The 57,035-nt window shown below is 64.8% G+C and carries 50 protein-coding genes (1 of these 50 running past the window's edge); 27 read left to right on the top strand and 23 right to left on the bottom strand.

Going from position 1 to position 57,035, the window contains the following annotated elements:
* Together Q319_RS0103375 and Q319_RS0103370 are read right to left on the bottom strand one after the other, a co-directional pair.
* On the bottom strand, window positions 1-2,175 hold the 5' portion of the coding sequence (locus Q319_RS0103375) for an FTR1 family iron permease (protein ID WP_029480546.1). 144 nt of this gene lie to the left of the window's left edge; only the first 2,175 of its 2,319 coding nucleotides appear in the window; it begins with the start codon at window positions 2,173-2,175; the stop codon falls past the left edge of the window.
* Window positions 2,175-3,194, bottom strand: a complete 1,020-nt coding sequence (locus Q319_RS0103370) for an imelysin family protein (RefSeq protein WP_029480544.1) — start codon at window positions 3,192-3,194, stop codon at window positions 2,175-2,177. Before Q319_RS0103370 ends, Q319_RS0103375 begins: the two co-directional genes overlap by 1 nt.
* A 68-nt stretch (window positions 3,195-3,262) precedes the next feature.
* Here Q319_RS0103370 and Q319_RS0103365 point away from each other — a divergent pair, with 68 nt between their 5' ends.
* Window positions 3,263-3,700 carry an RrF2 family transcriptional regulator gene (locus tag Q319_RS0103365; RefSeq protein WP_029480543.1) on the top strand — a complete coding sequence of 146 codons (438 nt, stop codon included), beginning with the start codon at window positions 3,263-3,265 and terminating at the stop codon, window positions 3,698-3,700.
* Window positions 3,701-3,937: 237 nt separating this feature from the next.
* Here the strand turns inward: Q319_RS0103365 and glpX are convergent, their stop codons facing one another.
* Window positions 3,938-5,038, bottom strand: coding sequence for a class II fructose-bisphosphatase (gene glpX, locus Q319_RS0103360; protein ID WP_245618934.1), 1,101 nt, complete (start codon window positions 5,036-5,038; stop codon window positions 3,938-3,940).
* Between the two features lie 592 nt (window positions 5,039-5,630).
* The gene (locus Q319_RS0103350) at window positions 5,631-6,893 is read right to left on the bottom strand and encodes an MFS transporter (RefSeq protein WP_029480541.1); all 1,263 of its coding nucleotides are present in this window, start codon (window positions 6,891-6,893) and stop codon (window positions 5,631-5,633) included.
* A 326-nt stretch (window positions 6,894-7,219) separates the two neighbouring features.
* Here Q319_RS0103350 and Q319_RS0103345 point away from each other — a divergent pair, with 326 nt between their 5' ends.
* The 3 genes from Q319_RS0103345 to Q319_RS0103335 all read left to right on the top strand — a co-directional run bounded on the left by Q319_RS0103345 (window position 7,220) and on the right by Q319_RS0103335 (window position 11,381).
* Window positions 7,220-8,398 carry a sugar ABC transporter substrate-binding protein gene (locus Q319_RS0103345; RefSeq protein ID WP_029480540.1) on the top strand — a complete coding sequence of 393 codons (1,179 nt, stop codon included), beginning with the start codon at window positions 7,220-7,222 and terminating at the stop codon, window positions 8,396-8,398.
* Window positions 8,399-8,598: 200 nt separating this feature from the next.
* Entirely contained in the window at window positions 8,599-10,011 is a 1,413-nt protein-coding gene (locus Q319_RS0103340; protein WP_029480538.1) for an ABC transporter permease subunit, read from the top strand.
* Complete coding sequence (locus Q319_RS0103335) at window positions 10,008-11,381, top strand: sugar ABC transporter permease (RefSeq protein ID WP_029480537.1); 1,374 nt, start codon at window positions 10,008-10,010, stop codon at window positions 11,379-11,381. Before Q319_RS0103340 ends, Q319_RS0103335 begins: the two co-directional genes overlap by 4 nt.
* Before the next feature lie 99 nt (window positions 11,382-11,480).
* On the opposite strand, the gene pckA is transcribed toward Q319_RS0103335, so the two are convergent.
* Together pckA and Q319_RS0103325 are read right to left on the bottom strand one after the other, a co-directional pair.
* Window positions 11,481-13,073 carry a phosphoenolpyruvate carboxykinase (ATP) gene (pckA, locus tag Q319_RS0103330; protein ID WP_029480536.1) on the bottom strand — a complete coding sequence of 531 codons (1,593 nt, stop codon included), beginning with the start codon at window positions 13,071-13,073 and terminating at the stop codon, window positions 11,481-11,483.
* A gap of 292 nt (window positions 13,074-13,365) precedes the next feature.
* Window positions 13,366-14,748 carry a coiled-coil domain-containing protein gene (locus tag Q319_RS0103325; RefSeq protein WP_156039151.1) on the bottom strand — a complete coding sequence of 461 codons (1,383 nt, stop codon included), beginning with the start codon at window positions 14,746-14,748 and terminating at the stop codon, window positions 13,366-13,368.
* Window positions 14,749-14,969: 221 nt separating this feature from the next.
* Here Q319_RS0103325 and recN point away from each other — a divergent pair, with 221 nt between their 5' ends.
* Both recN and Q319_RS0103315 read left to right on the top strand, forming a co-directional pair.
* Window positions 14,970-16,691, top strand: coding sequence for a DNA repair protein RecN (recN, locus tag Q319_RS0103320; protein ID WP_029480531.1), 1,722 nt, complete (start codon window positions 14,970-14,972; stop codon window positions 16,689-16,691).
* Window positions 16,692-16,835: 144 nt separating this feature from the next.
* Window positions 16,836-17,915: a protease complex subunit PrcB family protein gene (locus Q319_RS0103315; protein ID WP_029480530.1), complete on the top strand. Its 1,080-nt coding sequence runs from the start codon at window positions 16,836-16,838 to the stop codon at window positions 17,913-17,915.
* A 37-nt stretch (window positions 17,916-17,952) separates the two neighbouring features.
* On the opposite strand, the gene Q319_RS0103310 is transcribed toward Q319_RS0103315, so the two are convergent.
* Entirely contained in the window at window positions 17,953-18,396 is a 444-nt protein-coding gene (locus tag Q319_RS0103310) for a DoxX family protein (RefSeq protein WP_051655067.1), read from the bottom strand.
* 133 nt (window positions 18,397-18,529) lie between these two features.
* Here Q319_RS0103310 and recF point away from each other — a divergent pair, with 133 nt between their 5' ends.
* The 10 genes from recF to Q319_RS0103260 all read left to right on the top strand — a co-directional run bounded on the left by recF (window position 18,530) and on the right by Q319_RS0103260 (window position 28,961).
* Window positions 18,530-19,672, top strand: a complete 1,143-nt coding sequence (gene recF, locus Q319_RS0103305; RefSeq protein ID WP_051655066.1) for a DNA replication/repair protein RecF — start codon at window positions 18,530-18,532, stop codon at window positions 19,670-19,672.
* A gap of 77 nt (window positions 19,673-19,749) precedes the next feature.
* The gene (locus Q319_RS0103300; RefSeq protein WP_051655073.1) at window positions 19,750-20,559 is read left to right on the top strand and encodes a DciA family protein; all 810 of its coding nucleotides are present in this window, start codon (window positions 19,750-19,752) and stop codon (window positions 20,557-20,559) included.
* 128 nt (window positions 20,560-20,687) lie between these two features.
* Window positions 20,688-21,524, top strand: coding sequence for a MogA/MoaB family molybdenum cofactor biosynthesis protein (locus tag Q319_RS26085; RefSeq protein WP_081845866.1), 837 nt, complete (start codon window positions 20,688-20,690; stop codon window positions 21,522-21,524).
* Window positions 21,525-21,684: 160 nt separating this feature from the next.
* Entirely contained in the window at window positions 21,685-22,557 is an 873-nt protein-coding gene (locus tag Q319_RS0103290) for a hypothetical protein (protein WP_245618932.1), read from the top strand.
* A gap of 65 nt (window positions 22,558-22,622) precedes the next feature.
* Entirely contained in the window at window positions 22,623-23,696 is a 1,074-nt protein-coding gene (gene truD, locus Q319_RS0103285; RefSeq protein WP_029480522.1) for a tRNA pseudouridine(13) synthase TruD, read from the top strand.
* Entirely contained in the window at window positions 23,693-24,070 is a 378-nt protein-coding gene (locus tag Q319_RS0103280; RefSeq protein ID WP_156039150.1) for a hypothetical protein, read from the top strand. Before truD ends, Q319_RS0103280 begins: the two co-directional genes overlap by 4 nt.
* 6 nt (window positions 24,071-24,076) lie before the next feature.
* Complete coding sequence (locus Q319_RS0103275; RefSeq protein ID WP_029480519.1) at window positions 24,077-24,496, top strand: DUF3293 domain-containing protein; 420 nt, start codon at window positions 24,077-24,079, stop codon at window positions 24,494-24,496.
* A 432-nt stretch (window positions 24,497-24,928) separates the two neighbouring features.
* A complete protein-coding gene (locus Q319_RS0103270) occupies window positions 24,929-25,381 on the top strand; it encodes a GNAT family N-acetyltransferase (RefSeq protein ID WP_081845865.1) in 453 nt (150 codons plus the stop codon).
* Window positions 25,382-25,393: 12 nt separating this feature from the next.
* Window positions 25,394-26,512, top strand: a complete 1,119-nt coding sequence (locus Q319_RS0103265) for an alanine racemase (protein ID WP_029480516.1) — start codon at window positions 25,394-25,396, stop codon at window positions 26,510-26,512.
* Window positions 26,513-26,783: 271 nt separating this feature from the next.
* Complete coding sequence (locus Q319_RS0103260; RefSeq protein WP_342667880.1) at window positions 26,784-28,961, top strand: HelD family protein; 2,178 nt, start codon at window positions 26,784-26,786, stop codon at window positions 28,959-28,961.
* Between the two features lie 55 nt (window positions 28,962-29,016).
* On the opposite strand, the gene Q319_RS0103255 is transcribed toward Q319_RS0103260, so the two are convergent.
* Both Q319_RS0103255 and Q319_RS25325 read right to left on the bottom strand, forming a co-directional pair.
* On the bottom strand, window positions 29,017-29,598 hold the full coding sequence (locus Q319_RS0103255; RefSeq protein WP_029480514.1) for a hypothetical protein: 582 nt from the start codon (window positions 29,596-29,598) through the stop codon (window positions 29,017-29,019).
* Window positions 29,599-29,715: 117 nt separating this feature from the next.
* The gene (locus Q319_RS25325) at window positions 29,716-30,294 is read right to left on the bottom strand and encodes a hypothetical protein (protein ID WP_156039149.1); all 579 of its coding nucleotides are present in this window, start codon (window positions 30,292-30,294) and stop codon (window positions 29,716-29,718) included.
* A gap of 155 nt (window positions 30,295-30,449) precedes the next feature.
* Here Q319_RS25325 and pgm point away from each other — a divergent pair, with 155 nt between their 5' ends.
* The 3 genes from pgm to murJ all read left to right on the top strand — a co-directional run bounded on the left by pgm (window position 30,450) and on the right by murJ (window position 34,398).
* Window positions 30,450-32,084: a phosphoglucomutase (alpha-D-glucose-1,6-bisphosphate-dependent) gene (gene pgm / locus Q319_RS0103245; protein ID WP_029480511.1), complete on the top strand. Its 1,635-nt coding sequence runs from the start codon at window positions 30,450-30,452 to the stop codon at window positions 32,082-32,084.
* 1 nt (window position 32,085) lies between these two features.
* Complete coding sequence (locus tag Q319_RS0103240) at window positions 32,086-32,547, top strand: hypothetical protein (protein ID WP_034413562.1); 462 nt, start codon at window positions 32,086-32,088, stop codon at window positions 32,545-32,547.
* Between the two features lie 249 nt (window positions 32,548-32,796).
* On the top strand, window positions 32,797-34,398 hold the full coding sequence (murJ, locus tag Q319_RS0103235; RefSeq protein ID WP_425387975.1) for a murein biosynthesis integral membrane protein MurJ: 1,602 nt from the start codon (window positions 32,797-32,799) through the stop codon (window positions 34,396-34,398).
* A 501-nt stretch (window positions 34,399-34,899) separates the two neighbouring features.
* On the opposite strand, the gene Q319_RS0103230 is transcribed toward murJ, so the two are convergent.
* Window positions 34,900-35,472 (bottom strand): YdcF family protein, encoded by a 573-nt coding sequence (locus tag Q319_RS0103230; protein ID WP_029480506.1) that lies wholly within the window; start codon window positions 35,470-35,472, stop codon window positions 34,900-34,902.
* A 264-nt stretch (window positions 35,473-35,736) separates the two neighbouring features.
* Here Q319_RS0103230 and topA point away from each other — a divergent pair, with 264 nt between their 5' ends.
* From topA to Q319_RS0103215, 3 genes are read left to right on the top strand one after another with little or no spacing between them, the layout of a single operon-like run.
* The gene (gene topA / locus Q319_RS0103225) at window positions 35,737-38,640 is read left to right on the top strand and encodes a type I DNA topoisomerase (RefSeq protein WP_029480505.1); all 2,904 of its coding nucleotides are present in this window, start codon (window positions 35,737-35,739) and stop codon (window positions 38,638-38,640) included.
* Window positions 38,641-38,644: 4 nt separating this feature from the next.
* Window positions 38,645-38,953 carry a hypothetical protein gene (locus tag Q319_RS0103220; RefSeq protein WP_029480504.1) on the top strand — a complete coding sequence of 103 codons (309 nt, stop codon included), beginning with the start codon at window positions 38,645-38,647 and terminating at the stop codon, window positions 38,951-38,953.
* Between the two features lie 10 nt (window positions 38,954-38,963).
* Window positions 38,964-39,470 (top strand): GNAT family N-acetyltransferase, encoded by a 507-nt coding sequence (locus Q319_RS0103215; protein WP_029480502.1) that lies wholly within the window; start codon window positions 38,964-38,966, stop codon window positions 39,468-39,470.
* Between the two features lie 3 nt (window positions 39,471-39,473).
* On the opposite strand, the gene Q319_RS0103210 is transcribed toward Q319_RS0103215, so the two are convergent.
* Complete coding sequence (locus Q319_RS0103210) at window positions 39,474-40,031, bottom strand: SRPBCC family protein (protein WP_029480501.1); 558 nt, start codon at window positions 40,029-40,031, stop codon at window positions 39,474-39,476.
* 104 nt (window positions 40,032-40,135) lie between these two features.
* Here Q319_RS0103210 and Q319_RS0103205 point away from each other — a divergent pair, with 104 nt between their 5' ends.
* The 3 genes from Q319_RS0103205 to guaA all read left to right on the top strand — a co-directional run bounded on the left by Q319_RS0103205 (window position 40,136) and on the right by guaA (window position 43,480).
* Complete coding sequence (locus tag Q319_RS0103205) at window positions 40,136-40,888, top strand: FAD-dependent oxidoreductase (RefSeq protein ID WP_029480499.1); 753 nt, start codon at window positions 40,136-40,138, stop codon at window positions 40,886-40,888.
* Window positions 40,885-41,865 carry a tRNA (guanine(46)-N(7))-methyltransferase TrmB gene (gene trmB, locus Q319_RS0103200; protein ID WP_029480497.1) on the top strand — a complete coding sequence of 327 codons (981 nt, stop codon included), beginning with the start codon at window positions 40,885-40,887 and terminating at the stop codon, window positions 41,863-41,865. The genes Q319_RS0103205 and trmB overlap by 4 nt, the downstream gene beginning before the upstream one ends.
* 70 nt (window positions 41,866-41,935) lie before the next feature.
* Window positions 41,936-43,480, top strand: a complete 1,545-nt coding sequence (guaA, locus tag Q319_RS0103195; RefSeq protein ID WP_029480496.1) for a glutamine-hydrolyzing GMP synthase — start codon at window positions 41,936-41,938, stop codon at window positions 43,478-43,480.
* Between the two features lie 513 nt (window positions 43,481-43,993).
* Here the strand turns inward: guaA and Q319_RS0103190 are convergent.
* Complete coding sequence (locus tag Q319_RS0103190; RefSeq protein ID WP_051655063.1) at window positions 43,994-45,073, bottom strand: GGDEF domain-containing protein; 1,080 nt, start codon at window positions 45,071-45,073, stop codon at window positions 43,994-43,996.
* 469 nt (window positions 45,074-45,542) lie between these two features.
* Complete coding sequence (gene ychF / locus Q319_RS0103185) at window positions 45,543-46,640, bottom strand: redox-regulated ATPase YchF (protein WP_029480494.1); 1,098 nt, start codon at window positions 46,638-46,640, stop codon at window positions 45,543-45,545.
* Between ychF and Q319_RS26825 the strand changes: the two genes are divergently transcribed.
* Window positions 46,639-46,797: a hypothetical protein gene (locus Q319_RS26825; protein ID WP_156039148.1), complete on the top strand. Its 159-nt coding sequence runs from the start codon at window positions 46,639-46,641 to the stop codon at window positions 46,795-46,797. The two genes, ychF and Q319_RS26825, sit on opposite strands and share 2 nt — an antisense overlap.
* Window positions 46,798-46,814: 17 nt before the next feature.
* Here Q319_RS26825 and Q319_RS0103180 read toward each other — a convergent pair whose 3' ends face one another.
* From Q319_RS0103180 to Q319_RS0103170, 3 genes are all read right to left on the bottom strand, one after another.
* Window positions 46,815-48,167 carry a right-handed parallel beta-helix repeat-containing protein gene (locus tag Q319_RS0103180; RefSeq protein WP_156039147.1) on the bottom strand — a complete coding sequence of 451 codons (1,353 nt, stop codon included), beginning with the start codon at window positions 48,165-48,167 and terminating at the stop codon, window positions 46,815-46,817.
* 102 nt (window positions 48,168-48,269) lie between these two features.
* Window positions 48,270-48,860, bottom strand: coding sequence for a nucleotidyltransferase family protein (locus tag Q319_RS0103175; RefSeq protein WP_245618930.1), 591 nt, complete (start codon window positions 48,858-48,860; stop codon window positions 48,270-48,272).
* Window positions 48,857-49,846, bottom strand: a complete 990-nt coding sequence (locus tag Q319_RS0103170) for an ADP-ribosylglycohydrolase family protein (RefSeq protein WP_034413559.1) — start codon at window positions 49,844-49,846, stop codon at window positions 48,857-48,859. Before Q319_RS0103170 ends, Q319_RS0103175 begins: the two co-directional genes overlap by 4 nt.
* 110 nt (window positions 49,847-49,956) lie before the next feature.
* Between Q319_RS0103170 and Q319_RS0103165 the strand changes: the two genes are divergently transcribed.
* The gene (locus tag Q319_RS0103165; RefSeq protein WP_029480489.1) at window positions 49,957-50,478 is read left to right on the top strand and encodes a DUF4388 domain-containing protein; all 522 of its coding nucleotides are present in this window, start codon (window positions 49,957-49,959) and stop codon (window positions 50,476-50,478) included.
* Window positions 50,479-50,497: 19 nt separating this feature from the next.
* Here Q319_RS0103165 and Q319_RS0103160 read toward each other — a convergent pair whose 3' ends face one another.
* The 7 genes from Q319_RS0103160 to Q319_RS0103125 form a co-directional block, all read right to left on the bottom strand.
* Entirely contained in the window at window positions 50,498-50,791 is a 294-nt protein-coding gene (locus tag Q319_RS0103160; RefSeq protein ID WP_029480488.1) for an antibiotic biosynthesis monooxygenase family protein, read from the bottom strand.
* 86 nt (window positions 50,792-50,877) lie between these two features.
* Window positions 50,878-52,461: a 2-isopropylmalate synthase gene (locus tag Q319_RS0103155; RefSeq protein WP_029480487.1), complete on the bottom strand. Its 1,584-nt coding sequence runs from the start codon at window positions 52,459-52,461 to the stop codon at window positions 50,878-50,880.
* Between the two features lie 214 nt (window positions 52,462-52,675).
* The gene (gene gdhA / locus Q319_RS0103150; protein WP_425387974.1) at window positions 52,676-54,040 is read right to left on the bottom strand and encodes an NADP-specific glutamate dehydrogenase; all 1,365 of its coding nucleotides are present in this window, start codon (window positions 54,038-54,040) and stop codon (window positions 52,676-52,678) included.
* Window positions 54,041-54,231: 191 nt separating this feature from the next.
* On the bottom strand, window positions 54,232-54,711 hold the full coding sequence (locus tag Q319_RS0103145; RefSeq protein ID WP_029480485.1) for a PaaI family thioesterase: 480 nt from the start codon (window positions 54,709-54,711) through the stop codon (window positions 54,232-54,234).
* Window positions 54,712-54,739: 28 nt separating this feature from the next.
* Complete coding sequence (locus tag Q319_RS0103140; protein ID WP_029480484.1) at window positions 54,740-55,327, bottom strand: DUF2231 domain-containing protein; 588 nt, start codon at window positions 55,325-55,327, stop codon at window positions 54,740-54,742.
* 70 nt (window positions 55,328-55,397) lie between these two features.
* Entirely contained in the window at window positions 55,398-56,372 is a 975-nt protein-coding gene (locus tag Q319_RS0103135; RefSeq protein ID WP_029480483.1) for a CobW family GTP-binding protein, read from the bottom strand.
* A gap of 397 nt (window positions 56,373-56,769) precedes the next feature.
* The coding region (locus Q319_RS0103125) for an IS5/IS1182 family transposase (protein ID WP_029480481.1) at window positions 56,770-57,035 on the bottom strand (266 nt) is incomplete at its 5' end.

The raw sequence follows: 57,035 nt of genomic DNA, 5'->3' as shown, positions 1-57,035 counted from the left end.
CAGGCCCAGGTTGGCGGGCAGCTCAAGGGGCAGCGGATGCACGGGCAGCCAGCCCACCAGTTGCATGGTATGGACCGTGTTGCCCACCATGACCGCCAGCACCGCTGCGATCAGCACCCCGGTCCAGATCAGCAGTTTTTTCATGGGCAGCTTGGCCTGCCACTTAAAGACGGCCACGCCCACACCGATCACCAGCGCCAGCCCCACTGCCGTACCGCTCAGCACCGAAGCTGCGCCCGACTGAAGCACCAGCGATTGCAGAAACAGGGTGGTCTCGAAACCCTCGCGGTAGATGCTGGTGAAGCCCAGCACGGCCAGCCCCCACCACTGGGCGCGGAGAACGCCGCCACCCGCCCCGGAAGAGGAATGGGTCAACTCATGCTTGTGCTTCTGGAATGAGGCCATGCGGTCCGTCCAGTACACCTGATGAAAAAACCAGTTCATGATCAGCAGCAGCACGCCAATGGCAACCAGACTGACCACCGCTTCCAGCTTCTCGCCGTAGCGCCCCAGCAAAGACAGCGCGCCCTGCATAACAAACCATGTCACGGCGGTGGCCCCGAAGGCTGCCGCCGCGCCCAGCCACATCGGGCGGCGCAGGTGGCGTACCGGGTCGCGGCGCAGGCTGCCCATCAGCGCCGCCAGGATCAGCACCGCTTCCAGCCCCTCGCGGAACACGATGATTCCAGCATTGGTGGCGACGGCGGCGGGGGCAACCTCAGTGCCCAGAATCCTGGCAATCTCCCCCAGGGTGGACTGAAGTTCGGCGCGGGTGGATTTGAACTCGCCCGCCGGATCCTGCTTCCTGATGAGTGCGGCCAGTCCTGCCGGGGCCGTGCCGTTCCACATCAGGTTTTCCAGATGCGCTTTCAATTCTGGGTTGAAGACGGCAATTCGCGCCTCGGTGCCGCTTTCCAGCAGGGCGTAGGCGTCGAGACGGGCGGTTTCGGCGGCGGCCCATTCGCCTGCCCCGGCAGCGGCCACCACGGCGTCCAGTTGGGTGCGAACCACATCCAGATCTGCGCCTGCGTCGGCCTTCTGCCAGTCGGCGGGGAAGGCGGATTTGACGCTGCCCAGCAATGTGCTGACCGCCGTTTCCACTTCGCTTGGAGGTTTTGGCTGCGCCTTCATAGCCTGCGCGGAAAGGCTGGTATTCAGCGCGGCGAAGTCGGCGCTCAAACTGCGGGCTGCGTCCTGATCGGGCAGCAGCGGCGCGATATCGGCCAGCGCGGAAACAGCCCCGCCCAGGAAGGTGCGGGCCTCGTTGACCTCTACCTCCTGCGTGACCACGGCGCGGCCCCCATTCAACTTGACGCTGCCCAGCTTGACGCCACGCGCGTATTCCACCGGCACCAGCGACAGGAAGCGCGTGACCTGCGCGGCGCGTGTATGGGTTTCACGTTCGCTCAGGGGGGCGGCGCGGAAACCGGAGAGGCTGGCCTGTACACCAGAGAGGGATGTGGGAAGCGTTGCGAACTGCTGTGTCAGTTTTGCAGCGGCGGCGTCTCCGTTCTGGGCCACGTAGGCAGGCCGAAGCAACTGGAAATACCCCTGCGCCAGCGCGGCCTGCCCAGCAGCCAGCGTGCGAAAGCCCCGCGCCTGCGAGGTTTCCAGTTCACGCAGTGCGTCGTTCATTCGCGCCTGATATCCGTCCAGCACGTCCGAGCGCACGGCGTTCAGGGCCGCCTCCGGCTTCAGGGTTCCGGCAGCCAGAGCCTCAATCGCCCCGGTGGCGTCGGCATTCAGGCGGGTCAGCGGGCTGGCGACGCGGAATTCACGGGCAGCCAGCCAGTCGCGGGCGCTGTCGGCGTTGCCCGTCTGGACGCTGCTTTCAAGACCGGTGTATGCGCCTCGTAAAAGTGCGGTCCAGGCAGTGGCCCCGGCACGGTTCAGGGCGATCTCGTCCCCCTCTTTCGCGGCAGCGACGGCTTTCTGTAAAGCGGCGCTGACTTCGCGGGCGGCGGCGGGATCGGCTTTCTTCCACTCGCCCTCAACAGTCCCATACGCGCTCTGGGCCTGAGTTACCAGCCTCGCTGCCTCAACCCGGTCAAACGAGACTTCCAGCCCCGCCTCGGCCAGCGAGGAACGCATCTTCTCGGCGGGGGTGGCGAGGTCCGTGGCTCCGGCAAATCCAGCGGATAGGGCCAGCAGCGCGGCGATTCTGAGGCCCGGCATCACTCTACCCGCACGCCCAGCAGCGCCGCCGCCTGGGTGATCCGCCCGGTAATGGCGGTGGCGCGGTTCTGCGCTTCGCGCTGCAACTGCTCGGCCTGTTCGGGGGTGTAACGGCGGGTCTGTTCACGGGCCACCAGCTTGTTCACATACAGCGCCAGCTCATTCAGACCGGACTGAATCTGGCCGTCCAGTTCAGCATTTTTCGCTTTCACGTCAGGACTCAGCCCCCGGTACATCGCCCGCCACGAACTGACGTTGCCTGACAGGTCCGACATGCGCGAGATCACCACGAAATCCGTGCGGGTGCTTTTGCTGCCGATCACGAACGGGCTGGATTTCCAGTCTTCAAAAAAGACCGGGCCAACCGTGGGGACATTGCCCACCAAAGCCCCGAACACGTCCTCGCGGCTGGGGTTCCAAGCGTTGGCCGCCTTCTGAAGTTCCCCGCTCTGGCGGTGTAGCTCGGCGGCGGCGGCCTTCAGCACATTGGCATCGGGGAGTTGATCGCCGAAATCCATGTTTCCGTTACCGTCTACGTCGAAGGCCACGCCACTGCTGTACGCCTTGACCGTGCCCCAAATCGTACCCTCGTTCACGCCAAAGAGGTTGCCGGGCTTCGTCAGGGTCTTGCCATTGGGCAGCTTGAGGTCGAACGGCACCACGTCCTCGCCGCCGTCCGCCGCACTTGTCCCGGCGTCCAGAATCACGTCGAACTCGCTCAGGGCTTCCACCCCGGCCACGATGCCCTCGATGTCCTCGTAGGCGGGGCTGGCCTTCGTCCATCCGGTGCGGGCCGTTTGAAGTGCGGCGCGGGTCTGGGGGTTTCTCGCCAGTGCCGCGTAATCGAAATCCGCGCCTTTTGCCAGCGCGTAATACCCGTCCGCCGCCGCGCTCAGCGCCCGCGTTCCGGCCAGTTGGGTGTCCAGTTTGCCATTCAGGTAGGTCTTGACGTCGCTCAGATCGGCGGCACTGGCAGACGTCAGCAGGCCGAGGCCCAGCAGGATGGTGGCAATTCGCATGGCCGCATAGTGGACTATCCTGAGCAAATAAGTCAAGATTGATTCAGGAAACGTTGGGAGGTAGTTTTATGTGGATATCAACGCGGGCGCAGTATGGCCTCCGTGCCCTGATCGAGATTGGCCGTCAGCCGGGGCAACCCATCTCCTTGAAGGAAGTGGCGACGCGCCAGGGCATCAGCCTGCATTACCTGGAGCAGATCGTCGGGGGGTTGCGCCGGGCCGGATTCGTGCAGAGTGTGCGTGGAGCCAGGGGCGGCTACCAACTCGCACGCCCTGCTGCCGGGATCAACGCCTACGAGGTGGTCACCACCCTGGAGGGCAGCATCGCCCCGGTGCAGTGCGTCGAGGACGATCACACCTGTGCCAGCCAGAACGTCTGCGGCACGCAGGAGCTGTGGTTCCGGGTGAACGCCGCTCTGCGCGAGGTGCTGGGCGGCACCACACTGGCGGACCTGATCGTGGAGGCGCAGGAACAGCAGCACGCCCGCCTGATTCAACTGGCGTAGCAGGGACAGAGGGACTGAAACAGGAATTGACCCGCCGGGCAGCGCAGTGGAGGCTACGCTGCCCGCCAAGGACAGGCCGGAGTCGTGAGCGACTGGGAGGTCTGGTCACATATTTAGGATAGCCTAAAAATTATTTGAGGTCAAGCTGTGGCGATAGCTCATCTATGGGATATCCAGTCTGTGGAAAAGGCTCAGCCGTTCGGCCAGACCTCCCGAGGTTCTTCAGTGCGATGGGCGTCAAACCCGGATGGTCACGCGGGCCTTGTCGTCTTCCAGGTGGATGCTGTCGATAAAGCGCACCACGCGGGTGGCGTAGCCCATGACCAGCGTGTGTGTGCGCGCCCCGCCCGCAAAACGCCGCACCCCGTCCAGAATCTCGCCGTAAGTGATGCCGGTGGCGGAAAAGACCATCTGGGAGCCGGGGGCGAGGTCTGCGGTCTTGTAGATGCGTTTCTCGTCCACGCCCATCGTCTTGAAGCGCTCGCGCATGGCGTCGTCCTCGGCGATAAAACGGCCCTGGATTTCTGCGCCCAGGCATTTACAGGCCGCCGCGCTCAGCACCCCCTCGGGCGCGCCCCCTGAACCCATCAGCGCGTGAACGCCGCTGCCGCGCACGCCCACCGCGATGCCCGCGATCACGTCGCCGTCACCGATCAGCTTGACGCGCGCCCCGGTGGCCCGCACCCGCCGGATCAGGTCCGCGTGGCGTTCACGGTCCAGAATGGTGATCATCAGATCGTCCACGTCGCGGTTAAGGCTCTGGGCCAGCACGTTCAGATTGGCCTCCACCGGCCAGTCCAGATTGACGCGGCCTGCGGCGGGGGGCGGCACGATCAGCTTTTCCATGTAGCAGTCCGGCGCGTGCATCAGGCCGCCGCGTTCAGATAGGGCAATGACTGCCAGACCGTTGGGCAGGCCCTTGGCGGTGACTTCGGTGCCCTCCACCGGGTCCACGGCAATGTCCACCTCGTACTGGCCGCTGCCCACCTGCTCACCGATGTACAGCATGGGGGCCTCGTCCATCTCGCCCTCGCCGATGACCACGGTGCCCCGGATGTCCAGCGAGTTCAGCAGTTCGCGCATGGCCTCGGTGCCTGCGCCGTCCACCGCGTTCTTGTCGCCCAGGCCCATGAATTTGCTGGCCGCGAGCGCTGCGCCCTCGGTCACGCGGGCCGTTTCCAGCACCAGCGCATGCTCGAAGCTCTGGACCGTTCTGGCCTTGCCGGGCGTGGACTGCGGCGCGGAAGCCCCGGCAGGAGTGGCCTGTTCGGTGGGAGCCGTCTCAATGGGATCTGCGCTGGGGCTGGCTTTCTCGCTGGGCTGCCGTTTGGAGGTCATACCAGGACGCTAACACGCCCACCCAGGTTTCTGGCGTCTGGGAGCGGTTCCACCATCTGAGTTCCAGTGGTCAGTGTGTGCAGTCGGAAAGGTGCATCCCGGTTTGAGGTGTCCAGAGACCTGCTGAACGATTCTCGTTATTCGGCAAATCCGCGTTTCTGTTCTGCTGCTGAGCAAGGGCGTCGTGCATTGCTGTGGTTCAGAGGTCCATCTGTGCTGCGGCCCCGGCGAGGGTAGGCCGTCTTTCGGGCCACTGAAAAACGTGTGGCTGCCGCCGCATCTCTCAATCAGCGGAACTGTCTTGAGGCGTCCCCCTGCTTATTTCAGGTCCATCTACTTCAGTACGCCGGTCCACACCAGCAGGCCCCACAGGACCACCGGAATCACCAGCGAGGCGACGATCAATTTGAGAAGCCGCCACCAGTCGTTCAGGAACTCGCGCATAGGCCCAGGCTAACAGCCGGCGGCACGAACGTCTGTTGCTGAACATCCGTTGCCTTCGGCGTGGTGTCTGCGCTAAACAATCCCTCCACCAGAAAAGGGAGAGGCCGTCCATCTGGCCTCCCCCTCGGTGTTCTATTTTCTACCCGTTTCATACCGCCCCACTTTTCGCCTTCATCGCCACCTTCGGACGCGCGGCCAGCATCCACAGCAGGGCCAGCACCAGCACCGTTCCGCTCAGCAGGTACGGTGCGCCGTGGCTGACGCTTTGATACAGGCCCGTGCCGATCAGCGGGCCAGTCATGCGGCCCAGCGCCAGCGCGCTGCTGTTCAGGCCCGCCACTGCGCCCTGCTGGTTAGCGGGAACGCTCAGGCTCAGCGCGGCGCTCAGGGTGGGCGACAGGACCGCGCTGCCGATCCCGATCACGGCCAGCGCGGCGGTAATCGGCCAGTACGTCCGCATCTGCGGCAGCAGGAACATGCCCAGCGCCATGACCGCCAGCCCCACCCAGATCAGCACCGTGGGCTGGACGTACCTGCTCAGCGGGCGGATTGCGCCGCCCTGCACGAGTGCGGCCACGATGCCGAAGACCGCCAGCATGCTGCCCACCGTGCGGGCCGTGTCGCTGTTGCTCAGGTTCAGGGTGTCTTCAACGTAAAAGCCGATGGTCTGCTCCATGCCCACGCTGGCCAGGGTGGACAGCGCGCTGATCGCCAGAAACAACGGAATGGCCCCGCGTGTCAGCAGGGCGCGGCGTTCCCCCTGACCCATCGGCACCGAGTCGGCGCGGCGCGTTTCGGGCAGCACCCGGTAAGCCACGGCGGCGGTGACCAGCCCCAGTGCGGCGGAGAAGTAGATCGGCGTGGTCAGGCCGTAGGTACTCAGCAGGCCGCCCAGTGCGGGGCCAAACACCACGCCCAGCCCAAAGGCCGCACCGATCAGGCCCAAGCTGGCGGCGCGGTCTTTCTCGCTGCTCAGGTCCGCCATCATGGCCTGCGCGGTGGGCAGGGTGGCGCTGCTCAGAATGCCGCCGACCACGCGTGAGGCCAGCAGCAGCCCGAACAGGACGCCCCCCGCCAGCGCCCCTTGCAGGCCCAGATGCGCGAAGTAGCCGAACAGCCCAAAGCTGATGGAAAAGCCGATCAGGCCCATGATCAGCACGGGCTTGCGTCCCACCCGCTCGCTGCGCGAACCCCAGATGGGCGAGAACACGAACTGCATCAGGCTATAAACCGTGGAAAACCAGCCCACCTGCGTCTCGCTCAGGCCCAGTTGGCGGCCCAGCGGGGCCAGAATCGGGAACAGCACACTGAGGCCCAGCATGGCAATAAAGATGGTGAAGAAGAGGATGATCTTGGTGCTGCCCGCAGGCTTGCCGCTGGCAGTGGGTGGGGGAGAGGCTGGCTGGCTCATTCGCAGAGTATATATCCCGACTGACCGGTAGGTAAGTATATAAACTCGAATGTTGAACTCGGTTTAAAGTCATCCTCAACTGACGTGCTGATGAACGAACCCTGGAGAACAAATGTAGGTCAGTCAGCATGTCAAATGACGTATAATGTCTGCCGGGTCAACCTCATGTCTAGTTCAGCCTCTTCCCGCTGCCGCGCCGCTGCGGTGCTTATCTTCCGCTTCGGTCTGAGGCAGAAGCGGTTTCTGGACGGACCCTCAGTTCGGCCCTCACCTCAATCCTGAACATTTGGAAGCGGTTCATACGCCGCGACGATCAAGGAGAACATATGAAAAAAGCTCTGACCATTCTGTCCCTCGCCCTGCTGGGCCAAGCCAGCGCCGCCAACATCACCGTCTGGACCCACTTCGGGGGTGCGGAACTCGACTGGCTCAAGCAGCAGGCTGCCACCTTCGACAAGAAGGGCAACAAGACCACCATCGTCAGCGTGCCTTTTGACCAGATTCCCGACAAGCTGATCCAGAGCGCTCCCAAGGGCCAGGGTCCCGACGTGATCGTCACGCTGCCGCAGGACCGTCTGGGTCAGCTCGCGGCGGCGGGCGTCATTGAGCCGATGGACAAGTACATCACCAGCAAGACCGACTTCGACAAGACCGGCCTGAACGCCATGACCTACCAGGGCAAGCTGTTCGCCATTCCCATGTTCGCTGAGGCTGTGGCGCTGGTGTACAACAAGAAACTGGTGCCCAAGGCCCCCACCACCTGGGCCGACTTCCTGAAAGTGGCGCAGGCCAATACCGGCAACGGCAAGTTCGGCTTCCTGACGGACCTGTCCAACGCCTACCAGAACTACGGCGTGATCAGCGCTTTCGGCGGCTACGTGTTCAAGAACACGAGCGGCACGCTGAACACCAAGGACATCGGTCTGTCGAACGCCGGAGCCGACAAGGCCAGCGGCTTCCTGAACGATCTGCGCTATAAATACAACCTGGTTCCCGAAGGCGTGTCCGGCGACGTGGCCAAGGGCGCGTTCACCGACGGACGCCTGGCGATGTACCTGACCGGACCCTGGGACATGGGCGACATCAAGAAGGCCGGGATCGATTACGGCATTACCACCTTCCCCACGCCTCCCGGCGCGAGCGGTAAGTGGAGTCCCTTCGTGGGCGTGCAGGGCACCATGATCAACGCCTACAGCAAGAACAAGGTGGCGGCGGCAGGCTTTGCCAAGCAGATCAGCTCCAGCGACGCGCAGTTTGCGTTTAACAAGGCGGGCGGACGCATTCCAGTCAGCCTGAGCGCGCGCACCAAGCTCAAGAGTGATCCTGTGGTGGCGGGCTTCGGCAAGGCCATCAGCGCGGGCACCCCCATGCCCAACGTCCCGGCGATGGGCGCAGTGTGGGCACCCTGGAGCGCCGCGATTGCCCAGAGCGTGCAGAAGCCCAACCCGGACTACAGCCAGATTCTGGACAAGGCCGTGCAGGAAATCAGCGGCAACATCAAGTAAGCAGTTTGTTTTAAGGCGGACGGGTGAAGGCAGCCTGTCCGCTTTTTTGCCGTGCCGACTGCTTTGCCGTGCCGCCTATTTGCTGTGCTGCCCGCGCCGCTTTGTCCACCAAATCACCATCTGACTTTTCCGGCCTGCAATCGCCCTATGATTGTCCCTGACACATTCAAAGCCCCATTCAAAGGAGACGGCGCATCCCCATGACCGCGATTCCCCACCCCCCCCGTTTTGGTGTCCGCTCCACTGTCCCCCCCGAAGGAACGCGCGGCGTCCTGATCGCTGTGCTGATCCTGGCTGTGATGCTGGGTGGGGCCGTCCTGATCGGCTGGCTCCTGAGCGGCCTGACTGCCCGCATCTCTCCCGAAGCGCCGCCCTACATGATCCTGATCTACGGGGCGGCTGCGCTGCTGCTGATGCTGCCGCTGGTGCTGCGGCTGTTTCCGTGGATGGTGAGCTGGTACTACCTGTTTCCGGCACTGGTCTTTCTGGCGGCCTTTACCATCCTGCCCATCGTGCTGACGGTCAATTACGCCTTTACCAACTACAACGCGGTCAACAGCGGCAACCCGGATTCGGCGCTACGGACCACCGCCACCATCAGCGCGGACAGGCGGGTGGTGACGCTGGACGAGACGCCGCAGTCTGAAAGCGTGCAGGAGTACCTGCGCTGCGAGACGGCAAACTGCACGGGCGCGACGCTGGTGCTGTTCGATGAGCAGGCGTCGGTGCCGTACAAGGCCAGGATCGCCAGTGTGGACGGCCTGCAAGTGACGCTGTCCGCGCCGTTTACCACCGACATCGAGGTCGCGCGGGCCACTCGCCTCAACGCCATCAGTTACATCGGGCTGGCCAATTTCCGCGAGATCTTCGCCGAGGCCAGCCGCGCGCTGATTCCGGTCTTCATCTGGACGGTGGTGTTCGCGTTTTCCACCGTGACCATCAACGCCATCGCCGGGCTGGTGCTGGGCATCCTGCTATACAACAAGAACCTCAAGGGCCGCAACATCTACCGCACGCTGCTGTTCCTGCCGTGGGCCATTCCCGCCGTGATCAGCGTGCAGATGTGGGTGGCGCTGTACAACCAGCAGTTCGGGATCGTCAACAAGGGGCTGGGGCTGCTGGGCTTCGCCGCCGTGCCGTGGCTGGGCGATCCGCTGTGGGCCAAAGTGACGGTGTTGCTGGTCAACCTGTGGCTGGGCTTTCCGTACATGATGACCGCCACCATCAGCGCCCTGAGTACCATCAACGAGGACCTGTACGAGGCGGCCAGCATCGACGGGGCCAGCCGCCTGCAACAGATTTCCAACATCACGCTGCCGCTGCTGAAGAACAGCTTCACGCCCATTTTGCTCTCGGGCTTCGCCTTCAACTTCAACAACTTCGGCATCATCTACCTGCTCACGCAGGGCGGGCCGGACCAGCAGGGGCGTGAGGCCACGGCCCGCAGCACCGACATTCTGCTGTCCTGGGGCTACAACACGGCCTTTTCCTCCAGCGGCCAGTCCAACTATTCCCTTGCCAGCGCCATCGCGATGATCATCTTCTTTCTCACGCTGGCGATCAGTCTGGTGAACTTCAAGGCCGCAGGCGTCTTTGAGGAGGCCCGCAAATGACCGCCATCCCTACCCAGGACGCCGCCCCCGAGGTCTATGTTCACCGCGAACCGGGGCTGCTGAGAAAGGCGCTGCCGTGGCTGGTGGTGGCCGCGCTGGTCCTCGCCCTGGGCGTGCTGGCCTTTTACCTCAACAGGAGTATGGTGGGCCGCCAGAAGAGCTTCACCATCTACTTCGTGGAACGCGGCTGGGTGCGTTTCCTGCTGTTCCTGCTGGCGGCCAGCGGCGTGCTGGCCCTGACCAGTCTGCTGGGCCAGCGCATCGGCATGGCGCGCACCGGGCGCAAGATCAGTTACAGCGCCGTGCTGGGCGTGCAGCTCACGCACCTGTTTTTAATGCTGGTGGTCCTGGTGGCGATCTACCCGCTGTTTTACGTGTTGATCGCCGCCTTCGATCCGCGCAACAGCCTGTTCGCCTTCCCGGATTTTTCCAACCCCAACATTTTTTACAAGACCGGTCTGCTGCCCAGTCTGCAAGTGCTGAGCCTGGAGAATTTCCAGAAGCTGTTCGAGGGCGTGGCGATTCCGCTGTGGCAACTGGCGCTGGCCGGGATTTCTGGCGCGGCGCTGACCGCTCTGGGCATCATGGCGGTCATCGGGCGCGCGGGCCGCGAGAGCGAGGGCCTGAACAACACCCGCACCTGGATCCTGCGCATCCTGATGGTGACGGTGGCCGTGCTGGTGATCTTCATGGGGCCAGCGCAGTTCGGGGGCAGTACCAACGAGAGCAAGTTCCTGCTGTCGGTGCGCAACACGCTGCTGGTGTCAGGCATCACGGGCATCCTGGCGATCTTGTTGTCCACCACTGCCGGGTACGCGATGGCCCGCCTGCGCTTTCCGGGCCGCTTTCAGACGCTCCTCTTTTTTATCTTTATCCAGATGTTCCCGGTGTTTCTGGCACTGGTGGCCGTCTACACCCTGATGGTGCTGCTGGGCCTGAGCAACACCTTCACCGGCCTGATCCTGGCCTACAGTGGCGGCGCAATCGCCTTCAATACCTGGATTTTCAAGGGTTATGTGGAAAGCCTGCCCGAATCGTTGGAGGAAGCGGCGATGGTGGACGGCGCGACGCGCTGGCAGACCTTTATCAAGGTGGTCATTCCGCTGTCGGGCGGCATTCTGGTCTTCATTTTCCTGAATCAGTTCATCGGCACCTACGCCGAGTTCATCCTGGCGAACATCCTCCTGACTGGGGTGGAGAAGTGGACGGTGGGGATCATGCTGCTCTCTTTCACGCAGGGCCAGTTCAGCACCAAATGGGGCGTGTTCGCCGCCGCCGCGACGCTGGGGGCGCTGCCCATCGTGGCGCTGTTCTACGGCTTCCAGGGATACTTCGTGGGCGGCACGGTGTCGGGTGGGGTCAAGGAGTAGCGAAAGCCCTTCCATCTTCCTCCGTTTCCTGCCCTTCTCCCGCTCAAACAGCAAAGCCCCCGCGTCAATTGCGGGGGCTTCTGCAAGATATTGAAGTCTTTAGCTCTCCGCGTCTGGGTCCGGCATGCTGTCCGTCACGGATTGGTCCACTCCCGCCTCGAAGCGCTTGAAGTTGTCGCGGAACATGCGCGCCAGCTTCCGGGCGGTTTCGTCGTAGGAGGCCCTGTCGGTCCAGGCGTCGCGCGGATTCAGGACCTCGCGTGGCACCCCGGACACTTCGGTGGGAATCTCCAGATTGAAGAACGGCTCCTGCTCGAACTTCACGCTGTCCAGTTCGCCGCCCAGGGCCGCGTGGATCAGGGCGCGGGTATGGCCGATGCTCATGCGTTTGCCCTCGCCGTACATGCCGCCGCTCCAGCCGGTGTTGACCAGCCATACGGTTGCGCCGCTGTCCTGGACCTTTTTGGCCAGCAGACGGGCGTACTCGCCGGGGTGGCGCGGCATGAACGGTGCGCCGAAGCACGCGCTGAAGGTGGGGCTGGGTTCGGTGACGCCTTCCTCGGTGCCGGGAATCTTGGCGGTAAACCCGCTGATGAACTGGTACATGGTCTGTTCGGGAGACAGACGGCTCAGCGGCGGTAGCACCCCGAAGGCGTCGGCGGTCAGGAAGATGATGTTCTTCGGGTGTTCCGCGATGCTACCCGGCTGAATGTTGTCAATCTGCTCGATGGGATAGGCGCTACGGGTGTTCTCGGTCAGGCTGTCGTCGTCCAGATCAGGGGTGCCGTCCGCTTTCAGCACCACGTTTTCCAGCACCGTGCCGTAGGTCTGGGTGGTGCGGTAGATGTCGGGTTCAGCCTGCGGGTTCAGGCGAATGACTTTGGCGTAGCAGCCGCCCTCGAAATTAAACACCCCGGTATCGGTCCAGCCGTGTTCGTCGTCGCCGATCAGCTTGCGGCTGGGGTCCGCGCTCAGGGTGGTCTTGCCCGTGCCGCTGAGGCCGAAGAACAGCGCCACGTCGCCGCCCTCGCCCACATTGGCCGAGCAGTGCATGGGCATCACGCCGCGCGCGGGCAGCAGGAAATTCATGACGCTGAAGATGCCCTTCTTGTTCTCGCCCGCGTATTGCGTGCCGCCCGCAATGATCATCTTCCTGCCAAAGTTGACCAGAATGAAGGTCTCGCTCCGCACGCCGTCCGCCGCCGGATCGGCCTTGAAGCTGGGGATGTTCAGCACCGTCCAGTCCGCTTCAAAGTCCGCCAGTTCTTCCAGTGTGGGCCGCACGAACATGTTGTGGACGAACAGCGAGTGGTACGCCATCTCGGTGACCATCCGTACGGCGATGCGCTGGGTCTTATCGGTCCCGGCGAAGACCTGCTGAACGAACAGTTCCCGCTCGTCGGCGTACTTCGTCATCTTCTTCAGCAGCCCATCAAAGATATCCTGGCCGATGGGGCGGTTAAAGCCCTCCCACCACACGGCGTCGCGGGTCTGGTCGTCCTCGACGATGAAACGGTCTTTGGGGCTGCGTCCGGTCTTGTCGGTGTGGACGGTCAGCGGGCCGCCACTTGCCCTGACTCCTTCGCCCAGCCGGATGGCCTGCGCGTACAACTCGTCGACGCCGGGGTTGAGGTGAATGGTGGCTTTGTTGATGCCCAGATCGGTCAGCGGACTGTTGGCGGTCAGGCTCATGGAATCAGCTCCTTGGATGAACAAGAGGCCGCGCACGGGTTGGCACCACTGGGCGCGGCTGAATTGGTGTAAAAGCGAACTCCCTGATTGTGGCCTATGAAGCGGTTCCAACCCAACCTTTTGGGTGTCACGGTGGAGGAAACAACAAGGCGAGGCGTCCGGTCTAGACAGACACATCTGATTCATGACCGTGACCGACAAAGAAAAGAAGGAGCACGGGAGATATTTTCCGCCGCGCTCCTTCTGGGTTGTGGTTCTGTATCGTGGTCCTGGGTTCTGGACTGCTGATGGATCAGTTCGTCTTGTGCTGGGAATCCTTCTCGGTTTTGGAATCCGGCTTGCTGGCCGCGCCCGTATCTGCGGGCTTGCCAGCCTGTTCTTCTGCCTGGGTGCGGGCGGCGGCGGGCGCACCGGGGGCCACCGAAGCCCCTGCCGAGGCACCTGTCGTCGCGCCCTGGGTAGAGGCCGCCGCGCCGGGTGCAGGCGTCGCTGCCGGTTCCTCAATCTGGTCCAGCCATGCCGAGCCGATCAGGTTGCGGGCGTCGCGGCTGAATTTGTGCAGGCTGCGCGCGGCGTCCGGGCTGACCGCTTCCACGGCGCTCAGGATGCCCTTGCGCGCGGCAGGCACCCGCGCCAGGATCACCGCGCCTGCCCCCACCAGCAGCAGCGCCGTGACGCCTGCGCCCAGGCCACCGCTGCCGCCGTTGTCGCTCTTGCGGGCCAGTTTCGCCTGCTTTTCCAGCAGCTTGATTTCCCTGCCCAGTTCTTTTTGCAGCGGTGCGATCTTCTTCGTGACCGCCTTTTCCAGCTTCTTGACGCTCCAGTTCTTCCTGCCGGCGCGCAGTTCCTTCTCGGCCTGACGGCGGGCGCGGTCCAGGGCCTTCTCGGCGGTGCGGCGGCGGTTTTCCAGTGCGTCACCCGTGTCGCTCAGGGTGTCGCCCAGCCAGCCCTGGAGGTTGCTGAGCAGCCCCACGCCCGTATCCTGCACGCTGCTCAGCAGGCCCAGGCCACCGCCCTGCACCTCGTCCAGCGTGTGCGCGGCGGATTTGCGGGCCGCCTGAACAGCCTGCTGGGCCTGCCTGCCACGCGTGTCGGCCACCTTGTGGGCTTCTTTTTCCAGATGGGCAGCCCGCTTCTGCATTTCTTTCTGTGCCTCTGCGGCCCGTTTCTGCGCTTCCGCCGAAAGCTCTGCGGCGCGGTCCTGGGCGACTGCGGCCAGTCGGTTGCCACTCTTCTGGGCCGTTTCTGCCAGTTCGCCGCTGCGCTTCTGTGCGCTTTCGGCCAGATCCGCCGCCCTGTCCTGCGCGGTGGAGGCCAGCCCAGCCGCCGTCTCGCGGGCGCTGTCCAGCCACGCCTGGGCCTGCGGCACGCCCTCTTCCTTCCACGTTTCCAGCGCGGTGGCCCCACGTCTGGCCGCCTCGTGGGCCAGATGCTGCGCTGACTTCTGCGCTTCGTGAGACAGATGCTGCGCGGTGTGCTGCGCCTGCACGGCGGCGTCGGCCAGCGCGGGCTTCACGGTGTCTTGCAGTGTTCCCTGGGCGTCGCTCCAGGCGTGGCGGGTGCCGCCCACGACAGAGCGGCGAACGTCTTTATTCAGCGCCAGCGCGGCCAGGCCGCCCAGCAGCAACAGGCTGCGTTTGCTGACGCCGCCGGTGGAATCGTGTTTCGTGGACATGATGAACTCCTTTGCGTCCGCCGCCGCCTTGAAAACGGCGCGAACAATGCCGCCATTGTGCCGCGCACGGTGAGAGGCAACGTGGGGGAACTGTAACGGAAGATTCATGCTTGGTGAGGAAATGGCTGCCGACGGTTTCATACAGTCGGTTTTGAGGTGGCGGATGCTGCCTCGCCTCACACTCGGAAACCTGAGTGGCGAGAGGCCTTAGACTGCTGGAGATGACCCGCAAGGCCCGCGCCCCCCGCGAAGATAGACCCCGCGCAGAGAAGACTGCTACCCTTTCCAGACCGTCTCCAGCGGTTTCGGCTGGCCCTGCGCTGGCCCGGCTGGAGGTCCGCAACCTCGCCACCATCCGCGAGCTGGAACTGGATTTCGCGGGCGGCCTGAGCGTCTTTACCGGCGAGACCGGAGCGGGCAAGAGCATCATCGTGGACGCGCTGGGGCTGCTGCTGGGATCGCGTGCCAACACGGACCTGATCCGCACCGGGGAGAGCGATCTGCTGGTGACCGGCTTCTGGAACGAGCATGGAGATGAGAGCAGCGCCAGCCGCCGTCTCGCGGCCCAGGGGCGCGGCGTGGCCCGGCTGGACGGCGAGGTGGTCAGCGTGCGCGAGTTGCAGGAGTGGGCGCAGACCCGCCTGACGATTCACTGGCAACACAGTGCCGTGAGCCTGCTGGGGCCAGCCAACCAGCGCGCCCTGCTGGACCGGGGCCTGCCCGAGCAAACGGGGGCCTACACCCACGCCTACCGCGAGTGGCAGGAGGCCCGCGCCCGGCTGGAGCGCCTGCGGACGGGTGAGCGCGAACGCGCCCGGCAACTGGACCTGCTGACCTTCCAGGCCCGCGAGATTGCCGAGGTGGCCCCCCTGCCCGGCGAGGAAGAACCCTTGCAAGCCGAGCTGAACCGTCTGGCCAACCTGGAAACCATCGCCCAGAGCGCGGCGGGGGCGCTGACCCTGATCTCGGACGGCGAGGAAAACGCATTGGGCTTTCTGGGAGAGGCGGTGCGCGCCCTGAACGCCAGCGCCCGTTACGATGACGCCAGCGCGGCGTTGCAACAGGAACTGCGCGCCGCCCTGGACAGCCTTCAGGCCGTGTCTGGCGAGCTGCGGGCGGTGGCCGAGGACGGCGCGGCGGACCCCGAGCAACTGGCCCACGTGGAGGGCCGCCTGGGCGCGCTGGGAAAATTGCGGACCAAGTACGGCCCCACGCTGGACGACGTGCTGGAATTTCAGGCCGGGGTGGAGGAGGAACTCGCCGCCCTGACCAGTGACGAGCAGACCGCCGGAACCCTGGACGCCGATGTGGAAGCGCTGCTTGATGAGCTGCGCCGCGTCGGGGCAAAGCTGGACAGCGCCCGCCAGAAACGCGCCGCGCCGCTGGCCGCCGAGCTGCTGGCCGTGATCCGCGAACTGGGGATGCCGCACGCCCGCCTGGAATTCCGCCTCTCCCCGCTGTCCGAACCCGCCCTGTACGGCCCCAGCGACGTCACCATCCAGTTCACCGCCAACCCCGGCGAGGATCTGGCCCCGCTGTCCGACGTGGCCTCCGGCGGCGAGCTGTCGCGGGTGATGCTGGCGATCAGCACGGTGTTGGGCGCGGACACCCCCGCCGTGGTTTTTGACGAGGTGGACGCCGGAATCGGTGGCGGCGCAGCTCTGGCGGTGGCCGAGCAGTTGCACCGTCTGGCCCGCAGCCGTCAGGTGATGGTGGTCACGCATCTGGCGCAGATCGCCGCCCGCGCGGACCACCATTTCAAGGTGGAAAAGGCGGTGGAGGAGGGCCGCACCGTCAGCCGGGTGCGCCCGCTGTCGCCCGCCGAACGCCTGGAAGAAATTGCCCGGATGCTGGGCGGCAACACCTCTGAAGCCGCGCTGGGGCATGCGCGGGAGCTGATGGAAGGAAAAGAGGTCAAACCATCTAACCGTCTCAAGGTCTAACGGCAAGAGCAAAACGGCAGGCGGCTTTCGCTCCTGTCTTTGAGCAGCTTGACCGTTTGACTGTTAGACAGCCCCTCCCCCAGATGTGTGTTTGCCCAAGACCGCGTTCAGGGTGCCATCAGCCCGGCTGCCTAAGCTGGGAGCATGAAGAAATCTCTGTTGCCCGTCTTTCTGCTGAGCGCGGGCCTGTTCAGCGCCTGCACCATGACCGGCCCCGGCAACCTGCGCGTGCATGAGGCGCTGCTGTACGGCGGCACGCAGGAACGCATCGTGTGGGTCTACGGCTCGCTGACGGGCGGCGCGGGCGGCAGCCTGAAACTGGGCGGCCAGACCGCCGAACTGCGCGCCCAGGTGGAGGACGCGGTGGCCGTTCCCGGCACCCTCAGCGTCAACGGCAAGGCCACCTACCGCCAGCCCACGTCCAGTATCACCGCGCCCCTGAACGTCACCCGCCGCGCAAACGGTTCTTTTGATGTGGTCACCCCTGGCGGCCTGAGCGCCGTGTATTACACCGACGGGCAGACCTGGAGCAAGCTGAGCGGCCTGAGCGGAACGGTGGGGGCGTCCTCCGTGAACGGTCTTCAAAGTGCGGGCCAGTTGACTGCAGAGGAAGCGGGCGTGTTGAGCAAGGCGCTGCTGGGTCAAGGACCGCTGGCGGTGGGCGTGTTGGCCGCTGTCCCCGCTGCCGACGCCGCCCTGGACGTTGAACCCAAAGCCGGGGAATACCTGCGGACGGCGCTGTACGTGCTGCCGAATGTTGCCACCACCGCCGCTCAGATTCCCGCAGCCGGGGTGCTGAACCCTACGCCGTCCTCTCCCGCCCCCCAGCCCACAGGAGCGCGCGTGAACTTTACTGAACTTGCCAGCGGAAGCCAGTCAGGCGTCACCGGAGCTGCCGTGACCGTTGCCGCCACGCCAGCAGAGGCTGCCGCTCTGTACGCGCAGGCATACTCACGTCAGACCGGAGCGCCTGCTGCCCCCAATCCCGGCAACGCCACCATCGTCGGGGTTTTCCTGGGGCAGCGCGCCACGGGCGGCTACGGCGTGAGCGTTACTGGAGCCAGCGTGTCGGGCGGCACCCTGACCCTGGTGGCGCAGGTGCGTGCGCCGAAGCCGGGGTCCATCACCACGCAGGCGATCACCAGCCCGTGGACCATCGTGCAGGTGGACGGCAAGTATCAGAACGTGCAGGTGGTGGACGAGGCGGGTCAGCCGCTGCGCTGAGTCACCACTTTTCAGAGAGAGGCTGACCGTTTGTTTGTCAGTCTCTTCTCTTACTAGGCGCGTTGCTGGCCGTGCGTGCCTGTGGCAACACCGCCGCGCTGCGGTCCCGCAAGGCCGGGGAGCCTGGGCCGCCCAGCGTCACCGCCAGACTGCCCGCCAGCAGCAGCAGCGGAACTTCCAGCTCTGCGAAGCCAAGGCGTCCGGCCAGCAGCGGCGCGAGGGCCACGCCCGCCGTCAGCAGCGCCAGCGCCCCGGCCAGCCCGCGTGCGCCCAGCCCCAGCACCAGCAGCGGACCGCCCACCAGTTCCAGCACGGCCACCAGCGGCGCGAACAGCAGGGGCAGGGGCACGCCCGCCGCCCCGTAACTGGCGGTCACGTTTCCCAGGCCCAGATCAAAAATCTTGTGAAAGCCGTGCCACGCGAACACCAGCCCCACCACCACGCGAATCAGGGCCAGGGCAAGTTCAGGCTGTCGCCGCATGCAAGCCAGTGTAACAAACCGCACATTAGAGGCTGGTGATGTGGTTGGGCAGCTCTCGCTTTTGCGTTCAGACCTTTAATCCTGTCTCCATCCCCGCACCGTCCCACAGAACCCCGCGCCCGTCCCGACTAGAATGCGGGGCGTGCGTCTGGAGTCCCTCTCAACTTTGAATTACCGCAACCTCGCGCCGTGTACGCTGCGCTTCGGAGGGGGCGTAACGGGCGTGTATGGCGAGAATGGAGCGGGCAAGACCAACCTGCTGGAGGCCATTTATCTGGCGCTGACCGGGCAGACCGACGTGGGCCGCCTGGAACAACTGGTGCAGTCCGGCGAAAGCGAGGCGTATGTGCGCGCCGATCTGGAATCCGGCGGCAGCCTGAGCGTGCAGGAGGTGGGGCTGGGGCGTGGGCGACGGCAGCTCAAGGTGGACGGCGTGCGCGTGCGCGCAGGCGACCTGCCCCGTGGCAGCGCCGTGTGGATTCGCCCGGAGGATTCCGAACTGGTCTTCGGTTCGCCCAGCCTGCGCCGCGCCTATCTGGACTCTCTGCTGTCGCGCTTGAGCGCCCGCTACGGCCAGCAACTGGGCCGTTACGAGCGCACGGTTTCGCAGCGCAACGCGGCCCTGAAAGGCGGCGAACAGTGGGCCATGTCGGTGTGGGACGACGCCCTGGTCAAGCTGGGCACCGAGATCATCACCTTTCGCCGCCGCGCCCTGACCCGCCTGGGCGAACTGGCCACCGACGCCAACGCCGCGCTGGGCAGCCGCAAGACGCTCACGCTGACGCTGCTGGAAACGACGACACCTGAAACCTATGCCCACGATCTGACCTCCAGACGGGCCGAGGAACTGGCGCGCGGCTCCACTGTCTCCGGTCCGCACCGCGACGATCTGGTGCTGACCCTGGGCGGATTCTCGGCCAGTGAATACGCCAGCCGGGGCGAGGGGCGCACCGTTGCGCTTGCCCTGCGCCGCGCCGAGCTGGAGCTGCTGGCCGAACGCTTTGGCGAGCAGCCCATCCTGCTGATCGACGATTTCAGCGCCGAGCTGGACCCCGGACGCCGCACATTTTTGCTGGAACTGGCGGCGGGGGTGCCGCAGGCCATCGTGACCGGAACCGAACGCCCGCCCGGTGCGTCGGCGCAGTTCTGGGCGCAGTCGGGGAGGTTTACGCCCGTGGACGCGCCTCCCCTGGCTGATCTGGCTCTGGCTGACCTGAACGCGGACGATTCAGAAGAGGACGAGCTAATGGCACCGCGACTTGAGGAAGTGCGCTAGTGGCCTGGGACCGCTACAACGAGGGCCGCAACAACCGGGGCCGCCGCCTGAGCGGGCCGCGCGGCCTGGGCGAACTGATGGGCGCGACGCTGGGCACGGCGCGCATCGCCAAGGGCATCGGGCGGGCGCGGGCCATTCTGGCGTGGCCGGGGGCGGTGGGGCCAGAAATTGCCCGCATCACCCGCCCACGCACCCAGCAGGGCAGCGTGCTGTTCGTGGACGTTAGAGACAGCGCCGCCGCCCATCACCTGAGCATGCAGCGCCATCACTTTCTCAAGGCCCTGAACGCGCTGCTGCCCGACGCGCCCCTCAGCGATATCCGCTTCAGCGTGGGCAGCGTGCGCGAGCCGGTGATGGCCCCCGCGCCGCCGCCCCTGCCCGCCCCGGACCGCGCCCGCGCCCGTGAACTGGTGCAGGATGTGGGTGAGGACCTGCGCCCCGCCGCCCTGCGCGCCGCCGAGGCGATCACCCGCTCGCGCAAGTGGCGTGAGGAACAGGGCTGGCGGCCCTGCCCGGTCTGCGGCGAGGCCAGCCAGGAGCAACCCTGCCGGGCCTGCACCCTGACCCTGGACGATCCCAACGTGCGCCGCGCGGCCAGGGTGCTGATGCAGCAGCCCGAGCAGCTTCTCGCCTTTCTGGGCACCCTGGGCGACAGCGGCGCGAACGCGGCCCGCTATCTGGCACTGGCGCGGCTGGAAGAACAACTGGACCTGCTGGCCCTGGAATGCGTCCGCAGCGGCCAGGAAGACGGCTACCGCGAATTTCTGAACCAGCAGGCGGGCATGTACCTCTCCCTGTACCTGCGCCGCCCCCGCGCGGACCTGAAGCGCTCGGACCGCGCCCTGCTGCCGGAACGGGCGCGCAATGTGCTGAACGCGGGCCGCTGAGGGCAGGGAGCAGAACAGCGGGCAGTCTGGATACGGGCAGTCTGGACACAGGAAGTGTGGAAAAAGCCGTCGTGTCACCCCCGGCGTGGGACTGACGCCGCCCTTGCCCTGGGCGGTATCGTGGCCCCATGACGGACGCCTCCCGCCCCCCTGGACCGCCCAGCACCTCTGGCAACGCCGCAGCGGGTGGCAGCCCATCGGCCCGCTCTAAACAACTCTCGTCCCAGCAGCACCGCGCTGCCGCGCCGCAGAGTGTGCGGGTGGCGGTGCTGACCATCAGCGACACGCGCACGCCCGAGACGGACACCAGCGGTCAGTACCTGCTGGCTGAACTGAAGGCGGCGGGGCACAGCGTGGTGCATTACCGGGTGGTCCGCGACGACGCGCTGGACATCCGCACCGCGCTGACCCTTTTTGTGCGTGAGGCAACGGTGGTTCTCAGCACGGGCGGCACGGGGCTGACCGGGCGCGACGTGACCGTGCCGGTGGTGGAATCGATGATCACCAAGCCCATCCCCGGCTTTGGCGAACTGTTCCGCATGCTCAGCTACCGCGAGGTGGGCGGCGCGGCCATGCTGTCGCGGGCGCTGGGCGGGCTGTGCCGGGGTTCGGCGATCTTTGCCATGCCCGGTAGCCTGAACGCAGTCAAGACCGCCTGGGAAGGCATCCTACGGGATGAGATCGGCCACCTGGCTTTCGAGATCGAGCGCCACGGGCAGCCGGGGATAGTGCAGCCGGGAGTGGTGGCCCCGGCGCTGTCGCCGCTGGCCCAGTCGCTTGTGGCGGCAGGGAAGACCCCTCCTACCACTGATCCACTGACGCCGCCCATGACCCCCCCTCTGTCCCCGGCTGCGGCAGTGGTGGAAGGGACTGGGGCTGCCGATCCGGCTCAGCCGCAGTCCAGAGGCCCAGGCAACCTGATGGGCAGGCTGGGCCGCCATAAGAAAGAAGACCCGCGTCTGTAAAGTCCGGTCTCTGTTTCAGTCCATCTTCTGTTGCAGTCCACCTGATCCGCAGACATTCTTGATGTGGGGCTTCTTCTGTCCATCTTCCATTCCGTCTGGCCCCTGGACGGTATTTTAAGCCGGTTGGGAGGCTGCCTGGTCCACCCACGAGGAGACTGACGTGCAAGAGTTGGAGGCTTTACGGGCCGGACTGGTTTCATGGGCTGGTCTGGTGTCATCGGTTGGGCTGGGCGGCCTCGGCTCACTGCTGGACCTGACCCCGCTGACCGAGGTGAGCGGTCTGTATGCCGTGGTCATCGGTCTGATCGCGCTGCAATGGCTGCTGCGAACGGGGCGCGAGGCCCGGCTGGGCTATCTGCCGCGCGTGGCGTGGTGGGCTGTGCCGGGGCTGGCGCTGCTGCTGCTGACGCCCACGCTGGACGTACCCGCATTGTTCGGGCTGGGTGCGGCGGCGCTGCTGCTGGCCGAGTACTGGCCGCTGCCCTACCGCCGCGCCCCTGCTCGCCCCTCGCCCGCGTGGCCGCTGGTGTCCGTTCTTATCGGTGCGGCGCTGGCCTTCGGCATCCTCCAGAATCAGCGTCCCGAGCCGGTGGCCTTCGTGGCGACCCTGTGCGCGCTGCTGGCGGGCATGGCGGGACTGCTGGGCGTGGCGCTGTATCCGGCGAAAGGCGCAGCCGCCAGGACCCGCCCCACGCTGAATTTCCAGACCCGCTGGCACCGCACCGTCACCCCGGAATGGCCGGACCTGAGCGTGACCCTCAGCGAGCAGGGCGCGCACCTGAAGAACATCTCCAAGCGTCCGGTGCGGCTGGCGGGCTGGTCCCCCGCTGGAATTAACGCGTGGTACCGGGTGCGCGGCCCCGACGGCGAGGTGCTGTCCGAACTGCGCGCCGGGCAGGAGGCGCTGCTGCCCGTGGGCGAGCGCGACAGCGGCGTGCGCGTGTGGTACGGCCCCGGCAAGGAACAGGAAGCCCACCTGTTCCGCGCCGACTGGACTCCGCTGGGCCGGGCCGATGGGCGCGTCCTGAACTGAGCATGGCTCCCCCGCCCGCGCCCTCTCACGCCCGCCGCAGGAAGCCGGGATAGGCTGCTGCAATCGTGAGTCTGGTGTTTGAATGGGCAGCCCTGCGGGCGCTGACGGAATCGGCAGGAACGGGCGGAACGCTGCGCGCTGAAGCCCAGGATTTCCGGGTAGAGGAAGTGGGTGCGTATCCGCTTTCGGGTGAGGGCGATCATCTGTACCTGCATGTGGAGAAGACCGGGCACACCACCGCCCATGTCCTGCGCGAACTGAGCGCCCAGGTGGGCGTGCGTGACCGCGACATTGGCGTGGCGGGCCTGAAAGACCGACACGCCGTGACAACGCAGTGGCTCAGCGTGCCCGCCAAGTACGAGCGGCGGCTGGGCGAATTTGCGCTGGACGGCGTGCGGATTCTGGACACCACCCGGCACGGCAACAAACTGGGCATGGGCCACCTGCGCGGCAACCGCTTCGTGGTGCGCGTGCGGGACGCGGCGGGCGGCGCAGCCGAGGCTGAAGCCGTCCTGAATCTGCTCGGTGTGGGGGGCGTGCCCAATTACTTTGGTCCGCAACGCTTCGGCCTGGGCGGCCTGAATGCCGAGGAGGGTCTCCGCGTGCTGCGCGGCGAATCGCGTCTGCGTGACCCACGCGTGCGCCGCTTCCTGATCTCCAGCGTGCAGAGTGCGGTGTTCAACGCTTCTCTCAGCCTGCGTCTGGAACGCGGTCTGTTCGCCTCGTTGCTGGCGGGCGATATGGCAAAGAAGCACGATACGGGCGGGGTCTTTCTGGTCGAGGACGCCGCTGCCGAGTCGCCCCGCGCCGAACGCGGCGAGGTCAGCGCCACCGGCACGTTGTTCGGCAAGAAGACCAAACCGCTGACGCTGGAAGCCGGGGCGCTGGAAGCCGAGGCCCTGGCCCTCTTTGACCTGACGCCGGGCGTGTTCTCCTCCCGGCGTGGGGACCGCCGATTAACCCGCGTGTTCCCCGAGGAGGCCAGCGTCACCCCGCAGGAGGACGGCTACACGCTGTCTTTCACCCTGCCCAAGGGCAGCTTCGCCACCAGCGTCTTGCGCGAGGTGATGAAGACCGAGGTGGACAGCGCCGGGCCGGTGGACGCGGACAGCGCTGAAGACGCCGGAGGAGAGGAATGAAGCTGAAAGCGGCGGCGCTGGCGGTCTTCCTGCTGGTTCCGGGCGCGTCGGCCCAGAATCCTGCCGGACTGTCTGCCGATCTGAAATTGATGCCCAGTTACGGCGGCGCACTCCTGACGGGCCGCATCGGCGCGTCCAAGCCGGATGAGTTGCTGGGTGTCTGGAGCAGCCTGGGCCGCGCCCGCCTGATGAAATGCGCCCCCCGCTGCGAGGTGGTGGCGTCCGTGCCGATCACTGGCAATCTGGTTCTCAGCGGCGGCTCGGGCTACCGCGTGGTGCTGGGTGGCAATTTCAAGCCGGGTCAGAAGGTCAGCGTCGTGCTGCGCTTCCGCCAGGGCGTGGTTCTGAACACGGCAGCCATCGTGAACCGGTAGCCGGGAATGACGGCACAGCGCGCCGCCTTCCTGTCAGCCAGCTACGGCACACCGGGTGAACGCTTTCGCCTTGTCTCCGAACCCTCAGCCGCCGCGCCTTCCTGGGCTGCTGGAACCTGGGCCATCGTCACGGCCTGGAATCCGGGCGGGCAGCATCAGCCGGAAGCCGATAACCTGTGGGCCGGGCGTGAATTGCTAGCCCTGATCGCCTCGCGCCCACATTTGCCCGGTGTCAACGGCGAGGGGCAGTGGGCCGAACCGTCCGTGATCTTGCCCGGCCTGACCTTGAAGCAGGCAGCACAACTGGGGCGGCGTTTTGCTCAGGCTGCCGTCCTCTTTGGCGTGGGGCGGAGGGTGTCTCTGGTCTGGTTAGAGCTGGGTAGAGTGCGGGTGGAACGGTTCTGGGCGAGGCTTCTGAAAGCCTGATAGCCGTGGAGAGGGCCACATTGCGATTGACTGGCCGGGCGAACAATCCGGCCATGAGTCCCCGCTTTCGCCGTTATCTGTTGCGCTCGTTGCCTTTGCTGCTCTTGTTACTCGTCCTCTCGTGGGGCGTTGATCAGATTTGGGGCCATTACAGTCCCTGGTACGGATTTGTCTCGTGGTTATCCATCTTCGGTCTGAACTGGGCCATTCGCACCGAGCCAAACAGGCGCGAGTAGTTTCCTTCTCCTTGCGCCGTGCCGCATCTTCCAAATCGTTCCGCCCCCCTGCGTTAGGCTGCCCTGTTGCTGCGGGGCGGCCTTTTCTTTTGTCGCCCTACGGATTGCCGTCCTCAAGCTCAAATTTTGCTCAAGCGGGCGAGAGGCGGCCATGACACATCTGCCCTTAACCTTGGGGGCAAAGAGGAGGGGAAGAATGACCATTCAAACCCTGAACATCAAAAATTACACGTTGGGGCCAGATGCCCCGGAGACCCTGAGCGCCGAGGACGGCGGGCGCGTCGCCGAATTTCTGCATACGCATCTGGATGAGTACGGCGACGCCCTGCACGACATTCAGGCGTGCCTTGCCTACGCCCGTGAGCGAGGCGGCAGCGTCACTTACGCCGAAGAAGATGGGGAAATCCTGGGCGCGGTGATCACCAACCGCACCGGCATGGGCGGCTTCATTCCCGAAAATATCCTGGTCTACATTGCCGTCCACGGCAAGACGCGCGGGCGTGGCCTGGGCAAACAATTGATGGAAACCGTGCTGGCGAATGTGGAGGGGAACGTTGCCCTGCACGTCGAGCCTCACAATCCCGCCAGGAAGCTGTACGAGCGACTGGGCTTCACCAACAAGTATCTCGAAATGCGCCTGCAACGCTAGGGAGGCGAACTTATGGCATATCTGACGCTGAACCGCCCCAAATTGCAGGCCAATTTCGACTTTCTGGAAACCCTGTTTGGTGAGCATCACATCGACTGGGGCATCACCACCAAGCTGCTGTGCGGCAACAAGTTGTTTCTGAACGAAGTGATTCGCCTGGGCCGTCTGGAACTGCTGGACTCGCGTATCAGCAACCTGCGGGCCATCAAGGAGCTGAGTCCGGGGGCGCAGACGGTGTACATCAAGCCGCCCGCCTCCGCTTTAATCGAGGACCTCGTGACCTGGGCGGACGTGAGCTTCAACACCGAACTGGAGACCATCCGCGCCATCTCTGCCGAGGCCGTGCGTCAGGACCGGCAGCACCTGATCATCATCATGATCGAGATGGGCGATCTGCGCGAGGGCGTGCTGCGCGAGGACATCGAGGCGTTTTACGCCCAGGTCTTTCAGCTTCCGAACATCAAAATTATCGGTATCGGCACCAACCTGAATTGTCTGAACGGTGTGATGCCCAGCGAGGACAAGCTGATTCAACTGGGCCTGTACAAGAAGATCATCGAGCTGAAGAACAACGTGGAAATCCAGTGGGTCAGCGCCGGGACCACCGTGACCATCCCACTACTGATCGCGGGCGGCTTGCCCCAGGCCATCAACCACTTCCGCATTGGCGAGGCGCTGTTCTTCGGGCAGGATTTAGTTGCCGAGGACACCTTCGCCGGCATGCACGACGACGTGCTGGAATTGCACGCCCAGGTCATCGAACTGGCCGAGAAGCCCACGATGCCCTCCGGCACGCTGGGTAAGAACCCCTTTGGCGTCACCGCCGAGGCCGAGAGCAGCGGCAGCACCAGCCACCGCGCCATTCTGGACGTGGGTTACCTGGACATCTCGCCGCAGTATCTGGAACCTGTGGACGAGCGTCTGGAAGTGATCGGCGGCAGCAGTGACATGCTGGTGCTGAACGTGGGCGAAAACGAGGCCGGGCTGAAGGTGGGCAGCTATGTCAAATTCCGCCTCAAGTACATGGGCGCGCTGCATCTGATGAACTCGCCATATATTGACAAGTTTGTGCTGGACGAGTCGGGCGAGCAGATCGGGGAGCTGGCGGAAGCTGAAGCGGTGGCGGGGTAAGAGAAGGGCAGGCTGCGCCCGCCACCCCCCTCCCCAACCCTCCCCCGCAAGGAGGGAGGGAGCTAAAAGATCTCGTCTAGGAGGGTGTAAACGTAAATCAAACTGCCCCTTGCCTCCCTTCTAAGGGGAGGTGGCGCGGAGCGCCGGAGGGGTTAAACCGCAAACAGCCACCCCTCCCGCTGAGCAACAAAATCCCCGAACAACCCACCCCCTTAAAGTCAATCCCAAGCATCCCTTTTCCCGCTGCCCAGACCCCGTATTCTGGGCGGCGATGTCTGCCCCTGCTTCTGCCCGCCCACCCATCCACGACAACCATCCAGACTTCCAACCCGAGACCACGCACTTGAAAGGCACGGTGGACGCCATGCTGCGCCAGATCGATTTCTGGGAGGACCGGGACCGCCAGATGGGCGCGGACCTGGAAACCAGCATCATCCTGGCCGACGAGGCGGGCGAACATGCCGCCATGCTGTCTCCGCATGTGCATCATCCGTACTTCGGCAGCCTGAAGGTGCGCGTGGGCGGGCGCGAGCAGACGCTGTACATCGGCAAGCACGGCTTTCGCGACGTGAAGGGGCCGCACAGCGTGGTGGGCTGGGACAGCGAGGTGGGCAGCCTGTTCTACTCCGATGCGCTGGGCTGGACACCGCGCCGGGGCGGTGAGGGCACCATCAAGCGGCGGCGGCAACTGGACATTGCGGCCAAAACGCTGCACCGCGTTACCGATCTGTACGACGACGAGGCCGGAGGCGACACCGGGGGCCGCGAGGAAGTGCTGCTGCGAAGGCTGGAAGAAGGCAGCACCGCCGGAATGCGCGACGTGGTGGAGACGCTCCAGCCCGAGCAGAACACCGCCATGCGTTACCCCGCCGGAACTCCGGTGATCATTCAGGGTGCGGCGGGTTCGGGCAAGACCACCATCGGCTTTCACCGTCTGGCCTGGATGACCAACGCCGAACGCGGGCCGCATCAGGCGCGGGCCGAGGCGTGCATGGTGCTGATGCCCAACCGCGTGCTGGCCACCTACGCCGCTCGAATCCTGCCCGAACTGGGCATCGGGGCCGTCAATGTGACCACGCCCGAAAGCTGGGCGATAGGGCTGCTGGGTCTGGAAAAGCTGGAGGTCACGGACCGCACTCTGACGCTGCTGCTGACCGATCACGACAACACCCGCCGCGCGCTGGCCTGGAGGCGGGCCAAGTTGCTGGGGGACGCCCGCATGCTGGACGTGATCCGCACCCATCTGTGGAACCGCTTTAACGCCTCCTTGCGCGGCCAGTCATTGCGGGAAGAGGTGGCCCTGAACAGACGTGATCCGCAAATCTTTGCCCTGAGCGATACCGACTTGCACGCCATCCTGCGGGACGTGTTCGCCGCCGATCCGCTGAGCGGCTACCGCGCGGGCTTTCGCCGGGCCGTGGAAGATCTGGCCATCTCGCACCTGAACGTCCCCGACGACGAGGAAGCCAGTGTGCTGCGCCAGCTCTCCGCGCCCATTACCGCGCTCCTGGGCCGCATCTTCGCCAGCACCACCCCCGTCACCGAGGCCCGCCGCCTGCTGGGCAGCCCTGAGGCATTGGCAGCCAGCGGCCTGTTGACTGAACGCGAGATTGCCCTGCTCGCCACCGATCCCCTGAGCGGCATTCCCACCCCCCGCCGCGCCCACGCCGACGCCACCGAGTTGCCGCTCATGCTGGCGGTGCAGGCGTTCACGGGGGGGATCGGGCGGCAGGTGGGGCGCGTTCTGGAACCCTTTGACCATGTGGTGCTGGACGAGGCGCAGGACTATTCGCCGCTGCTGTACGCGCTGCTGGGCCGTGCCACGCGGGCCGGACACCTGACCGCGCTGGGCGATCTGAATCAGGGCATGCACGGCTACAAGGGGCCAAGCAACTGGGAGGCGGTGCAGGCCGTGCTGCCCGGCGCGGAGGTGCTGACGCTGGGCCGCACCTACCGCAGTACCAAGCAGATCACCGAACTGGGCGCACGGATTGCCGCCACCTACAACCGCGCCGCGCAGGTGCAGGGCGTGGACCGCGACGGGGCCGAGGTCCAGCGCTACACCGGACCCGCAGATGCCCCGAACGGCGAACTCCCCTTGATCGCCCAGGCCGTCAAGGACGCGCAGGCCGCCGGACACGTCAACATCGCCATCGTGACCCGCCGCGCCGTGGACGCGGACCGACTGGCCGAAGCATTGCGCGACTTCGACACCGACGCCCAGCCGATCACCACGCAGGAACACCGTTTCCGGGGCGGGCTGGTCATCCTGCCGGTCAGTCTCGCCAAGGGGCTGGAATTTAGCGCGGCTATCGTGAGCAGCGCCAATGTGCAGACCTATGATGAAAGTACCGAGTACGAACGCCGGTTGCTGTACGTCAGCGCCAGCCGCGCCCTGCACTGGCTGGGGCTGGTCAGCGCAGGCGAGTTGCATCCGCTGATTGCCTGAGTATTGCAATGAAAAAGCCGCCCCGATATTGGGGCGGCTTGCAGATGGTGAAAGCTCAGTTCGAGAGGGGCTGAGCGCCGCCCGTATTGCAATTTGCGATGGGCAGGGCCTGCACGCTGGACACAGAATTGCTGACCGTTCCGTCGCCGCTCTGGGCCTGCACGGTCACGAAGGACGCCCCCTGAACCGAGATGGTGTTGACGGGTGTAACGACAATGGCTTGGGCGCTCAAGCCTCTGGGCTGAACACTCAGGGGCGCGGTGTTTGGCCCAACAACGAACTCAAAGGTGGAGGGATTGCCCGAAGGAACATTACCGAGAGCGTTGGAATAGATCGTCTTGGTCATTCCAGTATCCCGGCCTTCCAGTCGCGCCCCGAACTGGTTGATGGTGCCGTTGAACGTGACATCAACGCTCAGGCGGGTGTTCAGGTTGTTGCAGATGATCGGCGTTCCCTTGGAGTAGACAGTCCCACTTTTGGTATCCACAGCGTCATTTGCCAGCGTGTACTGACTGGTGTAGCTCAGGAGGCGCAGGTTGCTCACGGGCACGATGCCAGGATCAATGATGACTTCCACGCCGCCACAACTCGCCAGCACGCCCGTCAGTCCTACAGCCGCCATCAACAGTCTTTTCATGCTGCTCACTGTGGCCTATGAAGCTGATCCGAGCGTGACGCCTGCCTTCAGGAAAGCTGAGGACAGACCATAAAAAACGCCGGGGCACGAGGCTCCGGCGCACGACTGAAAGTCGGATCAGATATCTTCGCCCGTAACGCTCGTGACGGCACAGTCACGGTAAACATTGGTGCTGAGATTCAGGGCAATGATGGGAAAGTTGGCAGTTCCCGTCTTGACATCAATTCGTGGGTAGAAACTCCCGAGGAAGTTGCTTGCCGTGACCACTTTGACTTTCACGGCAGCAGGGGTCACGACGATGCTCTGAGGCAGCATTTCCCCCGCTGCTCCCGAATTGGCGTTGAACAGAACTTTGTAGTTTCCATTGCCGAGGTCTGCCAGTTGTTGCCCTGTCGCGGTGGTGGTGAAGTTGTCATCTCTGTCGCCATTGGTGTTGCCCTTGAGGCCAATCTTGATGGACTCAATAGTTCCGGCCAGCGTGAAACGCATTGCCACCTGGGTCTGCTGTGTGCGTCCTGGGTTGTTGGTCACATTGTTGCAGGCGATAAAACCACCTGTGGCTGAACCCTGGCGATATTCTGTGCGAACGCTGGTAATTCTACCCTCGGCGCTGCCGTCTGGCGCACTTCCGCTTCCGCAACTCGCCAGCATCCCGGTCAGTCCCACGCCCATAGCCGCCATCATCATTTTCTTCATGCTGCTCACTTTGCCCCATCCCACGCCAAATTGGGTGACCGTTACATTTATGAAACGTGAGCGCCGGGGCGGGCGACAGGCTTTTTGTCCAGCCTGGGCCTGACCTTTGCTCATGTTGCCCGGCTGCCGGGCCGTCCCCCGCTAAACTGCCCACTATGACCATCAGCGAACTGGCCGGAAAACCCGCTCCTCAGAGCCTGCTGACCAACATCCCCCGTCTGGTGGCGCACTATTATGAGACGCGCCCGGATGTCTCCGATCCCCTCCAGCGCGTGGCATTTGGCACCAGCGGCCACCGGGGAACCAGCCTGAACGGCACCTTCAACGAGGCGCACATTCTGGCGGTGGCGCAGGCGGTGGCCGAACACCGCGCAGCGGCGGGCATCAGCGGGCCGCTGTTCATGGGCCTGGATTCCCACGCCCTGTCCGAACCCGCGTGGATGAGTGCCCTGGAGGTGCTGACCGCCAACGGCGTGCGCGTGTGCGTGCAGCCCGGCGTGATGACCCCCACGCCCCTGATCAGCCACGCGATCTTGCAACACAACCGCGCGGGCCAGGGCGGAACGGCGGATGGCATCGTGATCACGCCCAGCCACAACCCCCCGCAGGACGGCGGTTTCAAGTACAACCCGCCCAGTGGCGGTCCCGCCGACACCGACGTGACCGGGGCGGTGCAGGCCCGCGCCAACGCCATTCTGGAAAATGAAATGCGCGACGTGAAACGCCTGTCCCTGGAAGACGCGATGGGCAAGCTGGAAGAATTCGACTTCATCACCCCCTACGTGCGCCAGCTCCCCGAGGTGATCGATCTGGACGCCATCCGCGAAAGCGGCGTGCATGTCGGTATCGATCCGCTGGGCGGGGCCAGTCTGCCCGTCTGGCAGGCGATCCTGGCCGAGTACAACCTGAATTTCGAGATCGTCAACAACACCGTCGATCCACGTTTCGCCTTCATGAGCGTCGATAAGGACGGCAAGATCCGCATGGACTGCTCCAGCCCCTACGCGATGGCCGGGCTGCTGCGTCTCAAAGACGATTTCGACGTGGCGGTGGGCAACGACCCGGATGCGGACAGGCACGGCATCGTGACCGCCGACGGCCTGATGAACCCCAATCACTATCTGGCGGTGATGATCGATTACCTGTTCCAGCACCGTCCCGGCTGGCGTGCCGAGGCAGGCGTGGGCAAAACACTGGTTTCGAGTGCGCTGATCGACCGTGTGGCCAATGGACTGGGCCGCAATCTGGTGGAAGTCCCAGTGGGCTTCAAATATTTTGTGGACGGCCTGCTGACGGGTGATCTAGGCTTTGGCGGCGAGGAATCCGCCGGGGCCAGCTTCCTGCGCCTGGACGGCAGCCCGTGGAGTACCGACAAGGATGGCCTGATCCCCGGTCTGCTGGCCGCCGAGATGACCGCCAAGACGGGCAAGACCCCCAGTCAGCGCTTTGCGGACCTGACCGAGAAATACGGCGCAACCGCCTATGACCGTCAGGATGCCCCCGCCACACCCGCGCAGAAGAAGATTCTGGGCAACCTGTCGCCCGAGGACGTGAAGGCGCAGACCCTGGGAGGCGATCCGATCACCGCCCGCCTGACCCGCGCCCCCGGCAACGACGCGCCCATCGGCGGCCTGAAGGTAACAACAGCCGAGGCATGGTTCGCCGCCCGGCCCAGCGGCACCGAGGACGTGTACAAAATTTATGCCGAGAGCTTCAAGGGCGCGGACCATCTGAAGCAGGTGATGGAGGAGGCCCGCGACGTGGTTTCCGAGGCGCTGGGGGGCAAGTAGGGTGGGGGAGAGTGCGCCGCACACCGTCATTACCCGTGAGGAACTGCGCGGCGTGGAATTCGACTGGTTCGCCGCCGATGCACGCGGGCATGTCGCGCAGTTCATGGCGGCGGGCGACGACGCCGGGGTGCCGGACGCGGCCCTGGCCTCCGAGGAATTGCTGGAGGCCCTGCACGTCTGGATCGACACCCGCCCCGAAACCGAGCCGCCCAACGCCCCCGCAGGTGGTTTCGACGAACACCTGACCCCGCCCCAGCGCCGGGGAGCCTTCGTGTATGACCGCGTGCCCGATGAGTCCAGCGTTTACCGTCTGGTGGCCGCGCCGCGCACGCCGTTTACCGTGAATGACCTACCCGAACATCTCCGCGTGTATCTGAAAGGACTGACGCTGGATGCGTCGTTCGGGGAGGCGCGGTTACGGGTGGGGGCGGATGGGACGGCGCGTGTAACGAAGGAGGTGTAGTCGTTACACGCGCACGATCACTCCGCTGGCCCTTTCCCCACGGAGAGGGCTTTTTCTGGCTCTTCGCCGGGCCAGAGAAAGGGGAGAGCAAGGACCTTTTCACGGGTGTTGCCCAGATGCCCTTCCAGTCTGTTTGAGGGGATGGTCTGCCCGGTGGCCTCACTTTCAGCGGGCGGCCAGAAGACCGCGTTGTGCCCCCGTCTGTCTGTTTCCTCACATCCCGCAGCCCAATCCACTACAGTTGACCGCGTGACCGTCCCGCCCGCCGCCCCTGATCCCCGTGAATCCAAGCAAGGCCCCGCGAACCCCGCCCCCGTTCCGCCCACGGGTGGCCCACGCAAATCTCTGCGCGCCAATACCCTGATCGTCATGGCGGGCACGCTGGGTTCGCGGCTGTCGGGCATCGTGCGCCAGCAGATCATCAACCTGTTCGGAGACACGCTGACCGACGCCTTTAACGTGGCGGTCAAGGTACCCAACCTGCTGCGCGAACTGCTGGCCGAGGGCGCGCTGGTCAACTCCTTTATCCCGGTCTACAAGTCGCTGGACACCGCCGAGCGCAGGAAGCTGGCGCAGACCTTCAGCGGCGTGCTGATCGCGGTCAACCTGATCCTGATGGCGGTGGGTATTCTGGCCGCGCCGTGGATCGTGGGCCTGCTGACGGCGGCGGATGCCAACATCGACCGCGCCGTGGCCGTGTACATGACGCAACTGGTCATGCCCTTTCTGATGCTGATCAGCCTGTCTGCCGTGGCGATGGGCCTGCTGAACGCCGACGAGCATTTCCGCGAGAGCAGTTTCGCCCCGGTGGCCTTCAACATTGCCAGCATCGTGGCGCTGCTGCTGCTGCCCAACACCGCCACCTGGCTGGCCTTCGGCTGGCTGATCGGCGGGGTGGCGCAACTGGTGGTGCAGTTGCCCTCGCTGAACCGTTTTGGCCTGCTGCCCACGCCCAGCCTGAAGCCCAATCCGGCGCTGTTGCGGGTGCTGCGGCAGATGGCCCCGTTCACCCTGACCGCCGGGGCGCGGCAGTTTCTGAACCTGTACGTGACCCGGCTGTTGACCAATGCCTCGCAGTTTCCGCAGGGCACACAAACGGGGTACGGCAACGCCGAGGCGCTGTTCACGATGGCGAACGGGCTGTTCGTGGTGTCCCCCGCGCTGGCGCTGTTTCCCCGTTTTTCCGAATACGCTGCCGCGCGCGACTGGCCTGCTTTCAAGGCGCTGACCGTGCAGGGCATCCGCACCACCACCTTTCTGGCCGCCCCGATCAGCGCCCTGCTGGTCACGCTGGCCCCCTACGCCGTCAGTCTGTTCAACCTGCGCGCCGACTACTCCCTGACCCGGTTCGAGGCAGGCAGCGGCATCCTGACCGGCTGGGCGCTGGCCCTCGTTCCCTGGGCCATCGTGACCCTGCTGCTGCGGACCTTCTACGCCCGCGAACGCACGATGGAAGCCGTGATCGTCAGCGCTGTGGGCTTTGTGCTGGAGGTAGGGCTGTACCGCCTGCTGGTGCCGCCGCTGGGCTTGCTGGGTTTCGGGGTCAGCACCGCCATTTCCGGCATTCTGATGGCCGGGGCGTTGGCCCTGCTGTACCGCCGTGCGCTGGGCTTCCCGGGCCGCGAGATCACGGCGCATCTGGCGCGGGTGCTGCCGCTGTCGGTGATCGCGGGTCTGGTGGCGTGGCTTGCCCTGCGCTTCGTCCCGTTCATTCCCGCTCCCGGTTCTATCGTCGCTGGCCTGATCGGCCTCATGGTGGCGGGCGGCGCAGGACTGGTTGCCTACCTGCTGGGCGCACTGGTGCTGAGAATGCCGGAGATGGGCGGTCTGGTCAGAAGGTTGAGGCGCTGAGGGGTCAAAACGAAAAATCGCCCCTCCGGGCGTCATCTTTACTGCGATATCTGTATAAAGGTGCAACTGGGGGGCGAGGGGCGTTACTTCAGGGCTGTCAGGACCGCCGCGAAACCGGTGAGCAGGGCAGCGATTGCTGTTAAGATCACAGCAACGTCACCCGCGCTCGGTTTACGTCGGCGTTTCGGTGTATCCTTACGATGTTTAGTCATAGGAATATCACCTCCTTTGAAGCGCCCGGAGTGCGAATCCGGGCGCTTCTTCACGCTCGGAGTTCATGGCCTGCTCGCTTTTCCCCAGTTGTCATGCACCCCGTCCCTTGCGGGACATCACCACTCTAACGCAAAGTGACGCGGATCACGCTTTATACGGACTCCGATTGAAAGGTGTTGGAAACACCTGGAAATCCGAACGGAGTGAGTGGGAGAAAAACGGGTTCCGGGCGTGGAGCGGAGGAATCGGCGCTGTCCCGATTTCTACGCGAAACAGACGGAATCCGTATCACAGCCGAATGCCGATCAGCGCGTAAGCCACCAGCGCCACCTTCTCGCGCAGCAGGTAACTGCGGCTGACGCCCTTGCTCAGCGGGCTGGCACTGACATCGGCTTCCATGCCCAGCGCGCGGGCCAGGGCCAGGGCGCGTGGCGCGTGGGCCTCGTCGGTGACCAGCGTGATGGGCGTGTGGGGCGGCAGCATGGTGCGGGCAAAGCGCAGGTTTTCGAGGGTGGTCCGGCTGCGTGCCTCGGCCAGCAGGGCAGAGGCCGGGACGCCGTATTTCTCCAGGTACGCCTGCCCCACCTCGCCCTCGCTGAAGGGATCGCCGGGGCGTCTGCCGCCCGTGACCACGATACGGGTCACGCCGCCGCCCTGATAAAGCGCCAGTGCGTGGTTCAGCCGCCGCTGAAAGGCCGGGCTGGGCCGTCCTGCGTACTGCGCCGCACCCAGCACGATCAGGGTGGGATGGGGGCGCTCGGTATTGGGCACACGCAGATTGGGCAGCGCCAGAAAACCCACCGCCAGCAGGGCCAGCACGGTCAGCGGAAGAAGAGAGAGGGTGGACCCCCTGGAGCGCATGGCGGGCAGCGTAGCATGAAGATATTCTTAAAGTGGCATGGCGGCCATGCAGATCGGTATTTCCCACCAGACCGTGGGCTGCTGACGCCGTGATCTGCGCCCACAACGGCCTGTCCGCCTTTTGCGCTCTACCTCCCGAAAGCTGTTTGGGGGCCGTGCTACCCTCGGGCCTGCCTTTCAAACGTCAGGTCACGCTGAGAGTGATTGACCTGACGTCTTCGCAAAGTGCGCCAGGAGTGTTGCCCCCTATGTCCAAGGCCCCCCATGTCTAAAACACTTGTTATTGTCGAATCCCCCGCCAAAGCCCGCACCATCGAGAAGTACCTGGGAAAAGGGTACGCGGTGGAGTCGTCGATCGGGCATATCCGTGACCTGCCCAAGAGTGCGGCGGACATTCCCGAGAAATACAAGGGGCTGGCCTGGGCGCGGCTGGGACTGGACATCGAGAACGACTTCCAGCCTCTCTATGTGGTGTCGCCGGAGAAACGCCAGCACGTCGCCAAGTTGCGGAAGATGGCCGCCGAGGCCGACGAGATCATCCTAGCGACAGACGATGACCGCGAGGGCGAGAGCATCGCGTGGCACCTGTTTCAGGAGCTGAAGCCCAAGGTGCCGGTCAAGCGCATGGTCTTTCACGAGATCACCAAGGAAGCCATTCAGGCCGCGATTGCCTCGCCGCGCCAGATCGACACCAATCTGGTGGAGGCGCAGGAAGCCCGCCGCGCGCTGGACCGGCTGTACGGCTACGAGGTCAGCCCGGTGCTGTGGAAGAAGGTGGCCCCCAAGCTGTCGGCGGGCCGTGTACAGAGCGTGGCCACCCGCATGCTGGTGGAGCGTGAGCGCGAGCGGATGCGTTTTATCAGTGCCCCGTGGTGGGACCTGCTGATCACCGGGCGCACGGCGGAGGACGCCACCTTTCCCGCCCGTCTAACGGATGTGGCCGCACAGAAACTGGCGGTGGGCAAGGACTTTGATCCATTGACGGGTAAGCTCAAGCCTGAGGCGAAAGTTCGCATGCTGTCCGAGGTGGAAGCGAAAGCACTGGCAGACGGTCTAACCGGGCAGCCGCTGACCGTGACCTCTGCCGAGGAAAAGCCGTTCACGCAAAAACCCTATCCACCTTTTATTACGTCCACCTTGCAGCAGGAGGGCAGCCGCAAACTGGGCTTCGCCGCCACCCGCACCATGCGTGCCGCCCAGCGGCTCTACGAGGGCGGATACATCACCTATATGCGGACCGACAGCACCAATCTCAGCGTCGAAGCTGTGACCGCTGCCCGCACGCAGGTGTCGCAGATGTACGGGCGGCCGTATCTCTCGCCGCAGCCGCGCGTGTACGCCAAGAAGGCCAAGAACGCCCAGGAAGCCCACGAGGCGATCCGGCCCGCTGGCAGCAGCTTCCGCACGCCGGATTCTCTGCGCGGTGAGCTGAGCGGCGACGAATGGCGTCTGTACGACCTGATCTGGAAGCGTACCGTGGCCTGCCAGATGGCCGATGCGCGGGGCCGCAGCCTGCGCGTGCGTCTGGGCGGCAAGGCGCGGGGCAGTTCAGGAGGGGCTGGCGAGGAAGTCGGCCTCAGCGCCTCTGGCCGCACCATCGACTTTCCCGGCTTCCTGCGCGCCTATGTGGAAGGTAGCGACGATCCCAGCGCGGCGCTGGAAGACCGTGAAACGCCGCTACCGCCACTGAAACAGGGTGAGCGTGTGACCGCCGAAACGGTGAAGCCCGAGGGCCACGAAACCCAGCCCCCCGCCCGCTATACCGAGGCCAGTCTGGTTCAGAACATGGAAGGCGCGGGCATTGGCCGCCCCAGCACGTATGCCAGCATCCTGGGCACCATTCAGGACCGGGGCTACGCCACCAAGAAGGGGCAGGCGCTGGTGCCGAGCTGGACAGCGTTCGCCACCTCTGCGCTGCTGGAACACCATTTCGGCAATCTGGTGGATTACGACTTCACCGCCAAGATGGAAGAGGATCTGGACGACATTGCCGGAGGCCGGGCCAAGCGCGTGCCATACCTGCAACGTTTCTATCTGGGCGTCAACGGCGAGGGCATGGCCCTGCGTCCCCTGATTGACCGCCAGATGGGCGAGATCGACGCACGCGGCATTGCCACCATCGCCGTTCCAAAGCTGGAGGGCAGCGGCATCGAGGTTCGCGTGGGCCGTTATGGCCCCTATATGCAGCGCGGCGAGGACAAGGCCAACCTGCCTGAAGGTCTCGCGCCCGACGAGCTGAACCTGGAAATGGCCGAGGACATCCTGAGTCGCCCCAGCGGAGACCGCCCCTTGGGCGTGGATGAAGCCAGCGGACATCCGGTGGTGGCCCGTGCCGGACGCTACGGGCCTTATGTCACGCTGGGTGCTGAGAATCCCCCGATTCGTACCGCCAGCCTGTTTCCCACCGATGATCTGGCCACGTTGACGCTACCGCGTGCCCTGAAACTCCTGAGCCTGCCCCGGCTCGTCGGCACCTCTGAGGGCGAGGAAGTCTGGGCGTTGAACGGCAAATACGGCCCATATCTGAAGCGTGCGAACGACAGCCGCAGCCTGACCACCCACGAGGAACTGTTCACGGTGACACTGGCCGAGGCCGAGGCGCTGTTCCAGCAACCGCGCTTTGGCAAGGGCCGCTCGCCCACGCCGCCGCTCAGCACCTATAAATACGAGGGCCGCGCCGATATCGTCCTCAAATCCGGGCGTTTCGGCCCCTACCTGACCGACGGTGAGCGCAATGCCACCCTCCGCAAGGGCGAATCCGAGGACAACCTGACCGCTGAACGCGCGCTGGAAATTCTGGAGGAGAGGGGCAAGGAACCCAAGGCGAAGGTGGGCAAGCCGAAGAAGGCGGCGGCGAAGACAGGGGCAGCGAGGAAAGCTCCTGCTAAAAAGACGGCCACCAAAGCACCTGCCTCGAAAACGGCGGCCAAGATGGCGGCCAAGAAAGTGCCCGCAAAAGCCCCGGCCAAGCCCACCTTTACCTGGGCGCAGCTCAAGCCGCACCTAAATGTCCTCTCGGCGCAGGAGCAGCAACTGGTCACCGCCACCCGCGAACTGGGCCGCAAGGTGGACGACGTGGCGGGCGAACTGGGCCTGGACGTCAAGAAGGCCAAGGGCATGGCCCTGCAAGCCAGCAAGAAACTGAATCAGGCGGCGCGCGGAGAGTAAGGAGATGGCCCGCGAAAGAGCTGCCGTGCCGCAGGCGTTGCACCTGACCCGACTCGCCCAGAGTTCGCCGGGGCAATGGGTGGGTCTGCCCGGAGGCGAACTGCGCGTGCTTAACCTGAGCGGCAAATTGACGGGCGAAGCCGTAACCGGCTGGCTGATCTGCCTGAGCGGCGAGGCGGTGGTTGATCTGCCCCAGAACAACTTTGTGCGGCTGCGCCCCGGCGAGGGCTACCGCATCACGGCCAATGAGTCTTGGACGGCCTTCGACACCAAAGAGGGAAGCGTGCTGCTGCTTTCAGTGGACGCTGGGTAAACTCCAGGGCATGATTCGCCGCGCCACCGCCGCCGACTTTGAACGCATTCACGAGATCATCAACGACGCCGCGCAGGCGTACCGTGACGCGATTCCCGCAGACCGCTGGCACGAGCCGTATATGCCCAGTGATGAACTGCATCAACAGATTGCCGATGGCGTGGAGTTTTCATGCTTTGAAGACGGCGGCCACGTCATTGGCGTCATGGGGATTCAGGACCGGGGAGACGTCAAACTGATCCGCCACGCCTACGTCGCCACCAGCGTGCGTGGCGGCGGCATCGGCTCCAGATTACTGCGGGAGCTGCTGGATTCCACCGACAGGCCCGTGCTGATCGGCACCTGGGCAGCGGCGACGTGGGCTATCAGCTTCTATCAGAAACACGGCTTTTCTGTCGTCCCGGAAGACGAGAAAGACCTCCTGCTCCGCACCTACTGGAACATTCCAGAGCGGCAGATAGAGACCTCGGTGGTGCTGGTGGACGCCCGGTATCGGGAGGGCCAACCTGCGTTCTGACGGCTATTTCTTTTTCTTGCCCTTGTTCGCTTTCGCCGCTTCCTTCGCGGCCTTGGCCTGCGCCCTCTGCTTTTCCTGCACCTCGCGGCCCATGTCTTCCATGAGCTGCGCGCCTTGGGCGTCCACGGTGCGCTGCAACTGCACCAGCGTGGTGATGACCATGTTGTTCAGTAGGCGCTCCACAGGGGTTCTGATCCACTTGTAGCGGATACGGCCATGAATGCTCAGCGTGACCTCGGTGCCGCCGGGCATAGGCTTGAACTGCCAGCTCTGCGTCAGTTTTTCCAGCGGCCCCACGTTGCGCACGCTTTCCCAGCCGCCGCGCTGGGGGGCCTGCAACTGGCCGTATTTGGCGGTGAACCCCAGCCCCAGCAGTTTGCGGGCGAATTTGAAGCGCACCAGGGCGTTGTTGATCAATCGGCCCTCACCGCCCTGGTACTCGGCTTTTGCCAGATTGGGATCCCACTTGACGCGGCGGCGCGGTTCCAGCGCCAGGCGGTAGAGGACGTCTGGGCGGGACCGGACCACGATGGTCTGCTTGATGCTGATGGACTCGGACATATGGGGGCCACTGTAGCGCGGGGCGGCGCGGGGGCGTAGAGACGGCGTTGGACATCGTCACCGCCTCTTTCGCCCGCATCCTGCTTGCTACACTCTGCCCAGTGATGTTTGGACCCCATACCCCCCGCAGCCAGCCGCAGCCGGGCCACCTGTACGACGTGGCCGTGGTGGGCGCGGGCCTGGCCGGAACCGAGCTGGCGTGGCGGCTGGCGCGTGCTGGCGCAGACGTGCTGCTGGTGTCTCAGGCGCTGGACCACCTGGGCAACCTGTACGCGCCGACGATTAACGATGCTGGTTTCCCCCCTGGCAGCGTCTTCGCCCTGATCCGTGACGGGATTGCCCCCGACACCGACGGCTGGACTTTCCACCGCCAGCTCAAGGCGGAGATCGAGGGAACATCCGGCATTCACCTGCTGCAAAGCACCGTGACCGAGCTGGACGAAACGGGCGATGAAGTCGTGCTGTCCACCTGGGAGGGGCCGAAGCTGCACGCCCGTCAGGCCGTGCTGGCGGTAGGCGCGTTCCTGAAAGGCCGTCTGCTGATCGGCGACAGCATGGAGGAGGCCGGGCGACTCTCGGAGGTGGCCTACGACTTCCTGGCCGACGATCTGGCCCGCTCCGGGGTCTTTCTGATCGGCTCGGAGGCCACGGCGGCGGCGGTGGAGGGTGCGCCGTCCTACGACGTGCGCTTCCTGACGCCCGCACCGGGGGAGCTGGACGGCTTTCAGCTCACCCGCTTTGACCGCGTGCGCGCCGTGGGCCGCGTGTTGCCCGGCGAGTGTTCCTACCGCAGCGTGCTGGAGGACGCGGCCCGTCTCTCGGATGAGTTGCTGGAACTGGGCGTGGTGGGCGCATGATTTACCCGTTGGGCGATTTCCACTTCCCCGACTCGGCCTCCCGCTTGTACCCGCAGACGCCGGATCGCCCCTGGGTGCTGGAAATCGGCTTCGGGGACGGGCGCTTCTGGCCGCACTACGCCGCCACATTCGAGACTGCCCCCAATTATCTGGGCGTGGAGTTGTCGGGCGTCTCGCTGCTCAAGGCCCAGCGCCGCCTCAAAAACGCGGGCCTGGACAACGCCATCCTGACCAAGCTGCCCGCCGACGTGCTGCTGCGCGAGGTGGTGCCGCATGGTGGACTGGACAGTATCGTCGTCAACTTTCCCGATCCCTGGCCGAAAGCCGGGCATCTGGACCACCGTTTGCTGCGCGTGCCTTTCTTTCAGCTCGCGGCCTCGCGCCTGAAACCTGGCGGCGCGGTGCTGCTGACCACCGATCACGACGAGTATTTCGACTTCGCGTGTCAGGCTGCGCGGGACAGCGGCGTGATGAACGTGGAACTGACCGAACCGCCGCCCGCCGCGCTGGAAACCAAGTACGCCCTCAAATGGCGTGATCTGGGCCTCAGTGCCCAGCACGCCCTCTTCACGCCCACCGCCCACCCGGTTGTCCCACACGGCGACATCCACCCCTACCCGGAGGACCCTGACCTCGTGCCACACGCCATCCTGACCCTGCCCGCAGACTTTATCCCCGCTGCCCCCGGCCAGCCCTTCGAGAAGCGCACGGCCCGCGCGAACGGCTGGACCGTTATCCTGCTGGATCTGTACGCCAGCCTGCGCCGGGACGGCTGGGTGGCGCTGGCGCATGTCGTGGAAGGGGAACTCACGCAGGAAGTGCTGATCGGCATTACCGGGCGCGAGGACGGCAGCCATCTGGTGCGCCTCGCCAAATTTGGCGGCCCGATCATCACGCCGGGGGTCAAGGCGGCGGTGGGCGCAGTCACGGACTGGCTGGAAGAAGCGGGTGGACGGGTGACCCACCGGGGGTACTGATCGCTGGCTCTCCGGCCAGAGGAAGAGAGTCCCCGCCAGACCCCGCCCCTTCGTGGCACAATCGGCCCCAATGAGCGTTGTCATTCTGGATTTCGGCAGTCAATTTACCCGCCTGATCGCGCGGCGGTTCCGCGAGCTGGGGGCCTACAGCGTGATTCTGCCCGGCTCGGCCTCGCTGGAGCGGATTCAGCAGGAAAGTCCGCAGGGCATCGTGCTGTCGGGTGGCCCCAGCAGCGTGTACGACGAGACCGCTCCCAGGCCCGCCCCCGGCGTGATGGAGTTGGACATCCCGATCCTGGGTGTGTGCTACGGCATGCAGTACCTCGCGCATGAGGCGGGCGGCGACGTGAAACGGGCGGGCAAGCGCGAGTACGGCAAGGCGGACCTGACCCGTTACGGCGGCCAATTGTTTGAGGGGATCAGCGGCGAATTTGTCGCCTGGATGAGCCACAGCGACAGCGTGACCCAGTTGCCGCAGGGCTATGAGGTCATTGCCGAAACGGCGGATACGCCCGTCGCCGCCATCGAAAATCCGCAGACCCGGCGCTACGGCTTGCAATTTCACCCGGAAGTGGTCCACACCCCCAAGGGCGGTCAGATTCTGGGCAATTTCCTGACCATCTGCGGTGTGGCGCGCGACTGGACGGCGGAACACATCATCGACGATCTGATCGCGGACGTGCAGAAGCAGGTACAGAGCGGGCGCGTGTTGCTGGCGATCAGCGGCGGTGTGGACAGTTCCACGCTGGGGCTGCTGCTGGCGCGGGCGGTGGGGGAGAGGCTGACCGCCGTATTCATTGACCACGGCCTGCTGCGCCTGGGGGAACGCGAACAGGTGGAGGCCGCGCTGATTCCCCTCGGCGTGCATCTGGTCACGGTGGACGCCCGAGCCGAGTTTATGGGCGCGCTGGAGGGCGTCTCGGACCCCGAGCAGAAGCGCAAGATCATCGGGCGCGAATTCATCCGGGCCTTCGAGCGCGAGGCGGCGATCCAGGCGAAGGAACACGGCCCGTTCGACTTTCTGGCCCAGGGCACCCTTTACCCGGACGTGATCGAGTCGGCGGGCGGACTGAGCGCCGACAAGTCCGGCGCGGCCAACATCAAGAGCCACCACAATGTGGGCGGCCTGCCCGAAGACCTGAATTTCAAGCTGGTGGAACCCTTCCGCACGCTCTTCAAGGACGAGGTGCGCCAGATTGCCAAGTTGCTGGGGCTGCCTGAACACATCCGCATGCGCCATCCCTTTCCGGGGCCGGGGCTGGCGATCCGCTGCCTGGGCGCAATTTCAGAGGAAAAGATGGACATCCTGCGCCGGGTGGACGACATCTTCATCTCGGGCCTGCGTGAATTCGGGCTGTACGACGGCTGTTCGCAGGCGCTGGCGATCCTGACCCCCATCAGAAGCGTGGGCGTGATGGGGGACGAGCGCACCTACAGCTACACGGCGGCGCTACGGGCCGTGACCACCGACGACTACATGACTGCCGAATGGGCGCGGCTGCCCTGGGAATTTCTGGCCACCATGAGCAACCGCATCGTCAATGGGGTCCATGAGATCAACCGCGTGGTCTACGACATCACCGGCAAGCCGCCCGCCACGATTGAGTGGGAATGACACGGCTTCCGATTGAAGGGCGCTAGGAAACACATGAATATCTGAAGGGAGCGAGAAAAACGTCCCTCCGGGCATGGAGCGTAGGAAGTAGCGCTGTTCCGGTTTTTGCCGCATTAAGAATGGTTCTACCTGTATGCCCTCATCTGCCCAGCAACAGGGGCCAGCCAGTTCCGACTGGTGCCCGAAGTGAGGCAAAGGGCGTGCCGATTCTTGACTGCCGCGTTTGCCGCCAACGCGGATGCTGGCCCGCATCATCATGTCCCTCCAGTGCAAGGACATCATCCAGGCACCGAAACAGTCAGACTGTCCGCGTATTCACCGGAATGGCAACCGGCTGAGCGCGTCTGGAAGTTGACGGATGGGCCACTGGCGAATCGTTTTTCAGAGTCGCTGAAAGAACTCTAGGACGTGCTGCGCCAACAGTCTGCCCGGCTTGAAAATCAGTCGGACCTCATGACCCAGCAGACCCTGCTCCGCTGTTTGCCTCTCTGTGCTAATTAATCGGAGTCCGCATCAGCCAACCGTATTGCGCCGCCACTCGGCCAGACGGATGTCGTTGCGCCCCTGCTGCTTGGCGCTGTACATCGCCTCGTCGGCGCGGGCCACGACGGCGTCGGAGGATTCCCCGGCGGCGGCGCTGGCCACCCCGAAGCTGGCCGTGACGCCCACCACCTCGCCGTGACGTTGCTGACGGATTTCGTTTCGCAGGTTGTTCAGCAGCTTCCTGACCTGGGTGTCGCCCAGCGCGGGTAAAATCAGCAGGAATTCCTCGCCGCCCCAGCGGGCCACCACGCTGTTCTGCGGCAACAGGTCGCGGGTCAGTTGCGCCACCCCGCGCAGCACCTGATCGCCAGTGGCGTGGCCGTGCCTGTCGTTGATCTGTTTAAAGTGATCCAGATCGAACAGCACCACCGTGTAGATGGCCCTTTTGCCCGACAGTTCACGCAAGCGTTCCTCGGCAGCGCGGCGGTTGGCGACGCCCGTCAGCACGTCGATCAGGGCCGCCGAGCGCGAGGCCAGAAGCTGCGCCCGCTGTACTCCGAAGGTGGCCTGGATCAGGATCAGCACGCTGCTGCTGAGCAGAAACTGTGCCGTGGCGCTGAGCAGATTGAGCTGCATTTCGGGCGGAACCGTCAGGAGCAGGTGCCAGCCGCAGATCACCGTGGAGATGCCCAGGATCAGCAGGGCGCGGTTGGCGGCGCGGCGCGGCGGGTAGACGTAGAAGACCGACGTGTACAGGACGGCAAACCAGTAGGTGTTCTCCGAGAGCCGCCGGACCCCTGCGGGTAAGGGATCAAACTGGTGGCTCAGGGCCAGCAGCAGATAGAGGCAGGCCCCCACGAAGGCCACGGAGGTGGCGGTCTCAAAACGGATGACGCCCCTGGCGAGCAGCAGTTGCACCCCCAGCATCGTGACCGACAGCAGCGGCAGCGCCCACACATCCAGCGTGTCGAAAGCCGGTGCCTGGGACCACAGCGCCGCCAGACTGGCACACACCTCGATGATCACCACCAGCAGAAACATCCGCCGCTGCCCGGTGGGCCAGGTGGACGGTGAGTAAACGGCTGATACGCGGCGGGGAGGAACGGACAATGAGACTCCACAGAAAGAGGCCAGTCGATGAGAGCGGATGCGTTCGTATGCAAACTGACCGCACCACACCTGACCAGAACCGTGGAATCGCAGGCGGGGCTACAGCCGGAGAATGCTGCATCCAGCATACACAGATGGTCGCCTGACCATTCGACTGTTTCGTTCATCCAGCGTCCTGTGGTGGTTCAGGCTGCCGCCGCCCCTTCTCTCTCAGGGACCCACCGACCGGCAGGGCTGTTTCGCGCCAGGTTCTGCCGTCGCTCTGCTTCAGTCGCGCTGATATGCGTCTCCCCTTCGGCTCTGGGAAAGGCTACGAACGTCTGAATGAGGACAGGAACAAGGGCTAGAAAAGCGGAGACGAGGAACCCTGAATTGCAACCCAGGGTTCTTCATCTCCGATTAAAGTGACGGTCTTATTCAGTCAGTATCTGACCTGTTCGTCGACCGTACGAATGGGGTAGGTCTGGCGCTACGAGCTGTGCAGCACGTTCATGATGTCGCCGTCCTTCATCACGTATTCCTTGCCCTCGGTGCGGACCCAGCCCTTGCCCTTGGCCCCCACCCAGCCCCCGGCTTCCACCATCTTGTCCCATTCGATGACCTCGGCGCGGATAAAGCCCCGCTCCAGATCGCTGTGGATTTCCCCGGCGGCCTCCGGGGCCTTCTCGCCGTCGCGGATGGTCCAGGCGCGCACTTCCTTCTCGCCGCTGGTGATGAAGGTGATCAGGCCCAGCGTTTTGTAGCTCACCTGCACCAGTTGATCCAGGCCGCTCTCAGTGACGCCCAGATCGGTCAGAAATTCGCGGGCCTCGTCTTCCGGCATCTCGGCCAGTTCGCCCTCGATCTGCGCGCTGATCTTGACCACCGAAGCTCCCTCGGCGGCAGCGTACTCGCGCACCTGACGCACGAAATCGTTGTCGGCGGTCAGATCATCCTCGCCCACGTTTGCCATGTAGATCACGGGCTTGATGGTGATCAGACCGAATTCTTTGGGAATGGGGGCATCATAGCTACCTGCGCGGGCGGGTTTGCCCTCGCCCAGCACGGCCAAAATGGCCTCGGCCAGTTCGGCGTGTTCGCGCGCTTCCTTGTCGCCGCCCTTGCCCTTTTTCTGGAGGTTGCCCAGGCGTTTTTCCAGCCCCGACAGGTCCGCCAGAATCAATTCGGTGTTGATGGTCTCGATGTCGTCCAGCGGGTCCACGGTGCCCGCCACATGCACCACGTTGTCGTCGGCGAAGCAGCGCACCACATGGGCAATCGCGTCGGCCTCGCGGATGTTGGCCAGAAACTGGTTGCCCAGGCCCTCGCCCGTACTGGCCCCCTTGACCAGCCCCGCGATATCCACGAACTCCACGAAAGTGGGAATGATCGGCGGCACGCGGTCCCCCTTGGTAAAGACCCGGCTCAGGGCACTCAGGCGCTCGTCCGGCACCATGACGCGGCCCACGTTCGGCTCGATGGTGGCAAAGGGGTAATTGGCCGCCAGCGCCCCGGCGCGCGTGATGGCGTTAAACAGCGTGCTTTTTCCGACGTTCGGCAGTCCGACAATTCCAATCGCTAATCCCATGACTTCTCTCCTGCGCCTGCGCCCGACTCGCGCGCACAGAGGCGGCGGCGGCGCGGCAACCCTGACAGTGTACGTGATGATGGGGGCGCAGGAGGGGACAACCCACGGTGACTTGCGCGGGCCGCTGCCCCCAGCCCCCGTTGGCGTTCAGGTGTGAAAAAGGCCAGGGTCAACTCAGGGCGAAGTCAAGGCCGTGGCGGGTGCGCCGGGCACGCCCACCACGATCTTTGCCTCGCGCAGTTTCGCCTGCCAGAACACGAACTCCTGAAGCGTGACTTCCTCGCTGACGGGCACGGGCCAGGGCAGGTTGTCCTTGCAGGTGTTGCCGCTGGTCTCCAGACAACTGGGGGTCCACAGGTTGTGGTAGTACACATTCCCGCCGGGGCCGAAACGCCTCCAGCCCACCAGGTTCTTCTGCACCGAATTGTTGATAAAGGTTTTTGGCGCACCCCTGGCGTTGCCCTTGATGTCCCAGACATACAGGCCGACATTGGCATTCGGATCGATCACGCCCCCTGGCAGGACGCCGCTGGAAATCAGGCGGTTGTCGTACACCTTCTGGTGGTGCCCGCCCGCGATGCCCACCCCGTGGTTGGAGGTGTTGATGATCTGGTTGCCGTACACGTCGACATACCCGCCCGCGATGTCCATGCTGTCTTTCTGACCGTCGCCCAGCAGGATGCCGCCGCCCGAGTAGTTCTGGGCCTTCAGGGGATTGGCGGCGTAGGCACCGTAAATGTAATTGTCGTGAATCCTGATCGGGCTGTCCGGGGTGCCGCTGGACTCGTACATGCTGATGTTGTCCTCGACGGCGCTCCTGCCCGGCTCGTTGATCACCTCGTTCCAGGCGATCTCGACATTGGGCACGCGGGCGATCTGGTTGAACTGGACGGCCTGGACGTAATAGCGCTTCCCGGTGAACTTGCCCACCTGATCGACGTACCGTCCGTCCACATTGCGGACCCGGTTGCGGACGATCCTGATGGTCTGACCAGCAGCAGGATTGCCTCTGAACAGATGCACGTAGATGCCAGAGGTCCCCAGCACATCGTTGTTCTCGACCACCAGATTCAAGACTTTTTCCAGCGAGAGGAACCGGCCCGGATACGAGCCGCCGGTCAGCGGGTTGAGGCCGTACCCCGTGGAATTGCGGACGGTCAGGCTGGCTCCCTCGCCGCGAATCAGGTTGCCGCGTCCACGCAGCACGGAATTCTCGATCACCACGGGTTCACTGGTCTGGACCGATACTGCTGGAACTGCTGGATCGAAGCTCTGCCAGTTGCCCTGATATGTGCCGCCGCGCGTGATGACCAGCGGGCCGGAATACGCCGGTCCCTGCGAGGGGTCGTTTTCCGGCACGATGGTGCGCGGGTCGGTAGTGGGCACGCAGGCGGTCAGCGCCAGCGTGAGTGCCCCAAGCAGGAAGCCAGCGCGAACCGCAGTCCGCCCAGTTTTACCCGTGTGGGCGTGCGCGGCGCTGCGGTCTTCTGTCAAAAATCGTTCCTTGCTGTCCCTGATGGCTTTCACGTGGACGCCAGTGTAGGGCCTGAAGGTGATGGATTTCTGCGGGCGCACAGACAGGCTGGCTGACCGTCAGGCCCCGCGCCGCCCGCCGCCGCGCCGCTCTGTTCACGGCCCGGTCAGAGGCCCAGCAGTCCGCAGCCAGGGCCAGCGCCGCACATAGTCGTCGATCTTGGCGGCGCACAGGCCGGGGGTGTGGTTGAGGGGATTGGGGCGCAGAATCCCGGCGGCCATGTCCTCCAGGCCGTAAGGGGCATACACCTCGCCGCGCGCACTGACGCCCACGCAGGTGCATTCCACCAGAAACTGATCGATGCCCTCGCGGACGCTGCGCAGGGCCGGGCGGTCCTGCCCGAATTTTTGGTTAAACCACAGGTGGACGCGCGCCTGATTGCGGACCTCGATGGGGGCCTCCAGATGGGCGAACAGCGCCCCGGCCCGGCGGATCACGGCGTCCTCGGCGGCGTAGCTGGGGTCGTCGTCCCAGTAGAAGAGGTCGTAATCCCTGATCTGGGCGGTTGGCGGCTGCCCGCTCTGCACGTTCCAGACGGTGCCGAACAGTGCCCCGGCCACCAGATGGGCCTGCGCCACGCCCAGCTCGGGCAGGCGCTCCAGGATGGCCGCGTTGACCGGATTCAGGCGCACCAGTCGCAAGAATTCGGCGTCGTTCATGTCCGCCCGCTCATCCTGCTTAGTCACTTTGCCTGGGCGGCCTGCACCACTGCCGGAAAATGGCCGGTGCAGGCCCACTCGCGCTGCCAGCCCGGCCAGGTGTGACCCAGGCGCAGCGGCGGCAGCAGATGGGGGGGCACCTCCAGCCCGCGCGCCCCGGCGACGGCCCCCACCACGCAGGCCACCGTGTCGCTGTCGTCTCCCAGCAGCACGGCGGGTTCCACGCAGGCGTGCCATGTCCCTGCCCCCGCATGTTTCACGGCGGCTTCCAGCGTATCCAGTACGAAACCGCTCTGGGAGGTCAGGTGGCCCTCCAGGCCGGAGCGCACGCGGGTGCGGACCTCGGCGCGGGCCTGCCGCTCACGGTCCCGGAACGCCGTGTGGGCATCGCGGGTGTCGATCCCGAACAGGCCAGCGTCCAGCAGGGCGGCGCGGGCATCGAAATCGTCGGTGAGTTGCAGCGCGGCGGCGGCGGCCCCGGCGTAGGGCTGCCCCCCGGCCAGCGCCTCCAGAAAGGCCGTCAGAAATACCGAGGCATACACGCAGCGGGGATCGGCGTGGGTCAGGGCAGTCACGGTAGCCGATGCATGGGCCAGCTCAGCGCCCCGGTATCCGGCGATCCACACGGCAGCGATTCGCATCAGGCCACCGTTGCCAGCGCTCTGGAAGCCGCTGCCCTGCCACGCGCGCACGCCTCCGTCCAGTGCATTGAAACGCAGGGCCGCGCCGGTCAGGCCGCCCACGTCCGGTGGCCCCGCCGCCAGCCACTCGCGCAGGGCGGCCAGCACGCCTTCCAGACCGGTTCTCTGGGCGTAACCCAGCAGCGTCGCCACCACCATCTGGGTGTCGTCGGTGGCCTCGCCGGGCGCAAAGCCGAACACGCTGCCCGGCTGATACTCGGTGAAGGTCGGCCCGTAGCGGGACGCGATGGCCTGGGGAGTCTTGAATTCGGTGGCGGCCCCCAGCGCGTCGGCGGCTGCCAGCGAAAAAAGCGTCCTGGTCACATCGGTCATGGAACATTCTGGCATGGCCGCCCCGCTGCGCTTCCCGGCGACCCGCCCACTGGGGGGGGCAAGTACAGTGCGCCTTTCAATTCAAAATCGCATTACACTGTGCTTACTTTATGGTGCGCGGCGACCTTGCAGTTTTCCCCTTCCTTTCCGTCATGCAGATGCTTCTGACCAGTGGCCGCGATGGGCTGCTCAGTGTGGACCATGTGCGCGGGGGTCAACTGTGGCTGGAGCGCGGCGAGATCGTTCACGCCCGCTGCGGTCAGTTGAGCGGCGACCCGGCCCTGCAACTGCTGGCCAGCCTGAGCAGCGGCTCGTTCATTTTCGAGCCAGGGGTCAGCGCCCCCGAACGCAGCCTGCACCTGCACCGCGATTCGGCGCTGCGCCGGCTGTTCGAAGAAACCGACGCCTGGGAGCCGCTGCTGCGGACCTTCCCCGACTGGCAGCGCCGACTGCGCTTCACCCCCCGCTGGTCTGAGGCGCAGCCCGTCACGCAACCGCAGTTCCGCGCCCTGAAACTGGTCTCACAGGAACTCGATATCCGCAGCATTCTGGAACGCAGTGGCGAGTCGCCCCGCAGCGTGCTGGAAACCCTGCGCCCATTCGTGATGGCCGGACTGATCGAGGAATTCTAGCCGTCTGACCTGAAATCCGTCAGAGGTTCACCCGCACGTAATGCTCCACCGTGGGGAACGGATCGTAGAAGTGGTGCAGGAGTGAACGCCACTCCTCATATTCGGCGCTGCCGCGAAAGCCCTCGGTGTGGTCTTCCAGCGTGTCCCACCACACCAGCAAGGCGTATTTGTGATCGTCCTCCAGGCAGCGTTGCAGCTCGTGGCGCACATAGCCATTCATGCTGGCAATAATCCGCTGTGCCCCCGCGAAGGCTGCCTCAAACTCGGCGGTCTGGCCGGGGCGGATTTGAAGGAGGGCAATTTCCTGGATCATGAACGAGGCACCTGAAATTCTTCTGGCTTCAACATAAAAAAAATCTTTCTAGGCAAACGAAGCATTCCGCTATACACCCTCTCTCTTCAAATCCGCCCCGGCGCAAATTCTCCCTGCCGCCGCTCTGCCCCCATCCCGGCCACGATCATGTTCTGAACGCGAATCCAGGCGCGGGCGCTGGCCTCCACCACGTCGGTTGCCACGCCCAGACCGTGCAGCAGTGTTTCGCCGTGGCGGGCGCTGACGCTGACCTCGCCCAAAGCGTCGCCGCCCTGTGTGACGGCCTGAATACGGTAACTCTCCAGCGTGGGCGACAGGCCCGTGATCTTGTTGATGGCCTGGAACGCGGCCTCCACCGGGCCGTCGCCGTGGGCGGTGGCGTCCACCGCGCCGTCGGGCGTGTTCAGGCGCACGAAGGCCACCGGGGTCATGTTCATGCCCGAGGTGATCTGGAAGCCTTCCAGGGAAAAGGTCTGTGGCACGTCGCTGCGGGCGTCCACCAGGGCGCGCAAGTCGTCGCTGAAGATCTGCCCCTTGCGGTCTGCCAGATCCTTGAAGCGTCCGAACAGGTGCTGCACCTTGTCGTCGGGCATGTCGGCGTAACCTAGATCGGTCAGCGCCTTGCGGAAGGCGGCGCGGCCCGAGTGCTTGCCCATCACCAGCACGGCGGCCTCGCGGCCCACCAACTCAGCGTTCATGATCTCGTAGGTTTCGCGCGCCTTGATCACGCCGTCCTGATGGATGCCGGACTCGTGCGCGAAGGCGTTGTCGCCCACGATGGCCTTGTTGGGCTGCACGGGCATCCCGCTCAGGCGGCTGATCATGCGGCTGGAGCGGTACAGCTCACGGGTCTGGATACCCGTGGTGTACCCGTAATGATCGGCGCGGGTGTGAAAGGCCATCACGATTTCTTCCAGACTGGCGTTCCCGGCCCGTTCCCCGATGCCGTTGATGGTGCATTCAATCTGGCGCGCGCCGCCCTCTGCCGCCGCGATGGAGTTCGCCACCGCCATGCCCAGATCGTCGTGACAGTGGCTGCTCAGGATGACGTGGGCGGGCAATTCGGCCTTCAGGAACGCGAACAGTTTCCGCATCTCGTCGGGGGTGGTGTAGCCCACGGTATCGGGCACGTTGATGGTGGTTGCTCCGGCCTCCACGGTGGCCTTGAAGATCCGGCTCAGGAAATCCCAGTCGCTGCGGGTGGCGTCCTCGGCGCTGAATTCCACGTCGTCCACGAAGGAGCGGGCCAGTGTCACGGCCTGCACGGCGCGCTCCACCACGGCGTCCGGCTCCAGATTCAGCTTTTTTGCCATGTGAATGGGACTGGTGGCGATAAAGGTGTGGATGCGCGGCTTCCCGGCGGCCTCCACGGCTCTGGCTGCCGCTTCAATGTCGGCCTTCCCGGCCCGTGCCAGACCCGTGATGATCGGGCCACGTACCTCGCGGGCAATGCGGGACACGCCTTCCAGATCGCCGGGGCTGGCAATCGGGAAGCCCGCCTCGATCACGTCCACGCCCAGCCGCGCCAACTGGTGCGCGATTTCCAGCTTCTGAGAGTGGTTCAGGGCCACGCCAGGGGACTGCTCACCGTCACGCAGGGTGGTGTCAAAGATGATGATGCGGTCATTGCTCTGGGGCTGATGCTGTGTCTGATTCTGGGGCTGTGTCATGTGGACTCCTGATTTTTCTTGAGGCGAGCTGTGGGTCTGGCGGCACGAAAAATCCCCCGAAGGGGACTCCTCCGGGGGACTGGGCGGGCCATAGTTGCCTGGCCGTTCACTCCACCGGAGGACGGATAAGCAGGAGGCCAGAGCGGATCATGGGGGGAATGTAACTGATATGGGTGTTGGGAAGCAAGAGGAGTCGTCTAACCCACTGCGCTTCTCAGACCACGCCCTGCTCCAGCATCGCCTGCGCCACCTTCACAAATCCGGCCACATTCGCGCCTTGCAGGTAGCTGAGGCTGCCGTCGGGCCGCCGTCCGTGGATCAGGGCAGCCCGGTGGATGCCGCGCATGATCTCGTGCAACCTCGCGTCTACCTCGTCGCGGGTCCAGTTCAGGCGCTGGGCGTTCTGGCTCATTTCCAGGCCGCTGGTCGCCACGCCCCCCGCGTTGCTGGCCTTGCCGGGCGCGTACAGCACGCTGGCTTCCTCGAAACGCTTGGCCGCTTCGAAGGTGCAGGGCATGTTGGCCCCCTCGGCCACGGCCAGCGCGCCGTTTTTGATCAACATGGCAGCGTCCTCCTCGTCCAGCTCGTTCTGGGTGGCGCAGGGCAGGGCCACGTCCACCGCCACGCCCCAGGGCCGCGCGCCCGCGTGGTACTGCGCGCCCACCAGACGGGCGTATTCCTCCACCCGGCCCTGCCGTTCGTTGCGCAGTTCCATCAGGGTGGCCAGTTTGTCGGGCGTGAAGCCGTCCTCGTCCACGGCAGTGCCGCCCGAATCCGAGACCGTGACCACCTTCGCCCCCAGTTGCATGGCCTTCTCGATGGCGTACTGCGCCACGTTGCCGGAACCGGACACCGAGACGCGCAGACCGTCCAGCGCGCGGCCCTCGTGTTCCAGCATCTCCTGCACGAAGTAGACCGTGCCGTAGCCGGTGGCCTCCGGGCGAATCAGCGAGCCGCCGTAGGTCAGGCCCTTGCCCGTGAACACCGGATCGGCACGGTTAGTCAGCTTTTTCATCATGCCCGACAGATAGCCGATCTCGCGCCCGCCCACGCCGATGTCCCCGGCAGGCACATCGGTATCCGCGCCGATGTGGCGGAACAGTTCGGTCATGAACGCCTGACAGAACCGCATGACCTCCAGATCGCTCTTGCCCTTGGGGTCAAAGTCGCTGCCGCCCTTGCCGCCGCCCATCGGCAGCGTGGTCAGGGCGTTTTTAAAGGTCTGCTCGAAGGCCAGGAATTTCAGGATCGACAGGTTGACGCTGGGATGAAAGCGCAGCCCGCCCTTGTACGGCCCGATAGCGCTGCTGTGCTGGATGCGGTAGCCCCGGTTAACCTGCACCTCGCCGCTGTCGTCGATCCAGCACACCCGGAAGATGATGACGCGCTCGGGTTCCACCAGCCGTTTCAGCAGGCTTTGCCGTGCGAACTGCGGATGCTCCTGCAAGAAGGGCCACAGGCTTTCCATGACTTCCTCAACGGCCTGAAGGAACTCTGGCTGATTGCGGTTCATGTGTGTGACGCTGTTCAGAAAGTCCTGCACGCTGCCCAGGCTGTTGCTGCTCACGGCGCGGCTCAAGCGAAGGCCCCCGATATCGGGCCACACAAAAGGGCGACAGGGCGGCGCAATTTAGGGCCGCGCAATTTACGGAGGGGTCTAAGCATCATGTCCCACTATGGCAAAGGGCCGACTCGCACGCGAAAATGCGTCGAGACAGCTCTGGAGATTTGTCTAACCCGAGTGCTGAAAGTGCAACACCGAATCTGCGCTCAGCCGCCCACCGACACCACGTTGCAGGTGCAGCGGGCCATACTGGTCAGCCGCCCGCGCTCATCCCTGATTTCCACCGTCCAGACCATCACGCTGCGGCCCCGGTAGGCCAGCGTCGCCTCGCCGGTGACCATCCCGCCCGAAACGCCCCGAACGTGCGTGCCGCTGAGGTCCACACCCACGGCCACCTGTTTGCGGGGGTCCAGATTGATCCAGGAACCCACGCTCGCCAACTCCTCGGCCAGCGCCAGATTCGCGCCGCCGTGCAGCCGTCCGGCGGGCTGAAGGTTGCCCCCCACCGGCATCTCCGCACGCAGACGCTCACGGGTCACGCTCAGAAAGCGGATGCCGAGACGTGCGCCCAGGGTGCCGCTCAGGCCGTCGCCCTGCGGACCGTTGATGCGGGCGGCCACTTCCTCGGGCGTCAGGCGGGCGAAGTCCTCGGGGGCGGGGAAATTGAGATCGGGATGCAGGGTCATACCGCGAGGATAGGGTGCTGGCGCGGCCTCAGCCTTGAGGGTGATTCAGGGTCTTGCCCACGCCCAGCCCATGTCGGTAGACCAGTTCGCCGCCCAGGAAACCGCCCGCCAGGGCCAATCCCAGCGCTGTACCCGACAGTAATTTCCCTAGCCCGCGCTTCTGCTTGCGCCTTGCCACGATGGAGCCGATGTTCAGAAAGAAAGCCGTTTCGTTGAGCAGACCGTGAATCAGGCCAGTGCGCCGGGCCTCGCCGCGTGCGCCCGCCCAGTCGGTCCAGCCGGTGGCGATGGTGGCGACTGCGCCCACCGTGCCCAGCGTCAGCGCCAGATCAGCGGCCCGTTCGGTTTCCTCCGATTTCTGGCCGGGGAAGAAGTCCAGCATCCCGGCGATCATCCAACCGCCCAGCGGCAGATGCACCAGAATGGGATGAATCGGGTGGCCCAGCGGAACGCCGTGCAAAATGTCGGTCACGCCGTCTGGCAGCAAGCCTTCCGCGCCGCGCAGGGCAAGTTGCAGTTTCCCGGCCAGTTCCTCGATGGCGTCGTGGTTGACCACCGCGTCCTCGACGATGGAACTGGGCTTGTCCTGATCGGTTTGCCAGGGAAGAAGACTCATGCCCAGAGGATAGGCCGGTCATCCCGTTTCGACGTGCTGCCCATCCTCAGGATCGGTTTATCAAAGGGCTTCAATCTGGAATCAGGTCTGCCGGATCAGGGGTCAGGCAGGCGGCGAAGGCCGCCGCGTACTCCTCCCGGTCCAGTCCGCGCCCGATGAAGACCAGTTCGCTGCCGCCCTTGTTGTCGTCCCAGGCGTCGGCGGTGAACAGATCGCGCACCGCCTGAAACAGGATGCGCTGCGGGTAGCCGTGCAAATCCAGCCAGCCCTTGACGCGCAACACCTCGGCAGGCCGGGCCAGGATGAAAGAGGTCATGAAACGCTGCCACTCGTAAGGATCGAGCGGACGTTCTGCGCGCAGGGTGAAGGTCTTCAAATCCGGCGTGTGGGCGTGTGCCTCGGTCTCCTGGCCGTCCAGCACACGCGGATCGAAGTCGTCGCGGGCCAGCAGGGCGTCGGCATCGATCTGGCCGCGCTCCACGCCAACCAAGCGGGCCAGCGGATTGACACCCTTCAACGTGGCCTCGGCCCGTGCCAGCGCTTCCGGGTCTGCCAGATCGGTCTTGTTCAGCACCACCACGTTGGCGTAGGCCAGTTGCCGCGCGGCTTCCGGGTGTTCGCGCAGGGTTTGCAGGACGTGGCGGGCGTCTACCACCGCTACCAGCGTCGTGACCCGGAAGGCCGCGCGCACCCCGCGTTCCAGCAACGTCGCCAGCACGGGCGTCGGGTCGGCCACGCCGGAGAGTTCCACGATCACCGCGTCGGGTTTCTGCTCACGCATGGAGATGGTCACCAGCGCCCGCAGCAGGTCATCGCGCCCGGTGCAGCACAGACAGCCCGCCGTCAGCTCGGTCACGTCGTCCTGCAACCGCTCGATCAGACTGCCGTCTACCCCGGCCTGCCCGAACTCGTTGACGATCACGCCCAGGCGGTGTGGCAGGCTGCGGATCAGGTGGTTGACCAGGGTGGTCTTGCCCGCACCCAGAAAGCCGCCGATGACGATGATGGGAATGCGGGAGTCTGGGGTGGGGGAAGGGGAGATCATGGGGGAAGTGTATTAAATCGCCGAGTGGCCCCAGAGTTCATATGTCACGGACTGGTCTGTCGCAAGAATAATCTGAAGATCGTAGCCCAAATACTCTGGGTGGCCGTCTTCAAACCCCCTCGGCTGACCCAGAAAATGAAGCATGAATCCAATTATGCCCTCGCTGTGGCTCACGCGGTGAATGTAATAATCCCCGGACAAGTTCAGGCGACAAGGAAAGTAGTGATCATCCATCTGTCCAGAGGACACCTGATCATCCAGAATCTCTTGTGCAGCCTTTTGAAGACAAACGCAAATTTCTTCCCATCGGTGCGCCAGTTGCTCCTGAACCTCTGCTGGCAAGTCCTCTGACTGTATGCCCTGCTCTCTCTGTACATCCTGAAAACTAAGAGCGTGTTTATAAAGGTTCGACGGATGGGTCGAGGCGACGGAGCATCAGGCGAATGTTGGCGAGATAGCACCAGGAAGCGGAAGTATGGCAGCGGCCTTCATAGTCCCGGCTCAGCCGACGTGAGCGCGTCAACCACGCCAATGAGCGTTCCACCACCCAGCGACGGGGCAGCACCTGAAACCCTGTGGCCCTGTCACTGCGTTTGATGATTTCCAATGTCCAGCCCAGTGTTTCCAGCGTCCAGGTGACCAGCTTGCCCAGATAACCACCAT

Source organism: Deinococcus marmoris DSM 12784, assembly GCF_000701405.1.
GTDB lineage: Bacteria > Deinococcota > Deinococci > Deinococcales > Deinococcaceae > Deinococcus > Deinococcus marmoris.
Note: the sequence above shows the minus strand (reverse complement) of the source record. Positions and strands in the feature narration are given on the sequence as shown.

Excerpts from the sequence above, each read along its gene's own strand:
- Q319_RS0103370 (WP_029480544.1), bottom strand. The coding sequence starts at position 3,194 with ATGCGAATTGCCACCATCCTGCTGGGCCTCGGCCTGCTGACGTCTGCC.
- Q319_RS0103365 (WP_029480543.1), top strand. The coding sequence starts at position 3,263 with ATGTGGATATCAACGCGGGCGCAGTATGGCCTCCGTGCCCTGATCGAG.
- glpX (WP_245618934.1), bottom strand. The coding sequence starts at position 5,038 with ATGACCTCCAAACGGCAGCCCAGCGAGAAAGCCAGCCCCAGCGCAGAT.
- Q319_RS0103350 (WP_029480541.1), bottom strand. The coding sequence starts at position 6,893 with ATGAGCCAGCCAGCCTCTCCCCCACCCACTGCCAGCGGCAAGCCTGCG.
- Q319_RS0103345 (WP_029480540.1), top strand. The coding sequence starts at position 7,220 with ATGAAAAAAGCTCTGACCATTCTGTCCCTCGCCCTGCTGGGCCAAGCC.
- Q319_RS0103340 (WP_029480538.1), top strand. The coding sequence starts at position 8,599 with ATGACCGCGATTCCCCACCCCCCCCGTTTTGGTGTCCGCTCCACTGTC.
- Q319_RS0103335 (WP_029480537.1), top strand. The coding sequence starts at position 10,008 with ATGACCGCCATCCCTACCCAGGACGCCGCCCCCGAGGTCTATGTTCAC.
- pckA (WP_029480536.1), bottom strand. The coding sequence starts at position 13,073 with ATGAGCCTGACCGCCAACAGTCCGCTGACCGATCTGGGCATCAACAAA.
- Q319_RS0103325 (WP_156039151.1), bottom strand. The coding sequence starts at position 14,748 with ATGTCCACGAAACACGATTCCACCGGCGGCGTCAGCAAACGCAGCCTG.
- recN (WP_029480531.1), top strand. The coding sequence starts at position 14,970 with ATGACCCGCAAGGCCCGCGCCCCCCGCGAAGATAGACCCCGCGCAGAG.
- Q319_RS0103315 (WP_029480530.1), top strand. The coding sequence starts at position 16,836 with ATGAAGAAATCTCTGTTGCCCGTCTTTCTGCTGAGCGCGGGCCTGTTC.
- Q319_RS0103310 (WP_051655067.1), bottom strand. The coding sequence starts at position 18,396 with ATGCGGCGACAGCCTGAACTTGCCCTGGCCCTGATTCGCGTGGTGGTG.
- recF (WP_051655066.1), top strand. The coding sequence starts at position 18,530 with ATGCGGGGCGTGCGTCTGGAGTCCCTCTCAACTTTGAATTACCGCAAC.
- Q319_RS0103300 (WP_051655073.1), top strand. The coding sequence starts at position 19,750 with ATGGGCGCGACGCTGGGCACGGCGCGCATCGCCAAGGGCATCGGGCGG.
- Q319_RS26085 (WP_081845866.1), top strand. The coding sequence starts at position 20,688 with ATGACGGACGCCTCCCGCCCCCCTGGACCGCCCAGCACCTCTGGCAAC.
- Q319_RS0103280 (WP_156039150.1), top strand. The coding sequence starts at position 23,693 with ATGAAGCTGAAAGCGGCGGCGCTGGCGGTCTTCCTGCTGGTTCCGGGC.
- Q319_RS0103275 (WP_029480519.1), top strand. The coding sequence starts at position 24,077 with ATGACGGCACAGCGCGCCGCCTTCCTGTCAGCCAGCTACGGCACACCG.
- Q319_RS0103270 (WP_081845865.1), top strand. The coding sequence starts at position 24,929 with ATGACCATTCAAACCCTGAACATCAAAAATTACACGTTGGGGCCAGAT.
- Q319_RS0103265 (WP_029480516.1), top strand. The coding sequence starts at position 25,394 with ATGGCATATCTGACGCTGAACCGCCCCAAATTGCAGGCCAATTTCGAC.
- Q319_RS0103260 (WP_342667880.1), top strand. The coding sequence starts at position 26,784 with ATGTCTGCCCCTGCTTCTGCCCGCCCACCCATCCACGACAACCATCCA.
- Q319_RS0103255 (WP_029480514.1), bottom strand. The coding sequence starts at position 29,598 with ATGAAAAGACTGTTGATGGCGGCTGTAGGACTGACGGGCGTGCTGGCG.
- Q319_RS25325 (WP_156039149.1), bottom strand. The coding sequence starts at position 30,294 with ATGAAGAAAATGATGATGGCGGCTATGGGCGTGGGACTGACCGGGATG.
- pgm (WP_029480511.1), top strand. The coding sequence starts at position 30,450 with ATGACCATCAGCGAACTGGCCGGAAAACCCGCTCCTCAGAGCCTGCTG.
- Q319_RS0103230 (WP_029480506.1), bottom strand. The coding sequence starts at position 35,472 with ATGCGCTCCAGGGGGTCCACCCTCTCTCTTCTTCCGCTGACCGTGCTG.
- topA (WP_029480505.1), top strand. The coding sequence starts at position 35,737 with ATGTCTAAAACACTTGTTATTGTCGAATCCCCCGCCAAAGCCCGCACC.
- Q319_RS0103220 (WP_029480504.1), top strand. The coding sequence starts at position 38,645 with ATGGCCCGCGAAAGAGCTGCCGTGCCGCAGGCGTTGCACCTGACCCGA.
- Q319_RS0103215 (WP_029480502.1), top strand. The coding sequence starts at position 38,964 with ATGATTCGCCGCGCCACCGCCGCCGACTTTGAACGCATTCACGAGATC.
- Q319_RS0103210 (WP_029480501.1), bottom strand. The coding sequence starts at position 40,031 with ATGTCCGAGTCCATCAGCATCAAGCAGACCATCGTGGTCCGGTCCCGC.
- Q319_RS0103205 (WP_029480499.1), top strand. The coding sequence starts at position 40,136 with ATGTTTGGACCCCATACCCCCCGCAGCCAGCCGCAGCCGGGCCACCTG.
- trmB (WP_029480497.1), top strand. The coding sequence starts at position 40,885 with ATGATTTACCCGTTGGGCGATTTCCACTTCCCCGACTCGGCCTCCCGC.
- guaA (WP_029480496.1), top strand. The coding sequence starts at position 41,936 with ATGAGCGTTGTCATTCTGGATTTCGGCAGTCAATTTACCCGCCTGATC.
- Q319_RS26825 (WP_156039148.1), top strand. The coding sequence starts at position 46,639 with ATGACTTCTCTCCTGCGCCTGCGCCCGACTCGCGCGCACAGAGGCGGC.
- ychF (WP_029480494.1), bottom strand. The coding sequence starts at position 46,640 with ATGGGATTAGCGATTGGAATTGTCGGACTGCCGAACGTCGGAAAAAGC.
- Q319_RS0103170 (WP_034413559.1), bottom strand. The coding sequence starts at position 49,846 with ATGACCGATGTGACCAGGACGCTTTTTTCGCTGGCAGCCGCCGACGCG.
- Q319_RS0103165 (WP_029480489.1), top strand. The coding sequence starts at position 49,957 with ATGGTGCGCGGCGACCTTGCAGTTTTCCCCTTCCTTTCCGTCATGCAG.
- Q319_RS0103160 (WP_029480488.1), bottom strand. The coding sequence starts at position 50,791 with ATGATCCAGGAAATTGCCCTCCTTCAAATCCGCCCCGGCCAGACCGCC.
- Q319_RS0103155 (WP_029480487.1), bottom strand. The coding sequence starts at position 52,461 with ATGACACAGCCCCAGAATCAGACACAGCATCAGCCCCAGAGCAATGAC.
- Q319_RS0103145 (WP_029480485.1), bottom strand. The coding sequence starts at position 54,711 with ATGACCCTGCATCCCGATCTCAATTTCCCCGCCCCCGAGGACTTCGCC.
- Q319_RS0103140 (WP_029480484.1), bottom strand. The coding sequence starts at position 55,327 with ATGAGTCTTCTTCCCTGGCAAACCGATCAGGACAAGCCCAGTTCCATC.
- Q319_RS0103135 (WP_029480483.1), bottom strand. The coding sequence starts at position 56,372 with ATGATCTCCCCTTCCCCCACCCCAGACTCCCGCATTCCCATCATCGTC.